This is a genomic window from Candidatus Methanomethylophilus sp. 1R26 (assembly GCF_001481295.1).
Lineage (GTDB): Archaea > Thermoplasmatota > Thermoplasmata > Methanomassiliicoccales > Methanomethylophilaceae > Methanomethylophilus.
The window spans coordinates 1-52138 of record NZ_LOPS01000009.1 but is presented as its reverse complement, the minus strand read 5'-3'; the positions used below and the strand labels follow the sequence as shown (position 1 = coordinate 52138).

Here is a 52138-nt window from a genome sequence, read left to right as displayed (position 1 = left end):
CCCCATGCAGGGGCGTATGTCGCCGGGGCTGTTGACCTCGAACTCCCTGCCGGCGGAACCGCATACGGAGCAGCGCGCTCCCAGGATCAGCGTGCCGCAGGCGTCGCACCACCTCATGGTCTCCTTGCCGTTGGCCGCGTTCCTCGGTTGAGCATCCATCTCTGATGCCCATCCGCTCCCGATTTATAAGTGATTGGCTTTTACATATGCAGACTAGGAGCAGTCATGATGAGCGGCAGGTTGTCCAGCGCCCACAGTTTCAGTCCCCGCGAGATCCGCGACATATTCATCTCCACGCTTGTCCTGACGGCCGCGGTCGTCATCATGTTCAGGTCCGGGAGCGTGGCGGACTATTTCGAGCGCCACTTCGGCGGCTCGGAGTACGGGGCGATGTTCGCGGTCATCTTCGTCATCATGCTCCTGAGCTTCGTGGGCCACGAGATGGGCCACAAGTTCATGTCCCAGGACCTCGGATGCTGGGCAGAGTACAGGATGTACCCGATGGGCCTCCTGCTGGCCCTCGTCATGTCCGTCTTCGGCTTCCTCTTCGCCGCCCCCGGGGCGGTGTACATCAGGGGGAACATGACCGTGGAGGACAACGGCAGGATAAGCATCGCCGGGCCCGCGGTCAACATGTTCCTCGCGGCCGTCGGCATCGCAGGGAGCCTGGTCCTGAACGAGACCGCCTATGTCGTCCCCGTTTACCTCATGGCAAGCATGAACGCTTCGCTGGCACTGTTCAACATGCTGCCCTTCGGCCCTCTCGACGGCGCCAAGATCCTCAGGTGGAACACCGGGATTTACGCGCTCGCCATGGGGATAGCCGTGGTGCTGTTCATCTCGTTCTGGTTCATGCCGACGATCTACTACTCCTGAACCGGCACGGCCGGTTCGGCGGATGTCGGCGGCAGATCAAGTTGGAAAAAGGAAAGAAAATTGGGCAGGCCCGAGGGAGCCCGCCCGGTTTCACATGTACTCTTCGCAGGGGTACCTGAGGTTCCTCTTGACGGTGCCGCGCCACTGAGCGGCCTTCCCGGGGTTCAGGATGTTCTTGGGGTCCATGGCCTGCTTGATCGCGAGGATGCAGTCGAGCTCGGTCTTCCTCTCCTCCTGGAACTTCACGGCCTTGGAGATCCCGACCCCGTGCTCCCCGGTGACGGTCCCGCCCAGGGATATGGAGGCATCGAAGATCTCGTCCGCGGTCTTGATCCCGCGGTCCCACTCGTCGGCGTCTCCGACCTTCAGGAGCATCTTGCTGTGGAGGTTCCCGTCCGAGGCGTGGCCGTAAACGGCGACGATGACGTTGTTCTTCTTGGCGATGGCCTGGAACTTCTCGACGGCCTCGGGCACGCGGGACACCGGCACGCCCATGTCGTCCGCCAGCGAGACGCAGGAGTAGCCGGGCATCAGGGCGGAGAGCGAGGCGAGGACGGACTTCCTGGCGTCTGTCCACTTGGCGATCTGCGCGCTGTCGAAGGACGGGGTCACGGACTCGGCGCCCTGCTCGGCGGCGACCTCCTCGACCACCTTCAGGTCCCTCCTGATGACCTCATCGGTCTCACCGTCGACCTCGACGATGATTATGGCCTCGGCATCGGGAAGCGGGTGGCCCCTGGCCTTGTTGACCGCCTCGATGGAGGTGGAGTCCAGCAGCTCGCAGGATGCGGGGATGAGGGGCTTGGCGATGATGGCAGAGATGCATTTCCCGGCCTGGACGACGGAGCCGAAGGTCACCAGGGCGGAGGCGGACTTCTTCGGCTTGGTGGTCAGCTTGAAGGTTATCTCGGTGATGACCCCGAGGGTCCCCTCGGACCCGCACATAAGGCGTGCCAGCTGGTACCCAGAAGCATCCTTGATGGTCCTGGTGCCGCAGCGGACGATGTCCCCGTTGGCCCTGACGAACGTCAGACCGAGGACGTAGTCCCTGGTGGCCCCGTACTTGACGGCCCTCATGCCGGAGGCGTTGGTGGCGACCATGCCGCCGACCTGGCACGCCTCCCCGGACCGGGGGACGGGGGGGAAAAAGAACCCGTACTTGGCGAGCTCGGCGTTGAGGTCGTTGTATACGACCCCGGCCTCGACGTCGACCCAGAGGTCCTTGACGCTGACGTTGAGGATCCTGTTCATCTTCTGCATCGCGAGGCAGATCCCGCCCATGATGGGGACGGCGGCGCCGCAGAGCCCGGTCCCGGCGCCCCTCGGCACCACGGGTATGCCGTTCGCGTAGGCGATCTTCATGATCTCGGACACCTGCTCGGTGGATGTGGGCTGGACGACCACATCCGGGCTGCTGTGGTACACGGATGCGTCGAAACCGTAGGTGTACAGCACCGCTGCGCTTGTGGATATGCCGTCCTTCCCGACGACAGCCTCCAGCTGCTTCAATATCTTCTCGTCCAGGGCCATTTCTATCGGCCATGCCGATTCACGTTATTGGTTATAAGAATGCGCATGCGCGCGATGCCTCTGCGCGGTCGCCACAATTATACGGGCCGGCGCCGATTCCCGCCTCATGATAAGCGTGAACGAACGCAAGAAGCTCTGCGCGATGCAGTTCGCCGAAGGGCTCCTGGCACTTATTATCGGCATAGCCATAGCCGTCCTCGGCGAGGATGCCCTGGAGATAATCCTGATCGCCGTCGGCGTGATCCTGGTCATCTGGGCGGTCCTGATATTCGTAGGCGCCGCCTCCGTCGGATTCGGCGGGGGAGGGATGCTCATGGGAGGGCTCTACCTCCTGCTCGGGCTCATCCTCATACTGGTCCCGGCGCTGATCTCGGACGTCCTCATGGCCCTTCTGGCCGTGGGCCTGATCGTGATCGGCGTCCTCTCCCTGCTCGGCATCCCGGCCTTCGGCCTCCCGGACAGCGGCTCCAAGATCGTCAACGTCGCCGTCGCGGTGCTGATGATCGTCACCGGCATCATCGCCCTCTTCAACCTCGACGACACGGCGGACGTCGTGATGATCGTGATCGGCGCCTTCGTGGCCGCCGCCGGGATCGTCAGGATGTACGGCGCCTACAGGCTGAAGGGCGTCATCGCCTGACAGCAGCGCGAAACAGCTTCGGCGGGGCGCCGCCCCGCCCATCACCCTTTTAACCGCCTTCCTTCTACCGTCCCATATGAAATCCATGATTGTACTTCTGGGACCCCCCGGGGCCGGGAAAGGAACCCAGGGAGAGAAGATCGAGACCGAGCTCGGATACGTCAGACTTTCCACGGGCGACATGCTCCGCGAGGCCGTCAGGAACGGGACCGAGCTGGGCAAGACCGCCAAGAAGTACATGGACGCCGGAGGGCTCGTCCCCAACGAGGTCATCATCAACCTCATGAAGGAGAAGATCAGGAGCCTCGGCAAGGTCCCCGGCATCATCTTCGACGGGTTCCCCAGGACCATCGAGCAGGCAGAGGCCCTCGACAAGGAGCTGAACATCGACCTCGCCCTCGACATCGATGTGGCCGACGACATCCTCGTCAAGAGGCTGACCCAGAGGCGCTCCTGCCCCAACCCCGAGTGCAACGCGGTGTACCACCTCACCAACAACCCTCCGAAGGTCGACGGCATCTGCGACAAGTGCGGATCCAAGCTCTACCAGAGGGACGATGACAAGGAGGAGACTGTCAAGAAGAGGCTCGAGACCTACCACAAGAACACCGAGCCCCTCATCGGCTACTACAAGAACGCCGACAAGCTCGTCAGGATCGACGCGTCGGCGACATCAACGAGATCTTCAAGAAGGTCGAAGCGGCCCTCCAGTGATTCCCGGGATGCCTATCCCGTGCCCCCTCTGGGGCACAACAGAAACGCTTAATAACAACCGCCGGATATGGCGGTTCAATAGCCCCGTAGTGTAGTGTCAATCATCGGAGACTCTGGATCTTTGGACATCAGTTCGAATCTGGTCGGGGCTACCACTTCTCATTCTAACTTCTGATCGGTTCCGGCTTCGGTCCCGTCAATTATTTATCCGTCCCGCCTCTGGCGACCGTTCATGGAACTGAGCCTGCCTGCATGCCTTCTCATCGTCGCTGCCGGCGGAGCGATCGGAGCGGCCGTCCGCTACCTGTTCATCTATTACATCGACTCGACGCAGTTCCCGTGGGCCACCCTCGCGGTCAACTTCATCGGGTCTTTCCTGCTGGCGCTCCTGACGTTCAGCCTCACCGGCATATCGCAGGAGGCCAGGCTGCTGATGTTCACCGGCTTCTTCGGAGCGTTCACCACCATGTCCACATTCGCTCTGGACACCACGGTGCTGTTCTCGAACGGGCGCTTCGGCGACGCAGCGATGAACTTCCTCGGGACCGTGGTCCTCTGCCTGGGCGGAGCGGCCGCCGGACGCTGGGCGGGGATCGCCCTGGCGGCCTGATGGAATAAAAACCGTCAGTCCAGCGATTTCTCGGTCCCGTCGGCGAGGTCCTTGAAGTACGAGACCCCTTCCTCGGGCCCTCTGGCTATGAGGATGTCGCCGGCCTCCATCTTCGTCTCCTCCCCGGGGCCGAAGATGTAGTCGTCGCCGCGCCTGACCGCGATGACGAACATGCCGCTGACGGTGCTGAGGGAGACCTCTCCGAAGGTCTTCCCTGCCAGGATCGAATCGTCGGCGACCTTGGCGAGGCACATGGTGGTGTCCGCCTCCCTGATGGACATGGCGAGGACAGGGTGCTCCGCGAGACCGCGGATGACCACGTCGGCGATGGATTCCGCCGCGTGGGCGATGTCCATTATCCTGTCCATGAGGGTCACGGTGACGATCGCCCTGTAAACCTCCTCGGAATTGCTCTGGCCGGACTTGGCCATCTCGTCCTGTATGCGCTCGCTCAGCCCGTCGAGGCTGTTGGAGAGGGAGATGACCTCCTCGGCGATCTCGGTGTTGTCATAGAGCAGGGACGAATATGCCAGATCGATCATCATCTCGGAGGTGTCCTTGAGCTCGGTGAGCATGGCGGCGAGACGGCTCATCATTCTCCATCGCCCTCCCCGTTGAGCTCCTGGGTCAGCTCCTCCTCGTTCTTCTCGTCCTCCTTGTCCGAGGTCTCCTCTTCCTCCTCGGAGACAGGTTCTTCGAACTCCCACTCCTTCTTGCCCGAAGCGTACTCGGTGAGCAGGTCGGCCCCGTCGTCGGTCCCGCGGACGATTATGGTATCCCCCGCGCGGAGCTTGGCGCTGCCCTCGGGGTCGTAGGTCCACCCGCGGCGGTTCTTGACGGCGATGATCTTGCAGCCGGTGTTGGCCTCGACGGCGAGCTTGCCGATCGTGTTCCCGGCCATGCTCGACCCGTCGGCGATCCTGATCATCCTGATCTTCTCATCAGCCTCCGAGAGCATCTCGGTGATGAACGGGCGCTTTTCGGGAGGGAACCTCAGCAGGCCCACGATGTCGGAAGCGGCGTCCGAGATCCTGTCGGCGGCGGAAGCGACCTCCAGGAGGCCGGACAGCTGCCTGGCGTCCTCCCTGGTCCTGCTGGACAGGAGGACCTTGTAACGGGTGGCGAACTTCAGATCGTCCATCTCGTCCTCGATCTCGCGCACTTTCTCAGCCATGCTGGTGCTGTTGTACATCAGCGATGCGTATGCGAGGTCGACGATGACCTCGGAAGAATCCTTCATCTCCGTGAGCAGCTCGCGCACGGTCATATCTATGTGTTTGAGTTCCGAGATGTCTTCGGGTTCGCTCATTCGGACGCCCCCGGGACCATGCCGGAGAGTCTCCGGCCGACGCAGATAACCAAGTTCCTTTCACCCTTGAACGGAATTTACGGCGAAATATTGCATCGCCGATATATGATTATCACTATCAATACGACCGGCCTGCATCGGTCCCAGACGCCCTTCTGAACGGCTGGCACGTGCTGTCCGCAGGCATGCGGGGCCTCTTCCCGTCTTCCATTTATAAGAGTGATGCCTTGTCGCACTCGATCGCATGGTCTGAGGAGGTTCTTCGGATGGATAGGCAGAAGAGATCTGACGGATTCCTGGCCCGCTACGGGTCCGCGATAATCATGGGTCTCGCCGCCTTCTGCATCGCCGGCACCGCCGATCTTTTCGCCGGCCTCGTCCTCAACAGCATGGAGAGCTACATCCTGACCATCTCGGGGATGATGATCCTCATCTACTCCGCGATAGGGATGCGCGGGAACATCTTCGGCGCGATGGGCTCCAGGATAGGCACCGCCATGAACATCGGTACCTTCGAGATGAGCCTCAGGAAGGGGACGGTTCTCCGCGCCAACTTCGACTCCGCCATAGCGCTCTCGCTCATCATGAGCATCGCCATGGGCGCCGTCACCTGGCTCGTCGCGCTGATCTGGTTCGGAGGGAACGCCGACATCTGGGACCTCATCTTCATCTCCTCGGTGGGAGGGTTCTTGGCCGGGATCATCGTGGTGTGCTTCAACATCCTGATTGCCTACGTCGGGAACAAGAGGGAATGGGACGTGGACAACATCACGGCCCCCCTCATCGCGGCCATCGGCGACATAGTCACCGTCCCGATGATATTCTTCGCCACCTGGGTCTTCCTCGAGATGGACGATTACAGCTGGGGGGAGACGGCCACCATAATAATGACGGTCGCCATCATCGCCGTCACCGCGCTGTACACCTGGCGCATGCTTAAGGCCAAGACCAGCCGCAGGGACTTCTCCGGAGAGGCCAAGAGGATCTTCTACGCCTCCCTCCCGGTCCTGATGTTCTGCCTCATATTCGAGATCGGGGCGGGGATCGTCATCCAGGACGAGGAGGACTCCCTGGTGCAGTACGGCGTCCTCATGATCATGATGCCGGCGTTCCTGAACCAGGGGAACGCCCTGTCCGGGATGCTCACCTCCAAGCTCTCCTCCGCCATCCACCTGGGTACGCTCTCCCCCAGGTGGAACCCCAAAGGCGCCGGGGGAGAGTTCGCGATGATCCTGGTCTGCTCGGTCATCACCTTCGCCTACATCGGCACCATATCCTACGCGGCATGCATCCTCGTCAACGGCGGGAGCGGGATCGGCTTCCTGACATCCATGGCCATTATAATGGCCGCCGGGATGATCACCACCGCCGTCCTGAGCCTGCTGTCCTACTACGTGCCGTGGCGTCTACCAAGTTCGGCCTGGACCCGGACGATGAGTCGATACCGATCACCTCGTCGGTGATGGACCTCGTCGGCTCCATCATCCTGGTATCGGTGATCTCGGTATTCATCTGACCCGGCGCGGAGGATGCCTGCCCAGGAGGCACCGGGGACAGCGGACCCCTCCTTATATTATGTTAAATAGAGGGCTTGTTTTACCTTCACACAGGTAATTCCATGATCAGCAGAGACGAAGTGCTTGCCAATCTGGGACGCTACGATCAGGAGAAGGCCAGGATCGGGGTCCTCGCCTCGCATTCCTCGCTCGACACCTGCGACGGAGCGGTGTCGGAAGGCTTCCGCACCCTCGCAGTGTGCCAGAAAGGAAGAGAACGGACCTTCAACAACTACTTCAGATCGCAGAGGGACGCCGACGGCAACCTCATCCGCGGAGTCGTCGACGACACGATGATACTCGATAAGTTCGGCGACATCATGAAGCCGGAGAACCAGGAGTATCTGATCAACACCAACACCCTGTGGGTGCCCAACAGGTCGTTCACCTCCTACTGCAGCATCGATGACGTGGAGGACAATTTCAAGGTCCCCATGGTCGGCAGCAGGAACCTGCTCCGCTCCGAGGAGAGGGGCGGGCCGAAGGACTACTACTGGCTCCTCGAGAAGGCCAACCTCCCCTACCCCAAGAAGGTCGAGAAGCCCGAGGACATCGACGGGCTGACCATCATCAAGGTCCACCACCACGTCAAGAAGCTCGAGCGCGGGTTCTTCACCGCCAAGGACTACGACCAGTACGTGGAGAAGAGCCAGGAGCTGATCAAGCAGGGCGTTCTCGACGAGGACTTCGAGAAGCACGCCAGGATGGAGCAGTACATCATCGGCCCCGTCTTCAACCTCGACTTCTTCTACGACCCCCTCGAGGAGAAGGGAGAGAAAGTGGAGCTGCTCGGTATCGACTGGAGGTTCGAGTCCTCTCTGGACGGCTACGTGAGGCTCCCCGGGAAGCAGCAGGTCGAGCTCGAGGACGACGGCATAATCCCGGAGTACACCGTCTGCGGCCACAACTCCGCCACTCTCAGGGAGTCCCTGCTCGACAAGGCGTTCGCGATGGCCGAGAAGTACGTCAAAGCAACCCAGGAGTACTACAAGCCCGGGATCATCGGGCCCTTCTGCCTCCAGACCTGCGTCGACAAGGACCTCAACTTCTACATCTACGATGTCGCCCCCAGGATCGGAGGAGGGACCAACGTCCACATGTCCGTCGGACACCCCTACGGCAACACCCTGTGGAGGACCAACATGAGCACCGGGAGGCGCCTCTCCATGGAGGTCCGCAAGGCCATAGAGCAGGAGAGGCTCGAGGAGATCATAACATGAGCCAGGCATTCGCCGGGAAGAACGCCGGCAGGCTCCTGGCACTGTCCCTGGCGGCCCTGCTGGCCGTCGCCGCGGCCGCCGTGGCTGCAAGCGCAACGGATGCCGCCACCAACGGTATCGGCACCGCAACAGCCGATGACGACTGGAAGGATGGAGAATCCGGGCACATCGATGTGCCGGTGAGCCTGACCGCGGAGAGCAACGTGCTGTTCAAGATGTACGTGGACTCGTACGACGAATCCGACCCGGACAAGACGGTCATGAAGACCGGGCTCTCCGAAGGAACGCAGACCGTCACCCTGTCGATATCCCTGAGCAGCGGGAACCACACGGTCACCGTCTATGCCTACATCGATGAGGACGGGGACGAGAGCACGACCGGCGACCAGACCTCCATCGGCACCACCTCGGTCGAAGTGCATGTCGACAAAGGCATCTGGGACAAGGCAACGTCCTACATAGCGATCATAGCGATCGCCATCATAATCGTGGTCGCTGTGCTCTATTACATCAGGTCGAACCCCAAGGCGAAGCCACCACCACCTTCACCCAGCTCGAAGAAGAGAAGAAGGCCGGGAAGGACTCCAAGGCCCCTGCCGAGAAGAAGGCCTCTACCGAAAGGAGGCGCTACGATGCATCCTCCGAGTCCAAGGAGGCCGCGCCCGCCGAGGAACCCAAGGAGAAGGAGGCATCTTCCTTCTCTGAACTGGCCGACGAGAAGAAGGCCAAGAAATCCTCCGGAAAGGACGGCGAGGGCAAGAAGCTCAAGTACGTCTCCTCCAGAAGGAAGTGAAACCCCTTTCGGGCCCCGAGAGGGGTCCGGCCCCCCTTTTGCATAAGCCGATACCTTTAATATGCCATCAGCAGTCTGCGGAGTATGGCAGACGCTGAAGTTAAACCCTTCAAACTGCAGTTCCTCGAGTCCCTCTCCGCGCTGATCATCTCCGCGTTCGGGCTCGTCGCTGCGCTTGCCTGGAACGACGCCATCCAGTCCGCGGTCAGCGCGGTCTTCGATGATGATGACAGCCTTGTCGGGAAGACCATCTACGCTCTCCTCGTCACCTGCCTCGCCGTCGCGATGACCATGATCATCACCAGGGCCACTGTCAGGACCAAGGCAGCCATTTCCGCGGCCGATGACAAGAAGAAGGCAAAGAAGGAATCCAAAGGTTCCGAGTGAGGCACTGCCTCACTGAACAAACCCCTTACCCTTTCAGGGATTTTTGAAATATGATCCGCCGGCCGGCAGGCAGAAACGCCGGTGCCGGCCGTCAGAGCTTCAGTTTCGGATCCTTAAGGTCCATCAGCGCCACTGCGCGCCTGTCGATGAAGAACCCGATCTTCTTGTGGAGCATGATCGAGGGCGCATTGTCCTGCTCGATCATGCTGTGGGCGACCTCTCCGCCTGCGGCGCGTCCCGCACGGAGGGTCTCCCTGAGAAGCCTGTAGCCGATCTCGTTCCTGCGGACGATGGGGTCGACCCCCATGTTCTCGATCCATACGAGATTGGTGCAGTCTGCGATATGGTGGAGCATCTGCGCGAAGATGAACCCGTAGATCTCCCCGTCCTCCTCGGCCACGAAGCTCAGCCCGCTCTCCAGGTAGGGGCGGAAATGGTTGGGGCTGCTCGCCCCGAGGTTGTCCTTCCACTCCTGCGGAAGGTCCTCCCACTTGTTCTCGATGGTCTCGCTGAAGTACTCCTTTATGCAGGACAGCTCCAGTTCGCGGACCTTCTTGATATCCTTGAGCTTCATGGGCCGGAAGTCCATATCACATCGCCTCGGGGGCGCCCATGCCTAGGCACCAGAGGACGTTGCTCAGGACGTACTTGGTGCATTCGACGAGGGTGAGCCTCGCATCCCTCTCGGCGCCGGCCTGGAGGACCGGTACCTGGGCGTAGAACTGGTTGAAGGCGACGGCCACCTCATGGCCGTAGGCGGGCATCATGCTGACCCTCTTGGTCGCATCGATGTCCGCGAGGACGCCCTCGAACCTGGCCAGGGTCTTGGCCAGCCTGATCTCGTACTCGTCCTTGAGCAGGGACCCGTCGGTGACGCGCTTGAAATCCCCGGCCTTGCGGAGTATGCTGCAGGCCCTGGCGTGAACGTACTGCAGGTACGGCCCGGAGTTCCCGTCGAAGCTGAGCGCGTCCTCCCACTTGAAGACGAGCTGCTTGTCGGCGCCGACGCGGACGATGTTGTACCTGACCGCCCCGACCCCGATGTCGTGGGCGATCCTGTCTATCTCCGCATCCGTCATCCCGGCGCACTTGTTGCCGTCCCTGATGGCCTTGGCGGCGCGCTCGGTGGCCTCGTCGATGAGGTCGTCGAGGTAGACCACGACGCCCTTCCTCGTGGACATCCTGCCCTCGGGCAGGGAGACGAAGGCGTAGAACAGGGCCTCGGGCTTCCTCTCGACGCCCATGATGGAGAGGGCGGAGCAGAGCTGCTGGGACCCCAGTTTCTGGTCCTCTCCCAGCACGTCGATGGTGCGGTCGGAGCGGGAGAACTTGTCGAGGTGGTAGGCGAGGTCCCTGGTCGTGTAGAGGGTGGTCCCGTCCTACCTGGTGAAGGTGAACTTGGTGTTCTTGCCGTGGATCCCGAAGTCCTTGAGGTCCACATACCATGCCCCGTCCTCGGCCTGGCCGGCGTACTTGCTCTCCTGGAGCTTCTTCACGACATCCCTGGCGGCGCCGTTCTTGATGAACTGGGACTCCCAGGTGTACCTGTCAAGGACCACGTTCATGTCGGCGAGGGTCTGGCGGATGCCGCCGAGCATGGTCTCCGCGACCTTCCCGACGCGGGCGACGGTGCCCTCGTCGCCGGCCTCGAACTTCCTGATCATCTCGGCGATCTCCTCCTCCAGGGCGGGGTTGCGTGGATCTTCTTGGTGGCGGCGCGGTAGTTGTAGACCAGCCTGTGGTCGATCTTGTCCCTGTCGTCGGGCTTCTCGGTCTGGGCGATCTCCTCCCTGACCTCCTCGGGGGTGATGTTCTCGGCCCCCCAGGCCATGATGACCATCTGCTTCCCGACGTCGTTCACGTAGTACTCGGTGGTGACGTCGTGCCCGCGCATCCTGAGGCAGCGTGCCAGCGTGTCGCCGATGATGGGGTTCCTGGCACGTCCCACGTGCACCGGCCCGGTGGGGTTGGTGGAGGTGTGCTCGACGTTCACCCTGAGGCCGGTCGGCCGCGATTTCCCGAAGTCCTGCTTCTTCTCCGAGACCTCCTGCAGGACATCGGTGACGATGGCCGTCGGGTCCGCGGTGAAGTTCAGATAGCCGTTCACGGCCTCGACGCCGGCGATGAGCCCGCACGGCGCCTTTATGGCCGACGCGATCTGCTCCGCGATCGCCTTCGGGGGCGCCCTGAGCGCCTTCGAGAAGGCGAAGCACGGCACGGCCAGGTCCGCCTGCTCCGGGACCTCCTTCACGATCTTCAGGTCGGCAGGGGCCCCCATGCCGGCGAGGGCCTTGACAACGGCCTCTTCGCATTCCTTTTCGAACTGTTCCTGTGCTTTCATGCCGAATCATCCGACCTTGTAACGCAGCAGCGCTGCGATGCCGCCGAACGCCCTGTAGAGCATCTCCCCCTCCTCGGAATCGCCGGAGATGAGCTGGATGCTCGAATTGTAGAGCTCGGACATCTCGAAGAAGTCATCGATGAGGTCCTTGCTCTCCGCGACCTTGGCGCCGAACCCGCACTCCGGGCACTTGACCGGAGCGTCTGGGTCATCCACGGTCATCATCGTCTCGTGGCCGTTCGGGCATACGGCCTTTATGCGGTATTTCTTCAGTTTGCTGGAGATGAGGAACGTATCGACCGCTCCCATCTCGGCGCACTTGCGGACCATGTCCTCGCCGTAGGCGGAGAGCCCGCCGTCCTCCTTCCTGATCTCCTTGAACAGGCGCTGCATCATGTCCCTCTCGGACGTGATCTGCATGTCCACGATGACGCCCTGAGCGGCCTCGACGAGCTCCTTCAGCCCCGACTCGTCGGTATAGCCGGTGTCGAAGAACGGCCTGACGACCTTCTTGAGGAGCTCATGGTGGAGGTACTCATTGTTGATGAAGAAGTCCTTCGTCATGCCGGGCCCTCCGACGAGGATGCCCTCCATGTCCAGGATGCTGTCCAGGAAGCAGGTGGTGCATCCGTCGGCGACCTTCTTGAAGAACTCGTGGGCGGCGATCTCGATGAGCCTCTCGAAACGCACGGAGGACTGACCTCCCTGGTGGTGCTTCGAAGGGACGAGGGAGTCGTAGTGCTTCAGCACCTTGATCCTGGTCCCGGCCAGCATGCCGATAGTGGCTTCCTTCCTGTCTATGACGATGAGCCCGTAGTACCTCTTGTCGACGAGCATGCCGTCGAGGGGCTCGGTGAAGAACTGAGCGTCGCACCTGTACAGGAAGGCGGTGATGGCCTCGGGCGGGTTGATGACGTACTGGACCATCTTGGTCTGGTCGCCCGCGCGGGGGACCTCGCCGCAGAATATGACGATCCCGTTCTCCGGGATCTTGTCGAATGTCTTCAGACGGGCCGCGACCGACTCGATGGCGCCCGTCACGTTCTTCATCGTGGTCTTCGATTTGATGTTCGACGCCGCCGATTCCTCGTTCCTGAGGTAGGCCATGACGTCCGATACGAGCTTTCCGAACGGGATGTACACCGAGATGAGCTCGGTGCCTTTTCCTCGATAGCCGCGGATCTCGTCCATGGCTTTCTTGAAATCATACCTGGCCTTGCTGACAGAATTGTCTATTGCCGTTTCCAAAGCCTCCAACAATAATTATTATACCCATCGCGCTTGCGTATAAAAGGGTTAAGAATGGCTAATCAGAGAGTGGTCATCTCCATCGGGGGCTCCATACTGATCCCCGGCAGGGACGATGCAGCCTACATCGGCAGTCTGGCACATATGCTCAGGGAAGCATCCGGAAAGGTCAGCATGATCATAGTCGTCGGCGGCGGGAAGACGGCCCGCTATTATGCGACGACCGGCAGGGAGCTCGGAGGGTCCGAGTACGACCTGGACATCATGGGCATAGACTCCACCAGGATCAACGCCAAGCTCCTCGCCCTGGCGCTCGGGAAGGACTTCTCGTCGATGGACATCTCCCCCACCGTGGAGGGCACCGTGGCGAAGGTCGGGAAGGTAAAGATCCCGGTCATGGGAGGGACCGAGCCGGGCCACACTACCGATGCCGTCTCCGCGATGGTCGCCGAGAGATGGGGCGCCGACCGCATCGTCAACGCCACCTCCGTGGACGCCGTGTACTCAGACGACCCCCGCAAGAACCCGGACGCCGTGAAGTACAGCAGCCTCACTATTGAGGAGCTGGGTCATATCGTCTACAGCGGCCATGCGGCCGGGAAGTCCAGCGTCTTCGACCCGATGGGCGTGAAGATCGCCGAGAAGGACTGTATCGACATCGAGATGGTGGACGGCAGGAACCTCGCCGAGCTGGAGAAGGCGATCCTCGGGCAGCCGTTCTCCGGCACCCACGTCGATTCGCACAGGGCCGGGTGACCGGCCTTCGCTCCGGGCCGAGGGGCTCGAAGCAATCCTTCTTGATGACCTCGATGCCCTCGGATTCGGCGAGGTTCGTCAGCCTCGCGGCCGAGGGCCCGTTCATGGACTTCCGGTGCAGGAAGGCCGTTTTGGTGCCTGTCTTCTCGGCTGCCTGCCTGATCATGCGGGCCGCCGCCTCGTCTGAGGCGTTGTCCGTCCTGTAAGTGGGCACGATGTGCCCGAAGTTCACCTTCCTCGTCAGGGCGAGCTCGGTGAAGCGCGGGGCATAATGGCCCCCGCCGATGCCGATGACCGTAGGGTAATCGTTGTCGCGCGGGAAGTCCTCGATGACCGACGCCTGCAGCGCCGCGGCGTCCTTCCTGTCCCAGTGGTTCTCATCGCTTCCTATTTCTATGAAGAACGCAGGCGTCTCCATGTACGGGCCGTGATGCGTCGCCTCGAAGCAGATGCTGAACTCCGGCAGATTGCATTTCGCCTTGATCGTACGCAGAGCGTTGCTCATGAGGACCGGCGCGGACGGGACCAGGGTCTCCGCCCTGCCGCCGAGCCTGCAGTCCTCGTAATTGCCTATAGGATGGACGGTCAGCGCAGGGGTGCCGCTCGATGATGCATGCTCGGAGGGGAAGATGACGGCGTCTGGCTTCCATCCCGCTTCCGCGATCTGCGCATCGAGCCCGTCGCGGCGGATGTGGAGGTCCTGGATCTCAGCCATTACTAAGTCATTTTGTATAGAACACTAAATCTCCGATTTTCCCCTCATCGGTCCAGCCCCCGGACGCGAGCAGTGAATCGGTGATGTTGCGCGAGGAAATATCCTGCATACATCTGATTACGGCCAGCATTACAGATTCGCACAAAAGACCAAGATGAATATGTTTTTTACTAGATGGAACCGACTGCTGATTAATAGTTGTTAATTTTTCCCTGCCCCAGGCATTACATGCAGGTAAAGACACGCCTGGCTGTCTGTAATCCGTATCTCTGATTGCAATAGTATGCCTTTAAATCCGGATGCGAAAATCTTCGATCCTGGATATGATGGAACAAACTTATTGCCTGACCGTGAAAGAACGCATCCTGCTTCACATGCTCAGATTTCCGAGCGTGTACCCGAAACAGAACTTCGACGTCCCCCGCGAGCTCACTCAGGACGGGATAGCATCCGCCGCCGGGATCTCCCGCGCGCATGTATCTATCGATCTGAAGAAGCTTGAGGAGTACGGGTTCGTGGAAAGGTGGCAGGCGCATCTGAACGGAACCCCGGCCAAACGCTTCGTCTACTGCCTCACGCCGATAGGCGCGGGGGAGGGGAGGAAGCTCAAGGCCAACCTGGAGAAGAAGGGCATCGACACCGATATGCTCCTGGACATCGGCCGCTGCAATCCGGAAGGGAAGTGGAAGTGCATGAGCCAGGCGGACCGCGATGCGGTCGGCAGGGCCTGCGTCTTCCGCAAACCGGTCCTGAAGAAGGACCTTCCGGGGATGACCTCCGGGACGATCCCAACCGATTTCCGCGGGTACATCTGCATACCGGAGAGGACGGCGGAAGCGTTCATCCGGCTGGCCGATCCCTTCTCCCTCCGCTCCTGGCACAGCTGGGCGGCAGACTACTGGCTCAAAAGCGGGAACAGGGCCGAGAGACTGTACCATCTGAACAAGGCGGGCAGGAACATCGAGGCCAACATCCTCGCCGAGACCATGGATTAGAACGCGCTGTTCTGCCCCTCCGAGGAGCTCTACTGCGACCTCAGGGCCGTCAAGGCGGTCCCGGAGTACAGCGAGCATCTGTTCTGGCTCATGGCCGAGACATCGATCGGGCTCCGTTCCGTGAAGGATGCCGAGGAATGCCTCGGCAAACTGGCCGGGATAGGGTCCAGGCATGCTCTCGAGGTCAGGTCACAGATCCTGGTGCTGCAGAAGCGCTACGAGGAGGCGGCCGCGATAGCCGAGCGCGCCATGGAGGAGGTCGGCGGGCCCCTGCCTGCCGAGATCGCCGCCGAGGCGCATGCCAGCATCGGCAACCTGGAGAAGGCCAGGGAGCTCTGCGACATAGCCGCCAACGAGACGCTGAGGACCCTGGACGGAGCGTGGATCGACAGGATATTCTGCACCCGCGCCCGCATAGCGTTCGCCGAGAAGGACGCCGCGGCCACGATGGATAACCTCGAGAAGGCCTGGCAGTCCGCTCCCGAAGGCGCCGTCCGGCGTACAGGCACATGATCGATGCTGTGTCGGAAGGAACGGACCCGGGATTCCAGGCGCTCTGAGATATTTCGATGGCCTGACCGGGGCTGACCGGGCCCGGCGCTCCTGCAAAGGCGCCGGCGCCCGGGAAGGCATTTCAGAAGACCGTGCTCTTCCTCAGGGAATCGATATCGGAGATGTACAGGTCCCTGATGTCCTTGATGTCCCATTTGAGCATGGCCAGCCTCTCGAAGCCGAATCCCCAGGCCATGACGGGGCATTTCACGCCGAACGGGGCGACGACCTCCGGCCTGAAGATGCCGGCGCCTCCCAGTTCGAGCCATTTCCCATGGAAGAAAACCTCGAGCTCCAGGGAGGGCTCGGTGTACGGGAAGTAGCTGGGCCTCACGTGGATCTGATCGAACCCCATCCTGGAATAGAACTCGCGGATGAGGGAGATCAGCATGTCCAGGCTGGCGTTCTCGTCGATCACGATACCCTCGATCTGCGAGAACTCGGGCAGGTGGGTGGCGTCGATGGACTCCTTCCTGAAGATGCGCGAGATGGAGAACGCTTTCTGGGGCGCGTCGGGATGGGCCGCGATGTACCTTATGGAGCTCACGGTGCTGTGGGTCCTGAGCAGCGCCTGGGCCGCCTTCTCCTCGGACCAGGTCCCGCCCCAGCCCGTGGACCCGGTGCCGCCGCCGTTCTCATGGATGGCCTTGATCTTCTCGACCAGCGCCCTGTCGGTCAGGGGTATGGACGCAGGGTGCTCCAGGAAGAAGGTGTCCTGCATGTCGCGGGCCGGATGGTCCTGCGGGATGAACAGGGCGTCCATGTTCCAGAACGCGGGCTGGACGTACTCCGAGGACATCTCGGTGAACCCCATGTCGCAGAACAGCCGGCGAACCTCGTTGCCGAGACGCGTCAGGGGGTTCTTCTTCGCGGCGTACACCGTCGGAGCGAGGGCCTGGACATCGTAGGAGCGGTAATCGACGTCCTTCCATTTCCCGCTCTGGATCAGCGTGTCGGTGACGTCGGCCACTTCCTCCCTGAGCTCGATGCCGGAGGCGGCGGCCTCCTTGCCCTCATCGGTGAGCGATATCTGCCTCCGGACGTCCTCAGTCTCGCGGATCATGCCCTTGCGGCCCTTGAGGTCCTTCACGGCCTCGGGTCGGCCTCCGCCTCGGGGACGGGGGCCTTGAGCATCCTGGCTATGAGCTGCTCGTCGGGCATCGCGCTGCCGAGGGCGGCGCGGCCCGCATCGGTGAGCTGCAGGGAGTTCTCCCCTGACCTGTCCATGACGGCCAGCTTCTTCTTCATGAGCCAGCCGACGGCGATCTTGTCCTCCCCGGGTATGGCGGATGCCAGGTCGGCCAGGGTCATCCTCCCGCCGGCCGCCGAGATTGCCTCGAGCGCATGCCTCTCGGGGAGGCCCTTGGCGGACGCCTCCGGATCGGTGAGCTCGTAGAACTTCTCGCTGCTCTCCTTGATGGAGGCAAGCCCCTTGAAGGACAGCCTGGAGGCCGCTCCCATGGCCTCCACGCCGAGGGAGAACGCTCCGTCCCGGACAAGGTCCTCCGGCGCTGCGGAGCCTCCAGCCTTCGCAAGTGCCAGGAGCAGTTTCTTCTCGTTGTAGCTAAGACCATCGATTACTTCTTTCGCGACCATTCTCTCACCATTGAAGCCGCCGTAGGCCATTTTAGCGACGATCTCCTTGGCCTCCTCCCTCTTGGCCTGGTGGGCCTCGAGGAAGACGTTTATCTTCTGGGTCAGCGCGACCTTGCATTCGCCGCACAGGACCTCGCCGTTCCTGCACCTGCGCGCCATCTCCTCCAGTTTGGCGTCGTCATGCTCGAAGAGATAGAAGTTGTACTTGAACACGGCGCAGACATCGGGGTTCCCGCCCTTCTCGCGCTGCTCGTCGACGCTGACGCACCCGCCTGTGAACGCCCTGCCGACCTTCTTCTTGACCTGCTTTGGGGTATCGGTGGTATATATGGTGGCCATCGGATCGGACGAGGACATCTTGTCCCCGCCGCTCAGGCTGGGGCACATCTTGCAGTAGAGCAGGCTGGGCTTCGGGAACCCGAGGCCGGGGGCGACGTCGCGGGTGACCCTGAAGTGCGGGTCCTGGTCGATACCGGCGGGGATCAGGACCGGGGTCGGCCTGCCCTCGATGACGCTCGGCAGGAACGCGGGGGCGGACTCCAGCGCGGTGAAGAAGATCTTGCCGATGTTGGAGGACCCCTCGAAGCCGAAGACATCCTTGGCGGTGCTGAAGGTGACCTTCTTGGCCACTTGGAGGGCCAGCGGGTACAGGGTGCCGATGTTCTCAGTGTCCACGAGTATCTTGGTGCTGTCCGGGTCGAACCCCAGGGCGGCGAAGTCAAGGGCGTTCTCGTAGGCCATGCTGCGGGTGTCGTGCAGGGTGAGGTCCTTGAACAGGAACTTCTCGTCATCAGTCATCTGGAACAGCATCCTGACATGGAAGGTGTCCTGCACCCACTTGTTGAATATCCAGGGCATGATATGTCCCAGATGCGTGTTACCCGACGGGCCTCTCCCGGTATAGAGCCAGAAGCGGTCCCCTTTGTCATAGGAGTCGAGGAGCGGGATCAGGTCGCGGTGCGAGTAGAATATGCCGCGCCTGAGCATGAAATGGATGTCCCCGTAGCGTGCGATGCGGTCGAGCACCGTCTTGTCGACCGGAGAGGTACCGAACCTCTTCATCAGGACGCCGTAATCTATGTCGCCGGTCACCTCCCACGGGGTGACCTTGAAATCCTCGGCCATTGGAGACGGATAAGAGCGCCTGCAATTAATATTTGGGGCGCTGAGGCGTGCGAATGCCTATTAACGGCTTCGCGCATCAGAGCGGTATGTTCAGCATCCTTGGCGAGGAGGCCATGTACCTCGACATCGCCGAAACCTTCAGGAAAAGGATCACCGCGCTCGCCGGGGAAGGCGAGAAGGAGGATAAATTCAGGAAACTGATGTCCGCGGCCGACGTCCAGTTCAGGCTCAACGGGCAGACCGAGGAGAGCGACTTCATGCTGACCGTCCCGGATTCCTACACTCCCGAGGACATCCAGCTGATGGCCGATGTGATCCTGAAGGCCCTGAAGGACTTCGGAGGGCCGGCCGTCACCGTCGACAAGACGGAGCAGCAGTACAGGATCATCATCAGCAACAGCCATGAGCCCGAGATCATCGGCCTCAGGAAGACCAAAGGGATGTCATCCATGGAGGTCTTCAAGCCCATCATCAACGGATGGGCGGCTCCCGGGCGCGCCAACCCGAGCCTCTCCCGTTTCTACGACGATTGAAAGAATAAATCGAAACGCTCCGCCCGGGCCGGACCTTCTTAGGCCCGGGCGGAGCAGTAACAGGCCTCAGTCAGACCTGTATGAGATATCGAGCTTGCTGATGTCCGACTCGTCCCTCTCGGGCGTCCCGGGGACGGTTTTCTTGTCCTTGCGGCTCTCGTTCTTCAGGTTGGCGAAGAGGGAGACGGGGATGAAGATCTTGTTCTTCTGCTCGATGTCCGCGACCACTCCGTCGGAAAGGGTGCGGTAGTAGATCGCCGAGGTCAGCATGACCACGAAGAAGATGACGACCGCGGAGATTATGATGAACTGCAGGACGGAGCTGTAATCATCGGTGTTGTCGATCTTGTAGTAAACGTACAGCAGGACGGCGAGGACCGGGAGGGCCATCCTCTGGATGGTGGCCACGACGCCGTTGTACAGCCTGTACGGCTCGAAATCGCTCTCGACCCTGGCATCCACGGTCTTGTAGATGCTGAAGGTCATGGTGATGATCGGGACGTAGAGGATGACGGTGAAGACCGAGAGCGATGCATCGGTGATGCTGTCGTCGGATGCCACCGGGTTCATGGAGAAATAGATCCAGACGAAGAGCCCGACGGCCATGGAGAGCATGGCGGTGGTGAACATGTCCTTCCAGGGGAACTTGAAGCTCTTGCTGAAGGTCAGCTCGATCCTCCTGGTGTCGATGTCCGGCGGGACGTTGAACATGAACGATACCACCCTGTCGCCCAGGCTGCGCTTGGCCTTGATGTTCATGTACCTGACCGAATGCAGGGTCCTGAAGAAGATCAGCTTCTGGATGGAGGCCACGACGACCGCCACTCCCACGGACCCCACGGCTATCTCGGCGATGAACAGCGCCACGGAACCGTAGCTGTGGACATCTATGGCTATCAGCACCCCCACGATGATGCCGACCATCACCAGGAAGAGCAGGTACGCCTTGTTTCCGCGCAGGAAGTTGTCCAGCATGTAATAGACGCCGACCAGGATGAATGGGGCCGCCAGGACCTGGACGGAGACGTACTTGTCGAATGTGCTGGCATATATGAAATACGACAGGGCCGCGAGGCTGGCCAGGAGGCTCAGCGCCCACAGGATCAGCACAGTGCGGTCGAACGAGCTGAGCTCGGTGACGCTGCTGGGGAGCGAATCCTCCCAGTATTTTACCTTCCTACCCTTCACGATCCTTGTCATTTCTTATCCGTCCATACTCTGACGGAGACCGTGGCCCTGTCGCCGGGGTACACACCCAGGAAGAGCGCCATATCGGTGTAGTCCTTGGTGTCGAACGGCCCCAGAGTGCCCTCGGTCATCCCCTCTTTATGGCCGGCTGAGGAGAAATCCCCATATGCCAGCGCTACGTCGACGGGCCTGTCGGATTCGACCGACACGCGGACCTTGCGGCCCTTCTTGACCCCGAACGGGATATGCAGGACGTTGTCATAGCCTGTACCGGTATCGCTCTGGAGATTGACCTCTCCGACGACCTTGCGGTCCAACTGAAGCACCGTCTCGCTCTTCGAGAAGATTCCCATCGGTGCATGATTGCCGTCCAATGTAAAAAGGATTGCCCGATTTGCATCTTGACCGGTCTGCGCCCGAGATATATTGAACGGATGTCTGGGTCATTGCTTCGGGACATCGGCCAGGTCGGTGGAGTACTTCCACATCCTGGGATAATGCCCCGGTTCCATCAGCACACGGGTGATGTGCACGGCTATCCCCAAGTCGGCGGCCATGAGCTTCTCGGAGGAGAGCATCATCTTGCCGAGCGCCACCAGTTCGCCGCGGGCCGTCATGACGGCGACCAGCGCGTTCTTCCTGATCTCCGGGTCGAGCATGTGGACCCCTTTGACGCTGAGGTCCGCCCCGTGGCACAGCGCATCTACGGCGGTGGCCTTGGCGATGACCTTCGGGAGCGGGTCCACCAGGACCTCCATGGGCCTGATGATGCTCCTGAGCCATTCCCCGTGGCCGTCCTGCTGCCAGAATATGTATGCGTCGGTCAGGTCCTGGAGGGTGGCGGCGCCGTCCTCGGTCATCCTGCCCGAACGGGTCCTCCGGAGCTCGGTCATCGATGCCCCGCACAGCAGCAGGTCGCCGATGTCGGTGCACAGGGTGCGAACGTATGTCCCGGCGTCGCAGGAGATGCGGAACAGAACATCCCTTCCTTTGATATCCAGAACCTCCAGCTCCTTCACGTTCCTGATGCGAAGCTGCCTCTTGACGGCGCTCCTGACCGGCGGAAGCTGGTATATCCTGCCGACGAACTTCGACATGACCCTGCGGATCTCCGCCTCGGGGCGGTCCGCGTGGAGCCTCATGAGGCACACGTACTCCTTGTCCGATGAGAGGACCACGTCCGTCAGGCGGACGGCCTTGCCGGTGCAGATAGGGAGTATGCCGGAAACATAAGGGTCCAGGGTGCCGCCGTGGCCGATCTTCTCGCAGTGGAGAGCCGATCTCGCCCAGGCGGTGGCCTGATGGGATGTCGGCCCGCGCGGCTTGTCGAGGGCGATGACGCCTGCTTCCAGAAGCTCGCCTATGGTCCGGTCGGACGGGCGCTTGCCCCATTTATCCGGGATCGCTTTCGCATCCTTGACCAGCATATCTCGGGCGCCCTCGCGGGCCCTGATCGCGTCGAGTATGATCCCGAGCTCCTGCTCCGGAGTGTACTCGGCGGTATCGAGGATGAGGTCGTAGACGCTCTTGTCCCCGATGTCGATGTTATAATACTTCATGTAGCGGGTGGCCTCCGACTTCTGACGGTCGATGGTCTCCTGCACTGCGGTCCCCATGTCCTTGTCCTCGCGCACCCCTATGCGCGACATGCGGACCTCGGGGCTCGCATCTAGATAGATGCGGAACGCCGGGATGCCGTTGCGCGTGAGCATGTACGCGGAAAGGCGGGATTCCAGAATGATGTCGGGGTTGGCACGGGCCGTCTCGACGATGCGCTCGTCGATGCCCGCGTCTATAGAGGGATCTTTCTCTGCCAGGGCCCCGAACTCCCCCAGCGTCATCCCCTTCTCCGCGGCCATCTGCCTGAAGACCTGGCCGAAGACGACCGCCCTGAGGCCGAGGGCCTCGGACAGCATGCCGCAGAGAGTGGTCTTCCCGGAACCGGGAGGACCGCTGATGGTTATCCTCATTCTTCAGACTCCAGCTGTCTCAGGCGCCTCTTCAGGAGTATGTAGGTCACAGCCTTGTTCTCGAGCTGCCCGATGGGCAGGCTGATCAGCGTGTAGACGATGATCCAGATCGGCATGAACCAGATGTAGTCAAGAAGGTTGGCGGTCCCCCACGGCATGACTATGTCGATGAGGTCATCGGGAACGGTGTTGTTCACGAAGAACCAGACCCAGGCATAGATGGGGATGACGACCAGCATGGTGATCGGCATGACCTTCATCATGTCGGTGCTCTGCTGCATCGACCCGGCCATGATCTTGGGCTGCTCCTCGGTGAGCTTCTTCATCTTGTAGAGGTTGTTCTCCAGCCTGGCCTTCCTCAGCTCGGAGTTGAACTCGGACTGGATATGCTGGTTCTTCGCCTGCTCGATGGGGTGCGAGAGCGCCGCCCTGATGGTGGTGGAGAGGGTGATCATAATGAGCCCTCCCAGCACAGGGTGAGGACGGGGTACTTCCCGTCGAAATCGATGACGCTGAACACCACGTCCAGGGCCTCGCCGATCGCTGACCTGAACTGCACGACGACCATCATGATCAGCAGAGTGAACATCATAGCCAGCATGGTGCCTTTCGGCATCTGCGGCATGTCCTGCTGCATCTGACGCATCTGCTCAGGGCTTCCAGGGTTCGCCATTTACCTCAATCCTCCGATCCGAAGAACCCTCTCATCATGGGGTTCATCTCCATCATCTGCTCGCGGCCCAGCGCCTCGTAGAACCTGATGATGATCCCGACGGTCAGCAGCAGACCTGTACCGGTCGCGTTGCCGACGGTGCCGATCATATCGGCCACGGCCGCCAGGAGACCGACGAGCGCTCCCGAAAGGACGGTGATGGTCGGGATGTACCTGTCCAGCACCCTCTTGAGGACACGCGGCTCGCGCCTGAATCCGGGGATCTGCATGCCGCTCCTCTGGATGTTCTTGGCCACGGACTCGGAACCGAGGTTGGTGGTCTCCACCCAGAACTTGGCGAACATTATGGAACCCAGGACCATCACGCCCACGTAGATGCCCACATGGCATAGGTTCTGCAGCACTGAGTGCCCGTTGCCGTAGCTGGACGGATTCAGGATCGGCAGCAGCCAATCGGTCAGTCCCTGCGGCGTCGACAGATACCATGCCATACCTGCGGATGCAGTGGTGCTCCCGGACTCATAGTATCCGATGGAGTCGTTGGCTCCGAGGAAGGGTATGCTGCTGAGGAAGCCGTTGGTGTAGAACAGCAGGCAGATCATGCTTATGTTCGCCAGCAGGGCGGACATCAGGATGACCGGGATGTTGCTCGAGTACATCAGCTTGATAGGGTACTTGCCTCTGGCACCCCTCGCATTGCCGTGCGATATGGGCAGTTCTATGCGGCTCGACTCCAGGTACACGACGACCAGGAATATAACGACGGTACCGACCAGCGCCACCATGGGGTTCGGCTGGCCCAGGAATATCGTCTCATACCCGCCGTTCATCATGTCGGACGAGTTCGTGTTCATCAGCACATAGATCGCCTTGGGAATGGTTCCCGCAGGCGGGTTGCTCAGCGATGTCGCCGCGCTGTCGTCGACAGCGTACCAGTTGAGCGTTCCGGTGAATATCGCCTGCGCTACGCCTGCGGCGATGAACAGCGATATACCGCTCCCGATGCCCCATTTGGATATCACCTCATCGAAGAGGAATATGAGATAGGAGCCGACGAAGAGCTGCAGTATGATCATGAGCTTGGAGCCCGCGCTCCCGAACATGTCCACGAACGTGTCCGATGGGACGAGGTATCCGTAGACCTGCGGGATGGCCTCCACGAAGATCATGATGATGACAAGGAGCTTCAGGACCGACTGATAGCATGCCTTGTCCTTTTTGTTGCTTAGGTCCAATTTGATGATCTTGGCACCAACGAAAAGCTGCATTATGATGGATGCAGTGACGATGGGGCCGATACCGAGCTGCAGGATGGTTCCCGAGGCTCCGGCCATGATGGTCCTGTACTGCGCGAATATATCCAGGGACTCGGTCTGATCGAGCCCCCAGATATAGACGTTGGACATCACGAAGTAAAGGACCAGGATGACAATGACCCACATCATCTTGGTCCTGAAGGCCACATGGCCCTCAGGACGTTTGACGGCGGGGAGCCTGTCCCCAAGGGGTTTCACCTTGTAGAGCAGGCTCGGTTGTTCATCATCCATTGGGACAACACACCCCGTATCACTCGGCGATGCTGCCGCCGGCGGCCTCAATCTTCTCTTTGGCCTTGGCGGACGCCTCTGCAACGGTCACATCGACAGCGATGTCGATGTTGCCGCTTCCCAGGAGCTTGTCGATGTGCGCGTCGGTGAGGTTGACGGTGTATTTCTCCCCATCCTTCTTGGCGAAGCCCTGCGCGATGAACGTGTCCATGCACTTCTTGAGCTCGGAGACGTTGATCGTGCTGTTCGCCTTCACGACGGACTGCGGCCTCTTGAAGCCGTGGCGTCCGAAGTGATCCCTGTCGTATTTGAGCATCCAGATCTTACCGGTCTTCCCGATGCCCGCGTTACCGCGGCCGCCGATGATACCGGCGCGCGGCCGGATTTCTTGCCGCGGCCGTGGGTCCTGAGACCTCTGAATTTCTTTGTCCTGCTGGGCATTATTCCACCTCAGAGCATCCTCTTGACGAGGTCGTTGATCTTCTCTTTCCTGTCGCCCAGGGCCCCGCCGTTCTGGACGGAGCGCTTGTTGCCCTCGTATCCCCCGATGGGAGGGTGGAGGCGGATGACAGGCTTGAGGCCCTCGACATCCTTGAGCTTGTACTCATCGGCGGCGACAGCCTTGGCGAGGTCGTCGATGGTGGCGAACTCGGTCTTCTCCTTCACGTAGTCGTCGGTCAGGGCGACGTCGCCGGCGATTATCCCGCGCTCCCTGAGGAGGGCGGCGATGGTCTCGGCGTCGGCCTTGCCGAAGGTGCAGAAGTCCTTGATCTTGTACAGCATCCCTTTGTAGCTGTCGGTCTCGGGGACGATGACGGCGTGGTTGACCCTGTTAAGGCCCATCAGCCTCATAGTCTCCTTGATGTCGCGGGGAACGCTGACAGTCCCGACCACACGGATAACGATGTATGCCATCTTCACTCCTCCCTGTAGTCGCCGTCTCCGGCCTGGGTGCTGTCGCTGTTGGCGATCCCGATGGGGCCGGAAGCGATCTTGAGCTTCTCAGCCTGCTGCTCGGTGACCCTGATCTTCGCAGTCTGGCGGAGAGCATCGAAGGTCGCCATGCAGTAGTTGACCTTGGTCTTGGTGTTGCCGGTAGCGAATCCCCAGGAGTCGTGGACACCGGCGATGGTGAGCAGGCTCTTGGCCACGTCGCCGACGGCCAGTCCGATACCGCGGGGAGCGGGGCGGAGGTAGACGGTGACGGAGCCGGAGCGTCCGATGACCTCGAAAGGCAGCGAGTGAACGGTTCCGCATCCGCATTCCCAGGACCCGCAGCCCCTCTTGATCTCGATGATGTTCAGCTTGGCGTTGTCGATGGCCTTCTTGATGGTAGGCCCGACCTCTTTCCCTTTGGCCCTGCCCATTCCGATGAACCCGTCGCCGTTGCCGACGATGCAGGTCACAGCGAACCTGACCCTCCTTCCGGAGTCGGTCATCCTCTGGACCATGTTCATGTCGATGACCTCGTCCTGGAGGTCGGGGAGCAGGATATCGACGATCTCGGCCTCGCGGAGAGGCAGCTTGGTGGCAAGGGCGTCGCTCATGGTCGTGATCTCGCCGTTGAGGACCATATGTCCCAGCCTGGTCTTGGGTATCCAGTCGACCATTTCACTCAGCCTCCAGTTTCTGTTTCATGCTTGCTACATCCGCTTCGATCTTGTCGTCGATGTGCTTTCCGTTGATCCTGTCCTCATCGGGGAACACGTCCTCGGAGGCGGGGACCTCGACTCCCGCATCGATGATTCCCTTCGCGACGGCGAAGAGGACTCCGCCGTGCTGGGGGTTCTGCATGCCGAGATCGAGCACTGCGTACTCGACGCCGGCCTTCTTGGCCTTCAGGCCGGCAGCGTACCCGACAAGGTAGGCGGCGGGGATGGAGGAGCAGGAGTGCTCCCATCCGAGGGCCTTGAACTGCTTGGTGTCGGCGGCTGCGATGATCTTGTCACCGGTCATCGTGAAGTCAGCGAACTGAACGGTGATGTTCTTGTTGGACCTCCTGACGACTGCACGGGTCTCATGGCTCGCGAGGAGCTTGCGGCGGGTGTAGTAGTTGGTGCGGCCCTCTCTTCTGCGGCGGAACGCCACGTTGTATCTAGGTCCGGTTGCCATCAGTTCTCCTCCTTCAGATTGCCGTCGATGACCATATGCTGCCTGAGGTTCCTGCGGGAAGTGTAGACTCCTCCCTTGGCCCTCCTGTAGTAAAGCCTGTAGACGGACGGGGTGATCTTGCCATCTGCCCTGAGCTGCTTGAGCTCGTCGCGGATGGGCCTGATGGTCTGGATCCAGACCTTCTTGTGGGGCGCCCTCGCATTGTGGGTTCCCTTCGTGCTTCCGGGCCCCTTCTTCTTGCCTTTGGCCTTCTGGGCCTGGGCGTGCCTTATCCTGCCCCTGGAGGTACCCTCCTTGGGCTTGGCCTTGATGGTGCCGGACGCGATAGCGGTGCGGATGTCGGAGCGGGTGATGCACTCGGCGACGTCGTCCTCCTTCTCGGGGTCGATCCAGACCCTGTGGATGCCGCACTTGAGTATCTCGGCGGCAAGCCTCTTCTGGTTGCTAAGGTCTGCCATTGATCACACCATCCTGTTGAGGACGCGGATACCGAGCTCTTTGGCACGGTCCTCGATCGCGACCCTCTTCTTCGTTCCGACGGTCCTTCCGATGCGGGCTGCCTGCTTCTTGGGATCGATCTTCTCGAGGTCCTCGGCGTTGTAGACCATGACCTCTTCGAATCCCGAGGGATGGAGGTCCCTGGCCTTGGCGGGTCCGCGGTAGCCGATCTCCACCATCGCAGGGCGCTTCTTGAACCTCCTGCGCATCTTGGAGTGGATTCCGCGGGGCTTCCTCCACATCTCGCCGAGCATCTTGTATCTGTACCACTCCTGCCTCTTGAAAGCAGGGCGCTTGCCGCTGATGACGGCCCTCTGCGCGAGCGCCTCGACGGTCTCGTCGTCGAGCTCGGGCTTGGGCTGGACCGCGTAGGCATTTGCCTCCACGACCTCTGCGGCCTCTTCTTCCTTGGCCTCCTTCTTCGCGGGGGCCTTGACTTCCTCGCCGGCGAACGCGGCCTGCCATTTCTCGATGGTCTTGGGGCCGACGCCGGTGAGCGCCTTGACGATCTCCTTGGACTTCTCTGCGTCGCTGACAGCGTCTTTCAGCTGGTCAACGGTGGTGATCCCGATCGACGAGAGCTCTTCAGTGTTCTTGTCGGAGAATCCCGGAAGGTCCTTGAACTCCTTTACGGTCATTCTTTCACCTTGTGCGACTTGCCGGTAATGTAGATACCGTCCTCGAAGACCCTCTTGTCGAAGCCTCCCCTCATGGTGGACTTCTCCATGTTGGCCGCGGTCTGGCCGACGTCCTCGATGGAGATGCCGGTGACAGTGATGTCCTGTCCGCTGATCTTCACCTTGGAGTCGCCGACGATGACGGCGTAACGGGGGGCGTGCCCTCCCATGTAGTTGTTGACCTCGACCCTCTTCTCTTTGTCGTTGACGGTCACTTTCATAGGGAAGTGGGAGAACACGACCTTGAGGTGGTAGGTGAACCCGACGGTGACGCCCTTGATCATGTTCTTGATGTGGGCGGCGTAGGTTCCGACCATGGCCTTGTCCTTGATCCTCGGGTATTCACAGCTGACTGTGACTTTCCCGTCCGCAACGACGACATTCACGCGGGGGTGCGAGAAGTTTCTGCTCAGTTCACCTTTGGGCCCTTTGGCCGTCAAGGTGTTCCCGTCCAGAGAGACGGTGACCCCATCGGGTATGGCGATGTGGCTTTCGATTATCCCTGCAACTGTCATCTTTGTTCCTCAGTACACGTATGCAAGCAGTTTTCCGCCGATGCCGAGTTCTTTGGCTTTGTCCTGGGCGACGACGCCGTCGGTGGTGGTGAAGATGAGGACCCCGAAATCCTGGGCGGGGAGGTACCTCGCCTCATAGGTCTCGATGTCCGCGACTTTCACGGAATACCTGGGCTTTATGACGCCGCAGTTGTTGATGGCTCCTTTGAGCTGGACGCGGAACTTGCCCGCTTTGCCGTCCTCGACGAACTCGAACTGGTTGATGTATCCGTAGTCCTGCATGACTTTGAGCACGCGGCCGATCAGCTTCGAGGAGGGTGCGATGATGCACTCCGCCTTTCCGTTGACCGATGCATTCTTTATGACGCACATTGCGTCGTTGAGTGGATCGCTCTGCATTCATGTCACCTCACGAATATTTCTTGAAGCCCAGCTCCGGGGCCATGTCTCTGAAGCACTGGCGGCACAGGTGCATCCCGTACCTCCTTATAATACCGCGCCTGCGGCCGCAGCGGTCGCATCCGACCTGCCTGCCGTACTGTTTCTTGGGCTTCATTCGATCACCTGGACATTGTACTTGTCTTTCATGAACTGGATGGCCTCGTCCCTTCCGACGCGGTGCTCCTTGGGGATGGACTTCCTGAGGAGAGCCCTCCTCTCGACGCGCTCTCCGCCTTTCCTGCGGATGACCACGTTGACATCCATTCCGAAGATCCCGATCTCGGGGTCGTACTTCATGCCGTCGAAGTCGGTGTAATCGGAGATACCGAAGGACATGTTGCCCTCCTTGTCGAAGGAGTACTCGTACACGCGGTTCTCCCTGATGCTCAGGGCGCGGGCGAGGAACTTCTCGGCGTTCTCTCCCCTGAGGGTGACCTTGCATCCGAGGGGCATGCCCTCACGGATGCCGAGGTCCCTGTTGACGGTCTTGGAGAGGGTCTGGACAGACTTCTGCCCGGTAACCATCTCGAGGACCTTCTGGGCCTTGACGAGCTTCTCGCCGGCCTCGCCGACGCCGATGTTGACGGAGATCTTCGATATGCGGAGGTCCCTCATGACGTTCTCGCTCATTCGGAAGCCTCCGGAAGAACGATCTCGGTCTTGCCGGTGCCGATGACGAACACGTTGTCCTTGACGGTCTCGGTCTTGCTCTCGAAGGTGACGGTGGCGGCGGCGGTCGCGGACCCGTCCTTGACGGACGCGATGGTCTCGACCTTTCCGGCGTGGCGTCCGTTGATGACGAGCACGACGGCGTTGACATCGTAGGGGTAGACTGCGAGGACCTCGTTGCCCTCGAAGGTCATCTTGAGGGTGTCCCCGGTCTTGTATTTGTTCTCGCTGATGAGGATGTTCCTCCCGGAGGACAGGTTGACCTGGAGCTTGCCTCCGGCGACCTTGTTCTTGCCCTCGACCCTGAACAGGGACCACTTGGTGTCCTCCTCGGAGATGGGGACGGCGGTGAGCTTCCCCTTGCCGGTGAGGAGTATCCTGTAGTTCGCGTTCAGCTTCGGGATGCTGACGGTGTCCATGATCCCGACGGGCGCTTTGGCGTCCTTGACCTTCTTGCCGTTGACGATGAGGTCGCGGTCGGCGATCATCCTCTTGGCCTCTTTGGCGGTGTCCGCGACGCCGAGCATGTCCCTGAGGAGCATGCCGGCAGGGACGGACTCGTCCACGGAGTGCGCTCCGGGCCTCTGCTTGGCCGCCCAGACGTGGGTCTTCTTGGGGATGGCCCAGGTCCTGGGCATAGCCAGTCTCTTCATGTGGTCGCTCATTCTGCTGCCTCCTTGTTGTCGAGGATCTTGGACCTGAGGGGATCCTCGAGGTTCAGTTTGACTATGACGAGGTTCGAGGCGTGAACCGGGCGGGCGACGGCGGTCCCGTCTGCCTGCTTGATGGTCACTCCGTCGATCGAGACGCGTCCGGTCTTGGTGAAGACCTCGACGACCTTTCCCTCGGTCCCTTTGATGTCCTCGTCTCCGCGGACGATCGCGACGGTGTCGCCTTCGCAGACCCTCGCGGTGCGCCTGCCGTACTTCTCCGCAAGCTCATCGCTGAGATGGGCGGAGAGCATTTTCCTCTTAGTGTGCGCAGGGGCGTTGGCCTGAGCCTTCCTCTGCACCCTTGCTTTGCTGCTAACCATGTCCATTGCCTCACACGATGGTGCTCGCGGTCGCTGCGATCCTGGGCCACCTGTCGGCGGCCTCCCTGGCGACGGGGCCCTTGATGTCGGTTCCCTTGGTCTCTCCGGTGTCGGTCACGAGAACGGCCGCGTTGTCCTCGAAGAAGACCATCGTGCCGTCGGGGCGCCTGTAGGGGCGCTTCTGGCGGACGATGACGGCGAAGACGATCTGCCTCCTCATGGCGGGGGTCCCTTTCTTGACGGAGGCGATGACGAAGTCGCCGACTCCGGCCTTGGGGATCCTCCTGCTGACGCCGTGGTAGCTGGGAACGGTGATGATGGAGATGACCTTGGCTCCGGTGTTGTCGATGACCGTGAGCTCGGTCTCCTGCTGCACTCCCCTGATCTGGTGTCCTGCGATTCCCTTCATCTCAGTCCCTCTTCTCGATCACGACGTACGAAACGGTCTTGGAGATGGGGCGGCACTCCATGATCCTCACGGAGTCGCCCGCTTTGAGCCCGAGGCAGGCGGGCGCGTGGGCCGCGTACCTTGCGGATTTCTTCATGTACCTCTCGTACTTCTCGTCTTTCTTGAGGTAGTCGCGCTTCACGATGACGGTTGAGTTCATCTTCACGCTGGCGACCACTCCGTCGATGACCTGTCCCCTCACGGAAAGGGTTCCGTGGAAGGGGCAGCACGGGTCGCTGCACTCGCCCTGCGGTGCTTTGACCTCGATGCCGATGTTCCTGATTTCTGCTGTCATTTTTCTCACCTAACCTTCTTCATCCTGTCTTCGGGTCGGTGAAGGAGTTTGCTTCCTTCGATGTCTATCTGCTCGTTGTTGTACATGAACCTGAACTCGTTCCCCGACTTGGGGACCATTCTCTCAGTTCCGGCCGATTCAATGGTGAACGTGTTCTTCGTCTCGTCGACCACTCTTCCGGATATACCGGAGAACGGCGCTGACAGCACACTCACGTCGAGGCCTATGAGTTCGGATCTCATGAATTCGGTGCGATTCATCTGCTTACCTTACTTCGGTGCGGAATCCCATCTCTTCCAGGACGGCCTTGACCTTTTTCTTGTGGTCGCCCTGGAGTTCGATGCGCCCGTCCTTGCAGGTGCCGCCGGCCGCGCAGCGGCTCTTGAGAGTCTTCGCGAGGTCGTTGATGTCGATGTCGTTGCCGTCGATGCCGTCGATGACGGTGACGGTCTTACCGTATCTGCGGCTGTCAATCGATATCCTGACGCTCTGCTGTTCGCGTGCGATCTCCTCGCACATGCAGAGCTCTTTCGGCAGGCCGCACTTCGGGCAGATCTCAGACATCAGAGCTTCTCCTCCTCCTTCTGGACGGTCAGGATGCGGGCGATGCTGAGCCTGAGGGAGCGGATGATGCCGGGGCTCGAGGGAGCGCCTCCCATAGCGGAGACACCCCTCTCGTGCATGAGCTCGTTCCTGAGCTCCTTCAGTTTCTCGTTGCGCTCTTCAGCGGACATCTTCCTGATGTCGGCGACCTTGAGTGCTGCCATGGTCACTGCGCCTCCTCAGCGGGCGCGGCCTCGGCAGGCTCTGCTCCCTCGGCGGGGGCGGCCTGCGCGGCGACGGCGTTCGGGCCGAACAGGTCGGGCAGCTTCTGGGCGGCCTCGTCCTTTCCGGCGACAGCGATCTCGGCGGGGAGCTTCGCGGTGTTCTGCATGATCTCCACGGTGACTCCGATGATTCCCATCTTGAGCTTGGCGACCGCGTATCCGTGGTCGACGAACTGGATCTTGGGCTCACCGCAGTATTTGATGGAGCCTTCCTTGAACTTCTCGGTCCTGTGCCTCTGTCCGCTCAGCTTCCCTGCGACGATGATGTAGCATCCGCGGGCGCCGGCGTCCATGACCCTCCTGAGGGTCGCGTGGCCTGCGCGCCTGAAGTGCCATCCCCTCTCGAGGGAGAAGGCAAGCTTCTCAGCCATGATCTGAGCGTTGAGGGAGACGTCCTTGACCTCCTCGACCTCGATCTGGGGGTTCTCGAACCCGAACCTGTCCTCGATGACGGTGGTCAGGTTCTTGATTGTCTGGCCGCGGCGGCCGATGACGAGCCCGGGCCTCTCGGTGGAGAGGATGATGCGGGTCCCCATGGGGGTCCTCTGGACGTCGAGGCGCCGAATCCCGCGCGGGAGACCTCTTTCATGAGGTACTCCTTGAGCAGGACCCTGCGGACGTTCTCGGCGACGAATTTCCTTTCTGATGCCATTTCACTCAACCTCCGAGAGGATGATCTCGATGTTCGCGGTCTCCTGGTTCCACTGGGTGGCGCGTCCCTGCGCCCTGGGCCTGTGCCCGGGGATGACCTGTCCGCGGGAGATGGAGATCGTGGAGATCTCCATGGACGCGGAGTCGAGTCCCTTGTAGTCGGCGTGGAGGCCGCGCTCTCCAGAGCGGCGAGTATGGCCTTGGACGCTTTGACCGGGTACCTTCCGGGCCCGACGTTCGCCTTGTGGGAGACACGCTTGTTGTATCTCCTCAGGGGAACGGGGACCTCTTTGGCGATGACGCCCTCCAGGGTCTTCCTGGCCTCGGGGACCTTCATCCCCCTGATCAGACCCGCGACCTCGCGGGCGAACTTGGGGGAGATGGGCTGCTCCTTGGACAGGGCCTTGGCGGTGGTGTCGGGGTCCGAAACAGTTGTGTAGCCTTTGTTTGTAGCCATGATTCGACACCTCACTTCAGCGGCATGAACTTGGAGGACCTGGTCGCACCGACTCCGGGTCCGGAGTGCTGCGGCATCTTCCTGTTGATCACAAACTCGCCGAGGTTGCATCCGATCATCTCGGGCTTGATGTCGACGTGACGAACTGGTGGCCGTCGTATACAGCGACGGTCTTCCCGACGAACGAGGGGAGGATGGGCAGGTCCCTGCGGTGGGTCCTGACGACTCCGTTGTTCTCGCCGGACAGCTTGTCGTAGACGATCTGCTGTTCGTAGTTCAGCCCGCGGAGGTAGGTCCTCCTCGCCCTGGACGGCAGGAGCTCGAGGACCTGGTCGAAGGGCATGGACTGGAGCTGTTCAAGGGTGTATCCCCTGAACATGAACTCCTTCTTCCTCCTCGCCTGGATCGCGGATGCCTTCTTCCTCAGTTTTCTTCTGGAAGATTTCGCGGATCCCATGATTTTCTTTGCCATTTAGGTCACTTCCTCTTGATCTTCTTCTTGGGCGCGATGAATCCAGCCTTCTGGCCGGGAGGCGCGGTCCTGCCGTGGCAGTTGGGTCCTCCGACATGCGGGTGGCTTCCTCCGCCGTTCGGGTGGTCGACCGCGTTCATCGCGACACCGCTCGTCTTCTTGTTCGCAACAGACCTGGACCTGAGGGTCAGGTAGTTCTTACCGGCTTGGCGAGGGGCTTGTCGGTCCTTCCGCCTCCGGCGACGACCCCGACGACTGCGCGGCAGCTGGGGTCGAATTCCTTCAGCTCTCCGGACGGCATGGTCAGGACGACGGTCTTCCCGCGGCTGACGACGAGCGCGGAGGTTCCGGCGGTCTTGACGAACTTGCCTCCGTCGAGGGGCTGTCCCTCGACGTTGTGGACGAGGGTTCCCTCGGGGATGTTGCCGAGAGCGAGGATGTTCCCGACATCGGCATCCTTGGTGCCGATGTATATCTTCTGACCGACCTTGGTTCCCTCGACGGCGAGCTGGTAGCTCTTCTTGCCGCCGAAGTCCACGACGGCCAGGGGGCTGGTCCTTCCGGGGGCCTGGATAAGGTCCTTGATGGTTCCTTCCGCCTGGGCGTAGTGGGGGATCCTGATGTCGTCGACATGCCTGTGGGAGGGGGAGCGCATGTGGTCGCTGCCCGAGCCTCTCCTCTGCGGAATCAGTCTTTTTCCCATGATCTCACCTCAGAACACTCCGACCCTCGTGCCGACATCCTCTGCAGAGTAGCCCTCTGCGAGCTTGATGATGGCATGCTTGCCGTCTTTCTGGATTCTGGTCCAGACCTTCTCGACCTTGACCTCGAAGTACTCTTCGAAGGCGGTCTTGATGTCTGCCTTGTCAGCGTCCCTGTTGACCAGGAACTCGATCTTGTTGCCGTCCTTGAACTTCTGGATAGGGGTCCCGTTCATGAGGTTGAGGGACTTCTCGGTCACGTACGGCTTGATGAGCACATCGCTCTGCTTCATTCGGTCCACTCTCCGATCTTCTCGATTGCGGATTTGGTGTAGACGGTGAGCCTTCCGGCGTCTCCTCCGGGAGCGAGCAGGCTGGTGTTCAGGGTGCTGATCTCCTCGACATCCACACCGGGCAGGTTGCCGGCGCCGGAGAAGACGGCGGCCTTCCTGTCCTTATCAGATATTACTATAAGGACGGAGACAGGGGTCCTGTACTTCCTGTTCCTCATCTTTCCCTTTCCGGCGCGGATCTTGGTCCCGTCCTTCGCGCGGTCGACATCGTATCCGATCCCGATGGCGTCGAAGAGCTGCCTGACCTCCGCAGCGGTCTTGACCTCGTTGAGAGCGTCGTCGACCACGATGGGGAAGGAAACCTTGTCATCGAAGACGTGCCCGCGGGCCTTCACGCACTCCGCGTTGGCGGTTGCGGCGAGGGCGGAGAGGCGGGACATCTTGAGCTCCTTCCTGTTGATCTTCTGAGCCCAGATCTTCTCGACTTTCGGCGGGTGAGCCCTGCGTCCCGAGATGTTGTTAGGGGACTGGGTTGCCCTCCTTCCGTCGTGGAGCCTCTGAACACGGGCTACACCGCGTCCCTTGCCCCAGGTGCTGACGGAGTGCCTCATTCCGGACATCTTGTTGGGTCCGTAGGGCTGCCTTCCGTTGGCTGCCGCAGCAAGGATCGCTTTCTTGATGAGGTCGGGCCTGTACTCGGCGGCGAACGCTGCGGGCACCTCGACGGTTCCGGCGACCTCTCCCTTCACGGAATAAACGTTGGTTGTGGTCATTCGAATCACGCTCCCTGCTGGGACTGGGTGGACACGAAGGTTACCTCGGCGGCGCTGGTGTCGGCCTTGGCGGGCACGCGGGTGCGTCCCTGAACCTGATGAGCCTCTTCGCGGGGCCGGGAACGGATCCGTGGACGAGGACGTAGGTGTTCCTGACCTCTCCGTAGTTGACGAAGCCTCCCTGGGGGTTGACCTCTTTCCCGTCGGTTCCGACCTTCATGATCTTCTTGTTCAGCTCGGTCCTCTGGTGGTATCCCATCTGACCGGCCAGGGGCACGGTGCTCCTGACGTATCCGGGCCTCTTGGGTCCGAGGTTGGCGACACCGCGGCGGTGCTTGCTGTTCTTGTGGGACAGCAGCTTGATTCCCCACCTCTTGGTGGCTCCCTGGAATCCCTTGCCGGTGGTGATGGCGATGACGTCGATGAAGGCGCCCTCGGCGGCGAAATCGGTCACAGGGACCTCTTTGCCGAGGATGCTCTTCGCGTAATCGACGCGCTCCTGCACGGACTTGCCTCCGCCGATCCTGAGCTCCATCAGGTCGGGGACCTTCTTGGGCACGCCGGACACGAGCTTGGGCTGGGTGTAGGCGAGGACGCGGACGTCCTCGATGTCGAGGCCGTCGAACTTGGAGTAGTCGGGCTCTCCTTTCTTGGGCACATTGACCCTCCTGTTGAGGAGAGGGTCGATGTCCGCTTCCTTTGCCCAGACCTCGCCGGCGGTCTTCAGGCCGAGGATGGTGTTCTCGTAGAACCTGACGGCGGCGACCTTCATAGGCGGGACCTCGATGACGGTCACGGGCACCTGGACCTCCATTCCGGAGGTGGTGCTCTTCGCGCGTTTGTCGACGACGAACGCGTGGGTCATACCGGCCTTGTAGCCGGCGAATCCCTGGATCTTGGGCGCGCCGGAGATCTCGGGCCAGCTGTCCAGCCTGGGCATCTGCGACTTTGCTCTCTTCCTAGGGCCGTATGCCCTGGAACCCTTTGTTGGGCGTCTTGTTTGCGGCATATTTCCACATACCTGCGAGGGTATCTTCGCTAACCTCGCGATTCATCAGACGAACGCCTTCGTGAACCGACCGTGACGCCGTATCCATCTCGAAAAACGTCGTTTTCCGACATGAAATGAACGATGGGTTGCTTCCGCATTGCCCGATACGTCTGGTCGGCACAGAGTGCTCAATCTGAGGGGTGCTAGCAACATCGCATATAAAAAGGTGGCCCCCGCGTTCTTATTTGTATAATCGCGCGGGAACTTATGGGAGAAGAGGTTTGCCGTCCCGGCCGGGCAGGGTGCCCGCCGGCCGCATCAAAGGGTGCCGTTCTTGGCCTTGTCCTTGGCGCGCTTGAGGCGGTCCTTGGGGGTGAATCCGGTGGCCTCGAGGAGGAACTCGTTGAGCTTCCTCTTGGAGTCGAGGACGGTCTCGTCGGGAAGGTCCCTAGCGTTCTCGACGTTCACGGTGGAGACCCCGAGGACGGTCTTCGAGATGATCTTCGCCTCGATGCGGGACATCGCGCCGTACGATGATACGAGGGCGCCGTTCTCCTCCCTGACGGAGCCGAAGACGTTCTGCATTATGTCCTTCAGCTTCCCGCCCTCGATCTTGCTGTACCAGCCTCTCTTTATGTCGAATTCCGTCATTCCTTCCATGTTCTCAGCCTCTGATGTTGAGTTCATTGGCCAGCACCCTGCCGACATCGTCGGCGGTGCCCAGCATCTTCTCTGCGCCGAGGTAGCGCTCCCAGGTAGATTTACATTCGCATCCGCCGCAGTCCAGGTCGCGGGGGTCCTGCGAGAACGAGAACCTCTCCACCGCGGCCAGGGCGCGCTGGTCGCAGGCGCCGCAGTTGTGGACCCCTCTCTGGGACCCTCCGCCGGACGGCGAGCTCATGAGCCTGGCGTTCACCTTCCCGGACAGGCGCTTCATGACCTCTATGAGGCTCCAGATCCACGGGGAGCGGAACTCGCCGCGCTTCCACAGCCTCTCGACGACGGTGCCGTGCTGTATGTTGAGGGGGTTCACCGAGATCTCGTCGGAGAACGGGTCGGCGAACAGCGCGGACGACACCGCGTCCTCGATCGCGTCGGACTCGGTGAGGTACGGCGGCTTCAGGAGCAGGTAGGTCCTGACTCCCAGCCCGGCGTCCTTCAGGCGCATGCCGGCCTCCCTGCTCTGGGCTGCCGTGAACCCTTTGTTGACGCATGTCCTGAGGACCTCCTCGTCGGACGACTCGAGGCCCAGCGCCACCGTCAGCTGCGCCGGGAGGGTGGACAGCAGGTCTGCGGTGAGGAACTCGGGGCGGCTCTCGACCAGGATGCGCCTGCACCCGCCGTACTCGTCGAATATCCTGTCCCTGACGGCGGCCGGGATCTCCGCGGGGTCGAAGAAGCTCCCCGACGTGTATATCTTCACGAACGGCTCGCCCTTGTATTTAGAAAGTGCCAGATCGACCTGTTTGTTGAGGTCCTCCGCAGTGACGCCGCTCATGGATGCGGTGCGGTAGCCGCACATGGTGCAGCCTCCTCTGCCTGCCTTGGCCCAGCAGCAGCCGTTGGTGCGCAGGATGATCACCTGGGCGCCGACGGTCTCCCCTCCGGCCATGTCCTTCTCGGACCAGACGGCCTCGGGCTCGCTCGGAACTCTTTCCTTCTTCATCGCCCGTCCGCACACCCCGGCAGGTTATTAACCTTGGCAGAACAGGGCCCTGGGACACACGCGTGCCCCCGCCCCCGCGTGCCCTCGCGTGTTTTTAATATCATAGGGGCATGGCGACGCAGGCATTCAAATGGCGAAGAAAGTCATAGTAGTCGGATCGGGCGCCGCCGGCATGTCGGCCGCGTCCGCGGCCCGTGCGGCAGACCCGGAAGCGGACATCACCGTGATCACCGAGGACTGCGATATCGCATACTCTCCCTGCATGATCCCCTGGGTCCTCGAGGGCAAATCCACCTGGGACCAGATGATAATGCACACCCCGGAATGGTACGCGTCCGAGAGGAACATCAAGGTCCTGACCCGCACCAAGGTGGAATCTGCCGTCAACGACAGGGCCAAGGACGGCACCGTCACCAAGACTGTGACCGCCGGCGGGAAGACCTACGAGTACGACTCGCTGGTGCTCGCTACCGGCGGCAGGGTCTTCGTGCCCCCGATCGAGGGGACCGACCTCCCCGGCGTGTTCGTTGTGAGGACCGTCGAGGACGGCAGGAAGATAGAGGCCTGCCTGAAGACGGCCAGGAACGTCGTCATCGCCGGAGCGGGCGTCATCGGTCTCGAGCTCGCTATCGCCCTCAACAACATCGGCAAGGACGTCACCGTCATCGAGATGATGGACCAGGTCATACCCAGGATCGCGGACGCCGACATGGCGGCCCAGGTCCAGAAGTATCTGGAGGACCAGGGCGTCACCATCGTCCTGAAAGCGCCCGTCCAGAAGGTCACCGGCAACGGGAAGGCCGAGGGCGTCGAGTCCCTGGGCAAGACGTATCCCGCGGACGTCGTCATCTTCGCCACCGGGGTCCGCGCCAACACCGACATCGCCAAGCAGCTCGGCCTCGACATCGGCCAGCTCGGCGCCGTCGCGGTCGCGCCCACCATGCAGTGCTACAGGCGCGGAAGGCTCCTGCCCGATGTCCTCGCATGCGGGGACGTCATCCAGTGCCAGTCCGGAGTGTACCCCGGGCCTACCATGAGCCAGCTCGGCTCGTCCGACGTCAAGGAAGGGAAGGTCGCCGGCGCCAACGCCGTCGGCCGCCGCGAGATCTGCGGGCCCACCCTGAGCCCGTGGGTGAGCCCCATCGGAGAGATGGAGATCGCCGCACCGGGATGTCCCTGGGGCTTGCCTCCTGGTACGGAGCGGGCACCGCGACCGGAAAGGCCGAGGGGCTCACGCGCGCCAGGTACTTCCCCGGCGCCAAGCGCATGACCGTGAAGGTCATCGGAGACCGCGCCACCCACCGCATCATCGGGTGCCAGATCGTCGCCGGCGAGAACACCACCGGACGCATCGACTGGATGACCGCTGTCATCGCCGCCGGGACCACTGCCGAGGAGTTCCTCGCGAACGGCGAGAACGCCTACTGCCCCCCCACCGCCATGGTGAGGGAGCCCGTGTTCGCCGCCGTCGAGGACCTCGTCAGGCAGTTCAGACAGTGATCCCCGATGGAATACGGAGAGTACGCCAAGGTCTACGACGGGCTCAACAGCAGCGAGGACATAGAGCGCCTGGAGGGAGAGGGCTACGATGCCCGCTTCCTCGAGACCCTGTATACCCAGAAGGTCAACAGGTCGGTCAAGAAGAAGTTCCACACTGTCAGGAAGAAGTCCAAGGAGATCCTCCGCGACTGGGCCGGCGGCGAGAGCATCTGCTCCATCGCCGACCGCCTGGGATACCCGCCGGTGCTGACGGCCATGACCATCTTCCTCGAGGACGGATGCACCAAGAAGGTCTTCTGGGAGTACGTCCGCGACCCGTCCCTGCTCGACAGCCCCGAGACCGCGGCCGAGCTGCGCGAGGCGACCGAGAAGGACATCGTCTACTCCCCTCAGGCCGACCAGAGGCAGAAGGAGCGCGGGAAATGGGGAGAGGGGCTCCTGTGGGAATGGCTGGACGGCCAGGACGTCTCGTACAAGACGGAGCAGGACGAGAGGGCCGCCGGAGCGACCGGCAAGACCCCCGACTGCCTCCTGGACTCCCCGATGGAGTTCGAAGGCAGGGAGATCCGCTGGATCGAGAGCAAGGCCTCGTTCGGCGACGCCGTGGAGTTCCGCTACAACTGCAAGAACCAGCTTGTCCCTTACACCGAGCTTTTCGGCCCCGGCGTGGTCGTCTATTGGACAGGCCATCTCGACGGCCTCGAGACCCCCGACGGCATAACCGTCGAGGACATCGGGATCATGGACAAGAAGCTCGAGAGTCTCTGAAACCGCCGCAGGCGGGGGGCGTGCTCCCGGCCCCGGCCTGCATGGTTTCGCTGTATTTTTTTCAAGAAGAATCCGGGACGGGCCTGTTCGGGTTACAAGACCCAGATGCGTTTCTCGAAATGCATCTGCATACCTGAGAGATACCGTTCGGCAGCGCCGCCGTCCGTACATGGCGCGGATGCAAGAAATGATTCCGCGGCCGGAATGATGCAGAGAGGCCCGAACGCCTCCCTGCGGAAAATGTCTGAAGCGGACTCAGACCGCCGGGATCTTCTGCGCGAACTCTTCGCGGAGCTCGCCCATGGTGGCGGTGCGCTCGGCGTAGGCATTGTGCTTGTGGATGGACTCCTCCGAATCGGACGAGACCTTGACCTCGCAGCTGTCCGGAAGCTTCTGGAAGTTGGTGACGACCAGGGTGAGGCCGTTCCTCACGACGTCCTCCACGAAACGGGTGTTCTCATGGGCATTGATGACAACCCTTCCCTCGTCCTCCCTCTTGAGGAGCTCGAAGGTGGGGCTGGAGACGGACTTCTCCGCGAGGTCTATGAGGTCGTCGGCCTCGATGTTCTCCTCAGGCCCGGTGGTGATCACGATGGAGCATACGTTCCTCTGGTTGTGGGACATCATTGGGAAGCCGGGGTCCTCGACGTTGAGGAGCTCTCCGACGGTCTCCTGGGCGCAGGGGCAGGCGGTCATGCCGACGGCCTCGCATCCGATGGTCTTCCTGATCTCCCCGTCCCTGGTGCCGGTAGCGCCGGCCAGGAGCGTATAGCCCTCGAGGGTGTCCCTGCCCGAGGGGGTCTTCCTGGGCCTGAAGTACTCGGCGGTGATGGTGACGTAGGCGTTCATGGCATACTCGTGCTTGACAAGAAGTTTCTTCACCATGTCGACGGCCAGGTTCTCCAGTCCGTCGAGGGATGGGAAACGCTCTCTTCGGCGACCGCCCTGAGGACCTCGACGTTCCTCGAAAGGTGGCTGCCCCTCTGCGCGGCCGGGAGGTCCACGTAGATATCGAACGAGCAGTTGACGACGTTGCTCAGGGGGCTGTTCATCCCGGGCCTTGCGATCAGGACCGGCTTGCGCACGCCGGAGACCCCTACCTTAGAGAGCCTGAACCCCGTGGATCCCCTGCTGTACTGCACGTCACACTTCAATGCCATATGACAGCGGTAAAGAACGAATTACTTAAATCATATAGGATAACCCGAAACAGGGTTGGACAGCATCCTCTTCCCGACCGTTCCCGATTTATCCCCGCAGCGGCATGGAGGCGGCATGGGCACGATGATATGCGGGATCGATGAGGCCGGGCGCGGACCGATGCTCGGGCCGCTCGTCGTAGGGGCCGTCTGGTCGGACGATGACGGCGGCCTCAGGAGCCTCGGCGTGAAGGACTCGAAGATGCTGAGCCCCGCCAAGAGGGAATCTCTCTATGACGAGATCGCACGCACGGTGCCGCATTGGGAGGTCGCGGTCATCGAGGCCGAGACCATCGACTCCGAGATGAAGACCGAATCTCTGAACATGATCGAGCTGGAACGTTTCGCCGCGCTCGCGGCCATGCATCCCTGCGATCTTGCGGTCGCCGACTGCCCCGACCCCAATACCGGGAGGTTCGCCGGGACGCTGTCCCGTATGGCCGGGGGCATAGCGGTGAAGGCCGAGCACAAGGCCGATGCCAACTACCCGACTGTATCGGCCGCGTCGATCATGGCCAAGGTGACCAGGGACCGCATCGTGGAGAGCTACCGCGAGGAGTTCGGCATGCCTGTCGGTTCCGGCTATCCTAGCGACCCCGAGACCGTTGATTTCATAGAAAAATGGATTAAGAACCATTGCTGTGCACCGCCACACGCTAGAACATCGTGGGAACCTGTCAAGGCAATGCTCTCGAAGGGAAAGAACACGACACTGGACGATTGGTGATTGACCATGACCATGGAAGCAACCATACAGGAGTTCATCGATAAGGCCAACAAGAGGATGGCCGAGGACGCAGACGTCAGGGAGAAGACGAAGGATCTCGTCAAGACCGTTAACTTCGACCTCGGCGAAGAGAAATACTCTATGAAGCTCTCCGATGCGAAGATTTCCGATTTCAAGCCGGAGTTCATAGAGGACGCTGACATCACGGTCACCACCACCCCGGAATACTTCCAGCAGCTGGTCGACGGGGACCTCAGGCCCATGCGCGCATACGTGACCAAGAAGATCTCGATCAAAGGCAAGATCCAGGACCTGATGTTCCTGAAGAAGCTCTTCTGAAACCTCTTCCGCCCTTCACGAAATTTAAATAGTAAGCCAAGTGTAGGGCACATCATAGCGAGGTAGGGTAGCCAGGATATCCCGTCGGGCTCATAACCCGGAGATCGGTCGTTCAAATCGACCCCTCGCTACCATCCTGTTTTAAAAACCGCGCCTATGTACGGCGGTGCCTTTGTTTTTAGATCTGGCATGATGCATTTGCAGCGCTATATGCATCTCCCGGCTCTTTAAACGGCTGAGAAAGGCGCACACACGATCTGGAAAATCGCCCGCAGATGCAGCGGACTTCCGGCGCATCGGCCGAAGGGCAGTGAAAAATAACGGGCCGCGGAGATTTATCCTGCGGCCGAGAAGCATTCTGATGGAGGAAGATATCCTCCCGGGCCCGCCTATGGGGCCCGGATCCTTTCAGGGTTCCTCCTCCCCGTGCGGAGCCTCGGCGGAAGAACCTCCGCCGCTGCTCTCGGGGGCCTCATAAGTGCTGATTCTCACAGCCTCGTCTATGGGGACGATGAAGATCCATCCGTCACCGCTCCGGCCGGTCTTGGCGGCCTTGCAGACGGTGTCGATCACGCAGGGGACGTGATCGTCCTCGACGGCGATCTCGATCTTGACCTTCTCGATCTCGTCGACGACGAACTCGCCGACCCTGTTGGTGAACTTGACCCCTGCCTGCTTCCCGCGGCCGGTGACGTGGGTGAACGTCATCCCGGTGATCCCCTTGGCCTTGAGGGCGTCCTTGACGTCCTGGTACTTCTCGGGGCGCACTATCGCTACGACCATCTTCATTCCATTTCACCTCAGAGATATGCCGGCTCCCCGTGCTCAACGATGTCCTGCCCTATGGACTCCTCGGCCTCGGGTATGCGGACCTTCATGAACCTGGAGATGACCCAGATGATCGCATACGACATGGCGAAGCAGAAGATGACGGTGAAGGCGACTGCCGCAATCTGCCCGATGAACAGGTCGGTGCCGCCGTGAATGAGCCCGGCGACGCCGCCGGAAAGGTCCGGGTCCGCGAAGATGCCGGTGGCGATCGCTCCCCAGATCCCTCCGACGCCGTGGACGCCGAAGACATCCAGAGCATCATCGAACTTCAGCTTGGAGTGTATGAAGGTGACGGCGAAGAAGCACAGGGCCCCGCCGACCGCCCCCGTGAACATCGATTCGGTGAACCCGAGGTACGCCGCACCGGGGGTGATGGCGACGAGCCCCGCGATCGCTCCCGCGATGAGCCCGAGGACGCCGACCCTCCCGACCTTGATGTACTGGGCGACTCCCCACGCGGCCATGCCGAAGACAGCGGCGGCCTGGGTGGTGAAGAACACATGGACTGCGGATGCATCGGCCAGAAGGCCGGACCCTCCGTTGAACCCGAACCATCCGAACCACAGCAGCATGGCACCGAGGAAAGCGATGGGGATGTTATGGGCACGGGAGGACTTGCGGGTTCCTGCCAGCCTGGGTCCGACGAAGATGCACAGTGCCAGACCGGTGACTCCGGCGCAGATGTGGACGACGGTCCCTCCGGCGAAGTCGAGGACGGTGAGATACTGGTCGAACAGCCCTCCTCCCCAGACCCAATGGGCCATGGGAGCGTAGACCAGGACAGACCATAGGATGAGGAAGATTATGATCGCGTTGAAACGGACGCGTTCGGCACAGGCACCGAGCACGAGCGTGGCAGTGACGATGGCGAACATCATCTGGAAGAGGACGAACTCCAGGTAGGAGATCTCGCCGCCGTCCATCATGTCGAATTCGTCGATGCCGTTCAGAAGGACGTGATCGAGGTTACCGATGAAGGCAGCATCGCCGCCGAACGCGAGCGAGTAGCCGACGACAATCCAGGATATGCCCATGACCGCGGTAGCCGCGAGGCACTGGGCGATCATAGAGGTCATGCTCTGCCTTCTGAGCATGCCTCCGTAGAAGAATGCGACTCCGGGCACCATGATGAACACGAGCGCGGAGCACACAAGGATCCAAGGGATGGTGACATTGACGCTTGCGGCCGCTGAGCCGTCATCTGCCGATGAAACGGGCGACACCAAGACTATTGCTGCGATTGTGGCTGCCAGGAATGCGATTCCCGCCGCTGCGATTGCTGATGACCTCATTGATACCACGATTGAATTGTTTTTTCCTTCGAAATTAGACAAATGTCTAATGATATTTGAATATAACCATAAAATAATCTCTAAAATACGAAATTCGTAAAACAAAGGCCATATGGATGGACTGAAATATACAGTAACGTCCATCAACAGACATTGCAAACTGCGGAAATCCCCGAAGTCCGCAGATCGCTGAAAAAAGAACCGGCCGCCCGAAGGCGGCAAGATGTTTGATAGATCTTCAGAGAAGGCTCTTGGCCTCTTCAGGTGACATGTCTATCGCCTTGAGGAGGTACTGCAGGGCCTTCTTCTTGTACGGAGCAAGGGCCGCCGCGGACTTGGGATCGTCAGCGATGTCCGCATAACTGGCCATGATCGCGTTGTAGTACTCGATGGCGAACTCCGAGTAGTAGGTCGGGGACATCGATTCATCAATCTCAGCCGCCTCGTTGTACGCCTTCTCCGCCTCGTCGTACTTGCCGACCGATATGCAGAACAGCCCGTAGGACTGATAGTAATCGGCGCTCCCGCTGAGCTCGATGGCCTTGGTGTAGGCCGCCATTATGTCCTCGGTCTTCACCTTGGCGCCGAACATGCCGGAGGCATAGTTCCCGCACTCCGCGGTGTAGTACCAGCCCTCCGCATCGTTGGGGTATTCGGAGGAGTACTTCTTGAACGCGCTGTATGCCTTCTTGAAATCGCCCGAACTCATGGCCTTCATGGCCGCATCGAACTTCTTCTGAACGGCGGGGTCCCTTTCTGGGGCTTGACCATCCATCTCATCTGCCATGCTATATGCCATGACGCGCGGCTAATAAATCCTTTGTAACCCGCCTGACGGTCTGAACATGAAACAGGCCGCTCTAAGGGGGCGCTCTTCGGGCCTTCGGCAGGTCCGATGAAGTTCATATGATATCTGGGCGGCCGATCCCGGGCATGCCGGCGGCCGTTTCTCCCGCAAAAGCAACATCCGATCGCAGGAAGGACCGATAGGGGAGATCCGAGCCTAGAATGCGAAGATATGCGCAAACACCATTATAGCATCCAGCACCATCTGATATACGATGGTGCTGACGCTTTCGGAAGATGAAATGTACGAGATAGTCCTCCGCAGGGACAAGGACTTCGACGGCGTCTTCTTCTACGGGGCATACGATTCCGAGGTTTACTGCCTCCCTTCCTGTTCCGGCAGATCCCGATCCGCCAGAAGATCCGTTTCTACAGCACCCGCGAGGAGGCCGAGGCGCAGGGCCACCGCCCGTGCAGGCGCTGCCACCCCGAAACCGTCCCCATGAAAGACCCCAACAGCGTCTGGTTCCGCTCGGGCAAGGGACGCAGGAAATGACGGCGGAGACTCGGGCCGTTCTCCGCGCTGAAAGGTTATAATCTTCGAGGCCAATATCTGGGTATGTCCATCGAGGATCTCTGGAACCAGGTGGCGAGGGCCGCAGGATGCCCGGATTTCGCATTCAAGGAAATCACCCTTCCGAAGCTGACTGTGAGGGACGCCGAGAAATGCAGGCACATGTGCGAGCAGAACGTCTGCAAATGCTACGGCACCAACTGGGGATGCCCTCCGGGGGCCGGGCGACATAGCCTCCTGCCTCGGGAGGATCAGGAAGTACGGCCACGCGGCGGTGGTCTACCATCGCTACAAGGTCGACATAAAGGACGCGGACGCCCTGAAATCCTATTCGGGGAAGCTCCAGAACCTGCTCAGGACGATGCAGAGCTTCCTCCGCGCAAGGGACTACAGCTGCATGTGCCTGTCCGACGGAGGGTGCAACTACTGCGGGAAATGCAATTACCCCGGAGAGTGCAGGCACCCCGACCAGAGGGTCGACTCGGTGAGCGCCTACGGCATCCTCCTGATGGAGTACCTGGAGGACAACGGCCTGGAGTTCAGGTTCGAGGAGGACCATGTGACCTTCTACGGGCTGATCTTCTACAATGAGAAGGCTGATGCGCCGGCGGCCGGGCAGCGAAGAAGCGCCGAACGCGCAATTCTATTATAAAACAAACCAATCCGCGCACCAATAAGGGGCCCGTCGCCGGGCCCCCGGAGGCCATGCAATGGACAGAGAAACGGTTGCGCGGGTCGCGAGGACCGCGCACATCAGGCTCACCGATGAGGAGCTGGACAGATATTCGAAGGACCTCGCCGACATACTTGATTACTTCAAGGTCCTCGACGAGGCCCCCGGGCACGACGGCATCGGGGTGAACCCGGTGGAGATTGCGGACATCACCAGGGAGGACGAGCCCCGCCAGGACATCGATCCCGCCGAGCTCCTGAAGGATATGAAGACCTACGAGAACTACGTCAGGGGGCCCAAGCTGGTATGAGCGACGCGGAGACCATGTCGCGGCTGAAAGCGATCAACCAGAGATACCAGATGTTCAGGGCCTTCTGCGAGGACGGCACCCCCGGCGATGCGAAGTTCCTCTTCTCCGCCAAGGACAACCTGACGTCCAGCGAGTTCGAGACCTGCGCCGGGTCGAGGATCCTCGAGGGCTACCGCCCCGTCTTCGACGCCGCGCCCATCGAGAAGATGAAGGCCGCCGGAGGGAAGCTCATCGGCAAGACCAACATGGACGAGTTCGGCTTCGGGACCTTCTCGGCCAACTCGGCCTTCGGCATACCCAGGAACCCGTTCGACCTGGAGCGCTCCTGCGGAGGGTCGTCCGGCGGCTCGGCCTGTGCGGCCGCCGTCCTGGACGACCATGTGTCGCTGGGAGTGTCCACCGGCGGGTCCATCTGCTGCCCCGCGAGCTTCTGCGGGGTCTACGGGATCGTCCCCACCTACGGGCGCGTGTCCCGCTACGGCCTGATCGATTACGGCAACTCCCTGGACAAGGTCGGGCTGCTGTCCGCCGACCCGTCCAAGCTGTCCCGCTACCTCCCCGTCATCACAGGGAAAGACCCGAGGGACCCCACGTCCTGCGCCCAGCCCGAGCTGAAGCTGGCACATTCCAGGATCTCCTCCGTCGCCGTGCCCGATGAGGCGCTCTCCGGCGTCGCGGCCGATGTCAGAGAGGCGTTCGGCAGCGCCCTCGAGGAGCTCAAATCCATCGGCATCGAGGTCGACCGCGTGAGCATGCCCGAGCTGAAGTACGCCATCCCGGCCTACTATGTCCTCGCGACCTCGGAGGCATCCACCAACCTCGCGCGCTATGTCGGCATGCGCTACGGCCGCCAGGACGGCGACCTGTCCCAGAAGTTCGATGACTACTTCACCGACGTCAGGACCGCCGGCTTCGGCGACGAGGCCAAGCGCAGGATCCTGCTGGGAACCTACACCCGCATGGAGGGCTTCCGCGACAGGTACTACGCCAAGGCCCTCCAGGTCAGGCTGGAGGTCATCGACGCGTACAGGAAGCAGTTCGAGGGCCATGACGCCGTCCTCACCCCGACCATGCCCTTCGTATCGCCCAAGCTGAGCGATATATCGAAGATGACCCCGGTCGAGAACTACGCGGCCGACTTCCTCACCGTGCCGCCCAACCTGGCCGGCACCCCGCACCTGAACTGCCCCTGCGGCTACTCCTCCGAGAACGGCATGCCCGTCGGGATGCAGTTCGTGACCGACCACTGGAACGAGGACATGCTCCTCACGATGGCAGAGGATTGGGGGAAGAGGTTCGACCTCAGGCGCCCGGAGGTGTCGGTATGAAGATCGGCCTGGAAGTCCACGTTCAGCTGCCCACCAGGTCCAAGATGTTCTGCTCCTGCCCCACCACCGACGCGGAGGCCCCGAACACCCACGTCTGCCCGGTGTGCCTCGGCATGCCCGGCTCCAGGCCGGTCCTGAACCGCCAGGTCCTGGTGTACGGCATCATGCTCGCCAAGATGCTCGGCTGCAAGATCGCCGACACCACCTGGTTCTCCAGGAAGACCTACTTCTACCCGGACATGAGCAAGAGCGTCCAGATAACCCAATACGACCACCCGATCGGGACCGGCGGGCTGGTGATGCTGAACGGGAAGAAGCCCATAAGGATCACCAGGATCCACCTGGAGGAGGACCCCGGGAAGACCAAGAGGACCTCGGACATGTACTCGCTGATTGACTACAACCGCTCGGGAGTCCCCCTGGCGGAGATCGTCACCGAGCCCGATATCTCCACTCCGGCGGAGGCGAGGGAGTTCCTGACCCAGCTCATCGCCGACATCCGCGCCACCATCGACATGCCGGCGGACGGGGAGCGCAGCATCCGCTGCGACTGCAACATATCAGTCGGGAAGGAGAGGTGCGAGGTGAAGAACGTCACCGGCGTGAAGAACGCCGAGCGCGCCCTCACGTACGAGATGGTCAGGCAGATCAAGATACTCAAGGCCGGAGGAAAGATCGAGAGGGAGACCAGGAACTTCGACGAGGCCCGCGGGATAACGTACTCCGCGAGGAAGAAGGAGTTCGAGGCCGACTACGGCTACATCGACGAGCCCGACCTGGGCATATTTCATATCGGGAAGATGGCCGAGGGCATCACTATCAGGGAGAGCCCTGCGAAGATGACCGTGAGGCTGTCCGCGCAGTACGGCATACCCGAGAAGATGGCCAAGCAGCTCGTCTCCACATCCATCGATTTGGCACAGTTCTTCGAAACGGTAGCTGCCGAATACGGCAAGGACCTCGCCGTCAAACTGGTGGCCGGCCCCGTGGCCGGTTCCTGGAAGGAGATGGAGGCGGCAGGGAGGAGCCCGGACGCCGTGCTCGGCACCATCGGCAGATTCGCCGACGGGAAGATCACCGACACAGAGTGCTCCATCGAGATCAAGTCGGAGATGACGGGCATCGACGCCGAGACCGCCTCGGCGGATGCAGGCGACCTCGAGAAGATAATCGCGGACTTCCTGGACGCCAACCCCAAGGTCCTTGCGGATTACGCCAAGGGCAACACCAAGGCGCTCAACAGCGCCATCGGGCACGTTATGAAGACCGCACCGGGGAAGTTCTCCTCCTCGGACGTGGTATCGGCCGCGAAGAGGATAGCGGACTCGAGGATCTGAGGGGCTCTAGGCCCCTCACATGGCCAGAGTGCTGGTGGGTTCTAACCTGAGGCATCTCCTGCCCTGCTCCGCCGCGTGCGGGGCGGCCATCCTGGTGGTGTGCGACTGCATAGCCAAGATGATCACGTTCTCCGGCATGCCTGTGGGAGTCATAACCGCGATATTCGGCGGCCCGATATTCATCTTCCTGCTGGTGAAGGGAGCTAAGAAAGTGTGGTTCTGAGACGTCGGCCCGTGCATGAAGAACGGTTCGATACTGCTCTTAATGCACGGTTTAAATATTATTTAGGCATTCCTAATTTATGGATTACAGAACTGCTGCGGTGAGGAGGATAGCGACCGTTCTTTCTCTGATCGCGATCGTCATGGCCGCAGGATTCGCGGCCGAGCTGATCCATTCCCTGCTGTGACGGCATTAAGCTTGCACTGCAGAGCGTCAGAATAAATCAGACATCTGGGTCTTAGGAAAATCGCCGGGCCCGAAGGCCCGGCCTGAAGGTTTCACTCGGAGTCCTTGTCCTCAGCGTCGGGATTGAACTCCTCGGCGTCCGAGACGTCCAGGCCTCCTGCGAGGGAGATAATCTGGAGCTCCTGGAGCTTCTCATCGTCCACCGGCGAGGGCGAACCGTCCAGCAGGGACACCGCCTTCTTGTTCTTCGGGAAGGCGATGACCTCCCTGATGGTGTCCTTGTTCAGCAGGATGGCGACCAGCCTGTCGATTCCGATGGCGATGCCGCCGTGGGGAGGCGCGCCGTACCTGAGGGCCTCGACGAAATAGTCGAACCTCTGCTGGATCTTCTCGTCGGAGAGCCCGAGCCTGTGGAACACGGCAATCTGGGTCTCCGCATCGTGGATACGCTCGGAACCGGACCCGAGCTCGTTCCCGTTCAGGCAGAGGTCGAAGCAGGCGCCGCCGCAGTGGTCCGGATCGTCCAGGCTACCGGTGGGCAGGACGAAGGGGTGGTGGAACGCCGTGTACGCGCCGGAGACCGGGTCCTTCTCGAACATGGGGTTCTGGTCCATCCAGAAGAACATGAACTTGTTCTCCGGGACCATGTGGAGGTCCTCCGCGATCTTCTTCCTGAGGAACCCTCCGCCCTCGTAGGTGGCCTTCCAGGGGCCGGCAATGATGAACACGAGGTCCCCCTCTTCCGCGCCGAGCGCCTTCTTGATGTTCTCCAGGATCTCGGGGGTGAAGTACTTCGTGATGTTGCTGGTGAGGACACCGTTCTCGCACCTCATCCAGGTGAGGCCTCCGAGCCCGACCTTCTTGGCGTACTTGATGTACCTGTCGACATCGTTCCTGCCGACCTCTCCCATGCTCTTCTTTATGCACAGTCCGGCGACGATCCCGCCCTCGGCGAGGATGCTCCTGAAGATCTTGTACGGGACGTCCTTCACGATGTCGGTGAGCGACGTGAACTCCAGCCCGTACCTCATGTCGGGCTTGTCGGAGCCGAACCTCTCCATGGCATCTTTATAGCCGATGTGGGGGAAGGGGGTCTTGAGCTCGGTGCCGTAAAGTCCCTTCCAGATGTAGGAGACGAGGCCCTCGATCATGTCCTGGATGTCCTTGGAATCGACGAAGGACATCTCGATGTCCAGCTGGGTGAACTCGGGCTGCCTGTCCTTCCTCGAGTCCTCGTCCCTGAAGCACCTCGCCACCTGGTAGTAGCGGTCGAGGCCTCCGACCATGAGCATCTGCTTGAACTGCTGGGGCGACTGAGGCAGCGCGTAGAAGGTGCCGGGGTGGACCCTGGAGGGGATGATGTAGTCCCTCGCGCCCTCGGGGGTGGACCTTCCGAGGATCGGGGTCTCGATCTCGAGGAAGCCTTTGCTCTCGAGGTAGACCCTGGCAAGATGGACGAGCTTGCTCCTGAACTCCATCGTCTTGATCATGGGGGTCCTGCGGAGGTCGAGATAGCGGTACTTCATCCTGGTGTCCTCATCGGGAAGGACACCCTCCTTCTGGTCGCCGATCTCGAACGGCGGGAGCTTGGACTTCGCGAGGAGCTCGGCGTGGGTGATGAGGACCTCGATCTCGCCGGTGGGGTTGGAGTCCACGGCGGTGCCCTCGACCC

67 protein-coding genes, 2 tRNA genes and 9 pseudogenes (1 of these 78 cut by a window edge) are annotated in these 52138 nt (G+C 61.1%); 26 read left to right on the top strand and 52 right to left on the bottom strand.

Annotated elements, in window-relative coordinates:
* On the bottom strand, window positions 1–159 hold the 5' portion of the coding sequence (locus AUQ37_RS02155) for a phosphoadenosine phosphosulfate reductase family protein (protein WP_235584816.1). The gene continues 1413 nt to the left of window position 1, outside the view; 159 of the gene's 1572 nt are visible here — the first part of the coding sequence; its start codon is at window positions 157–159; its stop codon lies off the left edge, out of view.
* Window positions 160–228: 69 nt separating this feature from the next.
* On the opposite strand from AUQ37_RS02155, the gene AUQ37_RS02150 reads away from it, so the two are divergent.
* Entirely contained in the window at window positions 229–876 is a 648-nt protein-coding gene (locus tag AUQ37_RS02150) for a site-2 protease family protein (protein ID WP_235584815.1), read from the top strand.
* A gap of 90 nt (window positions 877–966) precedes the next feature.
* Here AUQ37_RS02150 and AUQ37_RS02145 read toward each other — a convergent pair whose 3' ends face one another.
* The gene (locus tag AUQ37_RS02145) at window positions 967–2406 is read right to left on the bottom strand and encodes an FAD-binding oxidoreductase (RefSeq protein WP_058747214.1); all 1440 of its coding nucleotides are present in this window, start codon (window positions 2404–2406) and stop codon (window positions 967–969) included.
* 106 nt (window positions 2407–2512) lie between these two features.
* Between AUQ37_RS02145 and AUQ37_RS02140 the strand changes: the two genes are divergently transcribed.
* The 4 genes from AUQ37_RS02140 (at window position 2513) to crcB (ending at window position 4370) form a co-directional block, all read left to right on the top strand.
* Window positions 2513–3046: a DUF308 domain-containing protein gene (locus AUQ37_RS02140; protein ID WP_058747213.1), complete on the top strand. Its 534-nt coding sequence runs from the start codon at window positions 2513–2515 to the stop codon at window positions 3044–3046.
* A 76-nt stretch (window positions 3047–3122) separates the two neighbouring features.
* Window positions 3123–3812 (top strand): adenylate kinase, encoded by a 690-nt coding sequence (locus tag AUQ37_RS02135; protein ID WP_082662348.1) that lies wholly within the window; start codon window positions 3123–3125, stop codon window positions 3810–3812.
* Window positions 3813–3840: 28 nt separating this feature from the next.
* Window positions 3841–3915, top strand: a tRNA-Gln gene (locus AUQ37_RS02130).
* Between the two features lie 77 nt (window positions 3916–3992).
* Complete coding sequence (gene crcB, locus AUQ37_RS02125; RefSeq protein ID WP_058747212.1) at window positions 3993–4370, top strand: fluoride efflux transporter CrcB; 378 nt, start codon at window positions 3993–3995, stop codon at window positions 4368–4370.
* 14 nt (window positions 4371–4384) lie between these two features.
* Here crcB and AUQ37_RS02120 read toward each other — a convergent pair whose 3' ends face one another.
* Together AUQ37_RS02120 and AUQ37_RS02115 are read right to left on the bottom strand one after the other, a co-directional pair.
* Window positions 4385–4966, bottom strand: coding sequence for a potassium channel family protein (locus AUQ37_RS02120; protein ID WP_058747211.1), 582 nt, complete (start codon window positions 4964–4966; stop codon window positions 4385–4387).
* A complete protein-coding gene (locus AUQ37_RS02115; protein ID WP_058747210.1) occupies window positions 4963–5679 on the bottom strand; it encodes a potassium channel family protein in 717 nt (238 codons plus the stop codon). The genes AUQ37_RS02120 and AUQ37_RS02115 overlap by 4 nt, the downstream gene beginning before the upstream one ends.
* Window positions 5680–5945: 266 nt before the next feature.
* Between AUQ37_RS02115 and AUQ37_RS02110 the strand changes: the two genes are divergently transcribed.
* The 4 genes from AUQ37_RS02110 (at window position 5946) to AUQ37_RS02095 (ending at window position 9635) form a co-directional block, all read left to right on the top strand.
* A complete protein-coding gene (locus AUQ37_RS02110; protein WP_201013647.1) occupies window positions 5946–7142 on the top strand; it encodes a magnesium transporter in 1197 nt (398 codons plus the stop codon).
* Between the two features lie 155 nt (window positions 7143–7297).
* The gene (locus tag AUQ37_RS02105; protein WP_058747209.1) at window positions 7298–8455 is read left to right on the top strand and encodes a formate--phosphoribosylaminoimidazolecarboxamide ligase family protein; all 1158 of its coding nucleotides are present in this window, start codon (window positions 7298–7300) and stop codon (window positions 8453–8455) included.
* Window positions 8452–9294: a hypothetical protein gene (locus AUQ37_RS02100; protein ID WP_058747208.1), complete on the top strand. Its 843-nt coding sequence runs from the start codon at window positions 8452–8454 to the stop codon at window positions 9292–9294. Before AUQ37_RS02105 ends, AUQ37_RS02100 begins: the two co-directional genes overlap by 4 nt.
* A gap of 38 nt (window positions 9295–9332) precedes the next feature.
* Entirely contained in the window at window positions 9333–9635 is a 303-nt protein-coding gene (locus AUQ37_RS02095; RefSeq protein WP_058747207.1) for a DUF5654 family protein, read from the top strand.
* Window positions 9636–9726: 91 nt separating this feature from the next.
* Here AUQ37_RS02095 and AUQ37_RS02090 read toward each other — a convergent pair whose 3' ends face one another.
* From AUQ37_RS02090 to prf1, 6 genes and pseudogenes are all read right to left on the bottom strand, one after another.
* The gene (locus tag AUQ37_RS02090; RefSeq protein WP_235584814.1) at window positions 9727–10224 is read right to left on the bottom strand and encodes a GNAT family N-acetyltransferase; all 498 of its coding nucleotides are present in this window, start codon (window positions 10222–10224) and stop codon (window positions 9727–9729) included.
* A gap of 1 nt (window position 10225) precedes the next feature.
* Window positions 10226–10540 (bottom strand): DALR anticodon-binding domain-containing protein, encoded by a 315-nt coding sequence (locus AUQ37_RS11895; protein ID WP_235584820.1) that lies wholly within the window; start codon window positions 10538–10540, stop codon window positions 10226–10228.
* Between the two features lie 129 nt (window positions 10541–10669).
* Window positions 10670–10954, bottom strand: a pseudogene (argS, locus tag AUQ37_RS11890) (arginine--tRNA ligase); the annotation flags it as partial.
* A 60-nt stretch (window positions 10955–11014) separates the two neighbouring features.
* Window positions 11015–11299, bottom strand: coding sequence for a hypothetical protein (locus tag AUQ37_RS10585; RefSeq protein WP_201013646.1), 285 nt, complete (start codon window positions 11297–11299; stop codon window positions 11015–11017).
* The gene (gene argS, locus AUQ37_RS10580; RefSeq protein WP_201013645.1) at window positions 11296–11976 is read right to left on the bottom strand and encodes an arginine--tRNA ligase; all 681 of its coding nucleotides are present in this window, start codon (window positions 11974–11976) and stop codon (window positions 11296–11298) included. The genes AUQ37_RS10585 and argS (AUQ37_RS10580) overlap by 4 nt, the downstream gene beginning before the upstream one ends.
* A gap of 6 nt (window positions 11977–11982) precedes the next feature.
* Window positions 11983–13224 carry a peptide chain release factor aRF-1 gene (gene prf1 / locus AUQ37_RS02080; RefSeq protein WP_235584813.1) on the bottom strand — a complete coding sequence of 414 codons (1242 nt, stop codon included), beginning with the start codon at window positions 13222–13224 and terminating at the stop codon, window positions 11983–11985.
* Between the two features lie 54 nt (window positions 13225–13278).
* Here prf1 and pyrH point away from each other — a divergent pair, with 54 nt between their 5' ends.
* Window positions 13279–13980: a UMP kinase gene (gene pyrH / locus AUQ37_RS02075; RefSeq protein ID WP_058747205.1), complete on the top strand. Its 702-nt coding sequence runs from the start codon at window positions 13279–13281 to the stop codon at window positions 13978–13980.
* A 103-nt stretch (window positions 13981–14083) separates the two neighbouring features.
* On the opposite strand, the pseudogene AUQ37_RS09370 reads toward pyrH, so the two are convergent.
* Window positions 14084–14569, bottom strand: a pseudogene (locus AUQ37_RS09370) (D-aminoacyl-tRNA deacylase); the annotation flags it as partial.
* Window positions 14570–15087: 518 nt separating this feature from the next.
* Here AUQ37_RS09370 and AUQ37_RS02065 point away from each other — a divergent pair.
* Both AUQ37_RS02065 and AUQ37_RS02060 read left to right on the top strand, forming a co-directional pair.
* Window positions 15088–15690: a hypothetical protein gene (locus AUQ37_RS02065; protein WP_162262198.1), complete on the top strand. Its 603-nt coding sequence runs from the start codon at window positions 15088–15090 to the stop codon at window positions 15688–15690.
* 90 nt (window positions 15691–15780) lie between these two features.
* Window positions 15781–16203 carry a hypothetical protein gene (locus AUQ37_RS02060; RefSeq protein ID WP_058747202.1) on the top strand — a complete coding sequence of 141 codons (423 nt, stop codon included), beginning with the start codon at window positions 15781–15783 and terminating at the stop codon, window positions 16201–16203.
* 121 nt (window positions 16204–16324) lie between these two features.
* On the opposite strand, the gene AUQ37_RS02055 is transcribed toward AUQ37_RS02060, so the two are convergent.
* A complete protein-coding gene (locus AUQ37_RS02055; protein ID WP_235584812.1) occupies window positions 16325–17332 on the bottom strand; it encodes a phenylalanine--tRNA ligase subunit alpha in 1008 nt (335 codons plus the stop codon).
* Window positions 17333–17859: 527 nt separating this feature from the next.
* A pseudogene (locus AUQ37_RS02050) lies at window positions 17860–18963 on the bottom strand (tryptophan--tRNA ligase); the annotation flags it as partial.
* Between the two features lie 86 nt (window positions 18964–19049).
* Between AUQ37_RS02050 and AUQ37_RS02045 the strand changes: the two are divergent.
* Entirely contained in the window at window positions 19050–19496 is a 447-nt protein-coding gene (locus AUQ37_RS02045) for a hypothetical protein (protein WP_058747201.1), read from the top strand.
* A gap of 66 nt (window positions 19497–19562) precedes the next feature.
* Here AUQ37_RS02045 and AUQ37_RS02040 read toward each other — a convergent pair whose 3' ends face one another.
* From AUQ37_RS02040 to AUQ37_RS01890, 33 genes and pseudogenes are all read right to left on the bottom strand, one after another.
* Window positions 19563–20696: an oxidoreductase gene (locus AUQ37_RS02040; protein ID WP_235584810.1), complete on the bottom strand. Its 1134-nt coding sequence runs from the start codon at window positions 20694–20696 to the stop codon at window positions 19563–19565.
* Window positions 20693–21037, bottom strand: coding sequence for a hypothetical protein (locus AUQ37_RS02035; protein ID WP_058747200.1), 345 nt, complete (start codon window positions 21035–21037; stop codon window positions 20693–20695). Before AUQ37_RS02035 ends, AUQ37_RS02040 begins: the two co-directional genes overlap by 4 nt.
* Before the next feature lie 90 nt (window positions 21038–21127).
* Window positions 21128–22654: an RNA-guided pseudouridylation complex pseudouridine synthase subunit Cbf5 gene (locus tag AUQ37_RS02030; RefSeq protein WP_058747199.1), complete on the bottom strand. Its 1527-nt coding sequence runs from the start codon at window positions 22652–22654 to the stop codon at window positions 21128–21130.
* Window positions 22651–23109, bottom strand: coding sequence for a DUF106 domain-containing protein (locus AUQ37_RS02025; RefSeq protein WP_201013644.1), 459 nt, complete (start codon window positions 23107–23109; stop codon window positions 22651–22653). Before AUQ37_RS02025 ends, AUQ37_RS02030 begins: the two co-directional genes overlap by 4 nt.
* On the bottom strand, window positions 23106–23300 hold the full coding sequence (locus tag AUQ37_RS10575) for a hypothetical protein (protein ID WP_201013643.1): 195 nt from the start codon (window positions 23298–23300) through the stop codon (window positions 23106–23108). The genes AUQ37_RS02025 and AUQ37_RS10575 overlap by 4 nt, the downstream gene beginning before the upstream one ends.
* A gap of 32 nt (window positions 23301–23332) precedes the next feature.
* On the bottom strand, window positions 23333–24874 hold the full coding sequence (secY, locus tag AUQ37_RS02020) for a preprotein translocase subunit SecY (RefSeq protein ID WP_058747198.1): 1542 nt from the start codon (window positions 24872–24874) through the stop codon (window positions 23333–23335).
* A gap of 19 nt (window positions 24875–24893) precedes the next feature.
* Entirely contained in the window at window positions 24894–25190 is a 297-nt protein-coding gene (locus AUQ37_RS02015) for an uL15m family ribosomal protein (RefSeq protein ID WP_235584809.1), read from the bottom strand.
* A 134-nt stretch (window positions 25191–25324) separates the two neighbouring features.
* Window positions 25325–25789 (bottom strand): 50S ribosomal protein L30, encoded by a 465-nt coding sequence (locus AUQ37_RS02010; RefSeq protein WP_058747228.1) that lies wholly within the window; start codon window positions 25787–25789, stop codon window positions 25325–25327.
* Between the two features lie 2 nt (window positions 25790–25791).
* On the bottom strand, window positions 25792–26484 hold the full coding sequence (locus tag AUQ37_RS02005; RefSeq protein ID WP_058747197.1) for a 30S ribosomal protein S5: 693 nt from the start codon (window positions 26482–26484) through the stop codon (window positions 25792–25794).
* Between the two features lies 1 nt (window position 26485).
* Entirely contained in the window at window positions 26486–26986 is a 501-nt protein-coding gene (locus AUQ37_RS02000; protein WP_058747196.1) for a 50S ribosomal protein L18, read from the bottom strand.
* Entirely contained in the window at window positions 26986–27444 is a 459-nt protein-coding gene (locus AUQ37_RS01995) for a 50S ribosomal protein L19e (protein WP_058747195.1), read from the bottom strand. The genes AUQ37_RS02000 and AUQ37_RS01995 overlap by 1 nt, the downstream gene beginning before the upstream one ends.
* Window positions 27445–27447: 3 nt before the next feature.
* Window positions 27448–28122 (bottom strand): 50S ribosomal protein L32e, encoded by a 675-nt coding sequence (locus AUQ37_RS09365; RefSeq protein ID WP_082662347.1) that lies wholly within the window; start codon window positions 28120–28122, stop codon window positions 27448–27450.
* The gene (locus AUQ37_RS01985; RefSeq protein ID WP_058747194.1) at window positions 28119–28676 is read right to left on the bottom strand and encodes a 50S ribosomal protein L6; all 558 of its coding nucleotides are present in this window, start codon (window positions 28674–28676) and stop codon (window positions 28119–28121) included. Before AUQ37_RS01985 ends, AUQ37_RS09365 begins: the two co-directional genes overlap by 4 nt.
* Before the next feature lie 9 nt (window positions 28677–28685).
* Window positions 28686–29075 (bottom strand): 30S ribosomal protein S8, encoded by a 390-nt coding sequence (locus AUQ37_RS01980; RefSeq protein ID WP_058747193.1) that lies wholly within the window; start codon window positions 29073–29075, stop codon window positions 28686–28688.
* 10 nt (window positions 29076–29085) lie between these two features.
* Window positions 29086–29232, bottom strand: a complete 147-nt coding sequence (locus AUQ37_RS01975) for a 30S ribosomal protein S14 (protein ID WP_015505284.1) — start codon at window positions 29230–29232, stop codon at window positions 29086–29088.
* Window positions 29229–29747: a 50S ribosomal protein L5 gene (locus tag AUQ37_RS01970; RefSeq protein WP_058747192.1), complete on the bottom strand. Its 519-nt coding sequence runs from the start codon at window positions 29745–29747 to the stop codon at window positions 29229–29231. Before AUQ37_RS01970 ends, AUQ37_RS01975 begins: the two co-directional genes overlap by 4 nt.
* Window positions 29744–30451 carry a 30S ribosomal protein S4e gene (locus AUQ37_RS01965; RefSeq protein WP_058747191.1) on the bottom strand — a complete coding sequence of 236 codons (708 nt, stop codon included), beginning with the start codon at window positions 30449–30451 and terminating at the stop codon, window positions 29744–29746. Before AUQ37_RS01965 ends, AUQ37_RS01970 begins: the two co-directional genes overlap by 4 nt.
* A complete protein-coding gene (gene rplX, locus AUQ37_RS01960; protein WP_058747226.1) occupies window positions 30448–30819 on the bottom strand; it encodes a 50S ribosomal protein L24 in 372 nt (123 codons plus the stop codon). Before rplX ends, AUQ37_RS01965 begins: the two co-directional genes overlap by 4 nt.
* Window positions 30820–30829: 10 nt before the next feature.
* Window positions 30830–31228: a 50S ribosomal protein L14 gene (locus AUQ37_RS01955; RefSeq protein WP_058747190.1), complete on the bottom strand. Its 399-nt coding sequence runs from the start codon at window positions 31226–31228 to the stop codon at window positions 30830–30832.
* A gap of 1 nt (window position 31229) precedes the next feature.
* Window positions 31230–31562, bottom strand: a complete 333-nt coding sequence (locus tag AUQ37_RS01950) for a 30S ribosomal protein S17 (protein WP_058747189.1) — start codon at window positions 31560–31562, stop codon at window positions 31230–31232.
* Window positions 31563–31567: 5 nt separating this feature from the next.
* On the bottom strand, window positions 31568–31822 hold the full coding sequence (locus AUQ37_RS01945) for a ribonuclease P protein subunit (RefSeq protein ID WP_058747188.1): 255 nt from the start codon (window positions 31820–31822) through the stop codon (window positions 31568–31570).
* Between the two features lie 4 nt (window positions 31823–31826).
* Window positions 31827–32126, bottom strand: a complete 300-nt coding sequence (gene yciH / locus AUQ37_RS01940; protein WP_058747187.1) for a stress response translation initiation inhibitor YciH — start codon at window positions 32124–32126, stop codon at window positions 31827–31829.
* Complete coding sequence (gene rpmC, locus AUQ37_RS01935) at window positions 32126–32329, bottom strand: 50S ribosomal protein L29 (protein ID WP_058747225.1); 204 nt, start codon at window positions 32327–32329, stop codon at window positions 32126–32128. Before rpmC ends, yciH begins: the two co-directional genes overlap by 1 nt.
* 2 nt (window positions 32330–32331) lie before the next feature.
* Window positions 32332–32925: a 30S ribosomal protein S3 gene (locus tag AUQ37_RS01930; RefSeq protein ID WP_235584807.1), complete on the bottom strand. Its 594-nt coding sequence runs from the start codon at window positions 32923–32925 to the stop codon at window positions 32332–32334.
* The gene (locus tag AUQ37_RS11885; RefSeq protein WP_235584806.1) at window positions 32847–33041 is read right to left on the bottom strand and encodes a hypothetical protein; all 195 of its coding nucleotides are present in this window, start codon (window positions 33039–33041) and stop codon (window positions 32847–32849) included. Before AUQ37_RS11885 ends, AUQ37_RS01930 begins: the two co-directional genes overlap by 79 nt.
* Window position 33042: 1 nt before the next feature.
* Window positions 33043–33497: pseudogene (locus AUQ37_RS13395) on the bottom strand (50S ribosomal protein L22).
* An 11-nt stretch (window positions 33498–33508) separates the two neighbouring features.
* Window positions 33509–33969: pseudogene (locus AUQ37_RS13235) on the bottom strand (30S ribosomal protein S19).
* Window positions 33970–33974: 5 nt separating this feature from the next.
* Window positions 33975–34672: pseudogene (locus AUQ37_RS01915) on the bottom strand (50S ribosomal protein L2).
* 9 nt (window positions 34673–34681) lie between these two features.
* Complete coding sequence (gene rplW, locus AUQ37_RS01910) at window positions 34682–34963, bottom strand: 50S ribosomal protein L23 (RefSeq protein ID WP_058747184.1); 282 nt, start codon at window positions 34961–34963, stop codon at window positions 34682–34684.
* On the bottom strand, window positions 34960–35736 hold the full coding sequence (gene rpl4p / locus AUQ37_RS01905) for a 50S ribosomal protein L4 (protein ID WP_058747183.1): 777 nt from the start codon (window positions 35734–35736) through the stop codon (window positions 34960–34962). Before rpl4p ends, rplW begins: the two co-directional genes overlap by 4 nt.
* A gap of 5 nt (window positions 35737–35741) precedes the next feature.
* A pseudogene (locus AUQ37_RS01900) lies at window positions 35742–36745 on the bottom strand (50S ribosomal protein L3).
* Window positions 36746–37045: 300 nt separating this feature from the next.
* Window positions 37046–37378: a DUF5611 family protein gene (locus AUQ37_RS01895; RefSeq protein ID WP_235584802.1), complete on the bottom strand. Its 333-nt coding sequence runs from the start codon at window positions 37376–37378 to the stop codon at window positions 37046–37048.
* Window positions 37379–37391: 13 nt separating this feature from the next.
* Window positions 37392–38393 carry an archaeosine biosynthesis radical SAM protein RaSEA gene (locus AUQ37_RS01890; protein WP_058747180.1) on the bottom strand — a complete coding sequence of 334 codons (1002 nt, stop codon included), beginning with the start codon at window positions 38391–38393 and terminating at the stop codon, window positions 37392–37394.
* A gap of 130 nt (window positions 38394–38523) precedes the next feature.
* Between AUQ37_RS01890 and AUQ37_RS01885 the strand changes: the two genes are divergently transcribed.
* The 3 genes from AUQ37_RS01885 to AUQ37_RS01880 are packed head-to-tail and all read left to right on the top strand — an operon-like array spanning window position 38524 to window position 40661.
* The gene (locus AUQ37_RS01885; RefSeq protein ID WP_235584801.1) at window positions 38524–39663 is read left to right on the top strand and encodes an NAD(P)/FAD-dependent oxidoreductase; all 1140 of its coding nucleotides are present in this window, start codon (window positions 38524–38526) and stop codon (window positions 39661–39663) included.
* The gene (locus AUQ37_RS11870) at window positions 39660–39893 is read left to right on the top strand and encodes a hypothetical protein (RefSeq protein WP_235584800.1); all 234 of its coding nucleotides are present in this window, start codon (window positions 39660–39662) and stop codon (window positions 39891–39893) included. The genes AUQ37_RS01885 and AUQ37_RS11870 overlap by 4 nt, the downstream gene beginning before the upstream one ends.
* A gap of 6 nt (window positions 39894–39899) precedes the next feature.
* Window positions 39900–40661 (top strand): C15orf41 family protein, encoded by a 762-nt coding sequence (locus AUQ37_RS01880; RefSeq protein ID WP_058747179.1) that lies wholly within the window; start codon window positions 39900–39902, stop codon window positions 40659–40661.
* 255 nt (window positions 40662–40916) lie between these two features.
* Here the strand turns inward: AUQ37_RS01880 and AUQ37_RS01875 are convergent, their stop codons facing one another.
* Both AUQ37_RS01875 and AUQ37_RS12815 read right to left on the bottom strand, forming a co-directional pair.
* The gene (locus AUQ37_RS01875) at window positions 40917–41546 is read right to left on the bottom strand and encodes a GTP cyclohydrolase, FolE2/MptA family (RefSeq protein ID WP_201013641.1); all 630 of its coding nucleotides are present in this window, start codon (window positions 41544–41546) and stop codon (window positions 40917–40919) included.
* Window positions 41540–41821 carry a GTP cyclohydrolase, FolE2/MptA family gene (locus AUQ37_RS12815; RefSeq protein ID WP_201013640.1) on the bottom strand — a complete coding sequence of 94 codons (282 nt, stop codon included), beginning with the start codon at window positions 41819–41821 and terminating at the stop codon, window positions 41540–41542. Before AUQ37_RS12815 ends, AUQ37_RS01875 begins: the two co-directional genes overlap by 7 nt.
* A gap of 115 nt (window positions 41822–41936) precedes the next feature.
* On the opposite strand from AUQ37_RS12815, the gene rnhB reads away from it, so the two are divergent.
* From rnhB to AUQ37_RS01860, 3 genes are all read left to right on the top strand, one after another.
* Window positions 41937–42587, top strand: coding sequence for a ribonuclease HII (gene rnhB, locus AUQ37_RS01870; RefSeq protein ID WP_235584799.1), 651 nt, complete (start codon window positions 41937–41939; stop codon window positions 42585–42587).
* A 6-nt stretch (window positions 42588–42593) separates the two neighbouring features.
* Complete coding sequence (locus tag AUQ37_RS01865; protein WP_058747223.1) at window positions 42594–42926, top strand: SCP2 sterol-binding domain-containing protein; 333 nt, start codon at window positions 42594–42596, stop codon at window positions 42924–42926.
* A gap of 56 nt (window positions 42927–42982) precedes the next feature.
* Window positions 42983–43060: transfer RNA gene (locus tag AUQ37_RS01860), tRNA-Met, on the top strand.
* Window positions 43061–43334: 274 nt separating this feature from the next.
* Here the strand turns inward: AUQ37_RS01860 and AUQ37_RS01855 are convergent.
* The 3 genes from AUQ37_RS01855 to AUQ37_RS01845 form a co-directional block, all read right to left on the bottom strand.
* Window positions 43335–43715 carry a P-II family nitrogen regulator gene (locus AUQ37_RS01855; RefSeq protein WP_058747178.1) on the bottom strand — a complete coding sequence of 127 codons (381 nt, stop codon included), beginning with the start codon at window positions 43713–43715 and terminating at the stop codon, window positions 43335–43337.
* Window positions 43716–43726: 11 nt separating this feature from the next.
* Entirely contained in the window at window positions 43727–44980 is a 1254-nt protein-coding gene (locus AUQ37_RS01850) for an ammonium transporter (protein WP_235584819.1), read from the bottom strand.
* Between the two features lie 307 nt (window positions 44981–45287).
* The gene (locus AUQ37_RS01845) at window positions 45288–45836 is read right to left on the bottom strand and encodes a lipopolysaccharide assembly protein LapB (RefSeq protein WP_058747177.1); all 549 of its coding nucleotides are present in this window, start codon (window positions 45834–45836) and stop codon (window positions 45288–45290) included.
* Between the two features lie 274 nt (window positions 45837–46110).
* On the opposite strand from AUQ37_RS01845, the pseudogene AUQ37_RS01840 reads away from it, so the two are divergent.
* From AUQ37_RS01840 to AUQ37_RS01815, 7 genes and pseudogenes are all read left to right on the top strand, one after another.
* Window positions 46111–46391 (top strand): annotated as a pseudogene (locus AUQ37_RS01840) (Ada metal-binding domain-containing protein).
* A gap of 63 nt (window positions 46392–46454) precedes the next feature.
* Window positions 46455–46595: pseudogene (locus AUQ37_RS13390) on the top strand (DUF2284 domain-containing protein); the annotation flags it as partial.
* Window positions 46596–46683: 88 nt separating this feature from the next.
* Complete coding sequence (locus AUQ37_RS01835; protein ID WP_058747175.1) at window positions 46684–47061, top strand: DUF2284 domain-containing protein; 378 nt, start codon at window positions 46684–46686, stop codon at window positions 47059–47061.
* Between the two features lie 58 nt (window positions 47062–47119).
* A complete protein-coding gene (locus AUQ37_RS01830) occupies window positions 47120–47392 on the top strand; it encodes an aspartyl/glutamyl-tRNA amidotransferase subunit C (protein ID WP_058747174.1) in 273 nt (90 codons plus the stop codon).
* A complete protein-coding gene (locus AUQ37_RS01825) occupies window positions 47389–48720 on the top strand; it encodes an amidase family protein (RefSeq protein WP_058747173.1) in 1332 nt (443 codons plus the stop codon). The genes AUQ37_RS01830 and AUQ37_RS01825 overlap by 4 nt, the downstream gene beginning before the upstream one ends.
* On the top strand, window positions 48717–50057 hold the full coding sequence (gatB, locus tag AUQ37_RS01820) for an Asp-tRNA(Asn)/Glu-tRNA(Gln) amidotransferase subunit GatB (protein WP_058747172.1): 1341 nt from the start codon (window positions 48717–48719) through the stop codon (window positions 50055–50057). The genes AUQ37_RS01825 and gatB overlap by 4 nt, the downstream gene beginning before the upstream one ends.
* A 19-nt stretch (window positions 50058–50076) precedes the next feature.
* The gene (locus AUQ37_RS01815; RefSeq protein WP_058747171.1) at window positions 50077–50280 is read left to right on the top strand and encodes an iron chelate uptake ABC transporter family permease subunit; all 204 of its coding nucleotides are present in this window, start codon (window positions 50077–50079) and stop codon (window positions 50278–50280) included.
* A gap of 278 nt (window positions 50281–50558) precedes the next feature.
* Here the strand turns inward: AUQ37_RS01815 and aspS are convergent.
* On the bottom strand, window positions 50559–52138 hold a 1580-nt coding region (aspS, locus tag AUQ37_RS01810; protein WP_058747170.1), incomplete at its 5' end, for an aspartate--tRNA ligase.

Coding starts and splice junctions, on each gene's coding strand:
- yciH (WP_058747187.1), bottom strand. CDS start 32,126: ATGTCTGAGATCTGCCCGAAGTGCGGCCTGCCGAAAGAGCTCTGCATG.
- AUQ37_RS01825 (WP_058747173.1), top strand. CDS start 47,389: ATGAGCGACGCGGAGACCATGTCGCGGCTGAAAGCGATCAACCAGAGA.
- argS (WP_201013645.1), bottom strand. CDS start 11,976: ATGAAAGCACAGGAACAGTTCGAAAAGGAATGCGAAGAGGCCGTTGTC.
- AUQ37_RS01890 (WP_058747180.1), bottom strand. CDS start 38,393: ATGAAGAAGGAAAGAGTTCCGAGCGAGCCCGAGGCCGTCTGGTCCGAG.
- rpmC (WP_058747225.1), bottom strand. CDS start 32,329: ATGGCAGCACTCAAGGTCGCCGACATCAGGAAGATGTCCGCTGAAGAG.
- AUQ37_RS01955 (WP_058747190.1), bottom strand. CDS start 31,228: ATGAAGGGAATCGCAGGACACCAGATCAGGGGAGTGCAGCAGGAGACC.
- AUQ37_RS02090 (WP_235584814.1), bottom strand. CDS start 10,224: ATGGACTTCCGGCCCATGAAGCTCAAGGATATCAAGAAGGTCCGCGAA.
- AUQ37_RS11885 (WP_235584806.1), bottom strand. CDS start 33,041: ATGGCATCAGAAAGGAAATTCGTCGCCGAGAACGTCCGCAGGGTCCTG.
- AUQ37_RS02115 (WP_058747210.1), bottom strand. CDS start 5,679: ATGAGCGAACCCGAAGACATCTCGGAACTCAAACACATAGATATGACC.
- AUQ37_RS10575 (WP_201013643.1), bottom strand. CDS start 23,300: ATGCGTCAGATGCAGCAGGACATGCCGCAGATGCCGAAAGGCACCATG.
- rpl4p (WP_058747183.1), bottom strand. CDS start 35,736: ATGACCACAACCAACGTTTATTCCGTGAAGGGAGAGGTCGCCGGAACC.
- gatB (WP_058747172.1), top strand. CDS start 48,717: ATGAAGATCGGCCTGGAAGTCCACGTTCAGCTGCCCACCAGGTCCAAG.
- AUQ37_RS01895 (WP_235584802.1), bottom strand. CDS start 37,378: ATGACGGAATTCGACATAAAGAGAGGCTGGTACAGCAAGATCGAGGGC.
- AUQ37_RS02135 (WP_082662348.1), top strand. CDS start 3,123: ATGAAATCCATGATTGTACTTCTGGGACCCCCCGGGGCCGGGAAAGGA.
- AUQ37_RS11870 (WP_235584800.1), top strand. CDS start 39,660: ATGACCGTGAAGGTCATCGGAGACCGCGCCACCCACCGCATCATCGGG.
- AUQ37_RS01855 (WP_058747178.1), bottom strand. CDS start 43,715: ATGAAGATGGTCGTAGCGATAGTGCGCCCCGAGAAGTACCAGGACGTC.
- AUQ37_RS10585 (WP_201013646.1), bottom strand. CDS start 11,299: ATGATCAGGAAGTTCGAGGCCGGCGACGAGGGCACCGTCGCCCGCGTC.
- AUQ37_RS02035 (WP_058747200.1), bottom strand. CDS start 21,037: ATGGGAATCTTCTCGAAGAGCGAGACGGTGCTTCAGTTGGACCGCAAG.
- AUQ37_RS02040 (WP_235584810.1), bottom strand. CDS start 20,696: ATGACAAGGATCGTGAAGGGTAGGAAGGTAAAATACTGGGAGGATTCG.
- AUQ37_RS02120 (WP_058747211.1), bottom strand. CDS start 4,966: ATGATGAGCCGTCTCGCCGCCATGCTCACCGAGCTCAAGGACACCTCC.
- AUQ37_RS01880 (WP_058747179.1), top strand. CDS start 39,900: ATGGAATACGGAGAGTACGCCAAGGTCTACGACGGGCTCAACAGCAGC.
- AUQ37_RS01815 (WP_058747171.1), top strand. CDS start 50,077: ATGGCCAGAGTGCTGGTGGGTTCTAACCTGAGGCATCTCCTGCCCTGC.
- rplW (WP_058747184.1), bottom strand. CDS start 34,963: ATGAAGCAGAGCGATGTGCTCATCAAGCCGTACGTGACCGAGAAGTCC.
- AUQ37_RS01885 (WP_235584801.1), top strand. CDS start 38,524: ATGGCGAAGAAAGTCATAGTAGTCGGATCGGGCGCCGCCGGCATGTCG.
- AUQ37_RS01975 (WP_015505284.1), bottom strand. CDS start 29,232: ATGAAGCCCAAGAAACAGTACGGCAGGCAGGTCGGATGCGACCGCTGC.
- AUQ37_RS02000 (WP_058747196.1), bottom strand. CDS start 26,986: ATGGCAACCGGACCTAGATACAACGTGGCGTTCCGCCGCAGAAGAGAG.
- AUQ37_RS02005 (WP_058747197.1), bottom strand. CDS start 26,484: ATGGTCGACTGGATACCCAAGACCAGGCTGGGACATATGGTCCTCAAC.
- AUQ37_RS01830 (WP_058747174.1), top strand. CDS start 47,120: ATGGACAGAGAAACGGTTGCGCGGGTCGCGAGGACCGCGCACATCAGG.
- rnhB (WP_235584799.1), top strand. CDS start 41,937: ATGGGCACGATGATATGCGGGATCGATGAGGCCGGGCGCGGACCGATG.
- AUQ37_RS01980 (WP_058747193.1), bottom strand. CDS start 29,075: ATGCAGAGCGATCCACTCAACGACGCAATGTGCGTCATAAAGAATGCA.
- AUQ37_RS01845 (WP_058747177.1), bottom strand. CDS start 45,836: ATGGCAGATGAGATGGATGGTCAAGCCCCAGAAAGGGACCCCGCCGTT.
- rplX (WP_058747226.1), bottom strand. CDS start 30,819: ATGGTTAGCAGCAAAGCAAGGGTGCAGAGGAAGGCTCAGGCCAACGCC.
- AUQ37_RS01865 (WP_058747223.1), top strand. CDS start 42,594: ATGACCATGGAAGCAACCATACAGGAGTTCATCGATAAGGCCAACAAG.
- AUQ37_RS01995 (WP_058747195.1), bottom strand. CDS start 27,444: ATGGCAGACCTTAGCAACCAGAAGAGGCTTGCCGCCGAGATACTCAAG.
- AUQ37_RS02150 (WP_235584815.1), top strand. CDS start 229: ATGAGCGGCAGGTTGTCCAGCGCCCACAGTTTCAGTCCCCGCGAGATC.
- AUQ37_RS02060 (WP_058747202.1), top strand. CDS start 15,781: ATGGCCGAGACATCGATCGGGCTCCGTTCCGTGAAGGATGCCGAGGAA.
- AUQ37_RS02145 (WP_058747214.1), bottom strand. CDS start 2,406: ATGGCCCTGGACGAGAAGATATTGAAGCAGCTGGAGGCTGTCGTCGGG.
- AUQ37_RS12815 (WP_201013640.1), bottom strand. CDS start 41,821: ATGGCATTGAAGTGTGACGTGCAGTACAGCAGGGGATCCACGGGGTTC.
- pyrH (WP_058747205.1), top strand. CDS start 13,279: ATGGCTAATCAGAGAGTGGTCATCTCCATCGGGGGCTCCATACTGATC.
- AUQ37_RS01970 (WP_058747192.1), bottom strand. CDS start 29,747: ATGAGCGAGAACGTCATGAGGGACCTCCGCATATCGAAGATCTCCGTC.
- AUQ37_RS02010 (WP_058747228.1), bottom strand. CDS start 25,789: ATGGCATACATCGTTATCCGTGTGGTCGGGACTGTCAGCGTTCCCCGC.
- crcB (WP_058747212.1), top strand. CDS start 3,993: ATGGAACTGAGCCTGCCTGCATGCCTTCTCATCGTCGCTGCCGGCGGA.
- AUQ37_RS01950 (WP_058747189.1), bottom strand. CDS start 31,562: ATGACAGCAGAAATCAGGAACATCGGCATCGAGGTCAAAGCACCGCAG.
- AUQ37_RS01965 (WP_058747191.1), bottom strand. CDS start 30,451: ATGAGCGACCACATGAAGAGACTGGCTATGCCCAGGACCTGGGCCATC.
- AUQ37_RS02100 (WP_058747208.1), top strand. CDS start 8,452: ATGAGCCAGGCATTCGCCGGGAAGAACGCCGGCAGGCTCCTGGCACTG.
- AUQ37_RS02045 (WP_058747201.1), top strand. CDS start 19,050: ATGTTCAGCATCCTTGGCGAGGAGGCCATGTACCTCGACATCGCCGAA.
- AUQ37_RS01945 (WP_058747188.1), bottom strand. CDS start 31,822: ATGAATCGCACCGAATTCATGAGATCCGAACTCATAGGCCTCGACGTG.
- AUQ37_RS02025 (WP_201013644.1), bottom strand. CDS start 23,109: ATGATCACCCTCTCCACCACCATCAGGGCGGCGCTCTCGCACCCCATC.
- AUQ37_RS02140 (WP_058747213.1), top strand. CDS start 2,513: ATGATAAGCGTGAACGAACGCAAGAAGCTCTGCGCGATGCAGTTCGCC.
- AUQ37_RS02105 (WP_058747209.1), top strand. CDS start 7,298: ATGATCAGCAGAGACGAAGTGCTTGCCAATCTGGGACGCTACGATCAG.
- AUQ37_RS02110 (WP_201013647.1), top strand. CDS start 5,946: ATGGATAGGCAGAAGAGATCTGACGGATTCCTGGCCCGCTACGGGTCC.
- AUQ37_RS02095 (WP_058747207.1), top strand. CDS start 9,333: ATGGCAGACGCTGAAGTTAAACCCTTCAAACTGCAGTTCCTCGAGTCC.
- secY (WP_058747198.1), bottom strand. CDS start 24,874: ATGGATGATGAACAACCGAGCCTGCTCTACAAGGTGAAACCCCTTGGG.
- AUQ37_RS09365 (WP_082662347.1), bottom strand. CDS start 28,122: ATGACCGTAAAGGAGTTCAAGGACCTTCCGGGATTCTCCGACAAGAAC.
- AUQ37_RS01930 (WP_235584807.1), bottom strand. CDS start 32,925: ATGGGGACCCGCATCATCCTCTCCACCGAGAGGCCCGGGCTCGTCATC.
- AUQ37_RS02015 (WP_235584809.1), bottom strand. CDS start 25,190: ATGCTCAAATACGACAGGGATCACTTCGGACGCCACGGCTTCAAGAGG.
- AUQ37_RS01875 (WP_201013641.1), bottom strand. CDS start 41,546: ATGGTGAAGAAACTTCTTGTCAAGCACGAGTATGCCATGAACGCCTAC.
- AUQ37_RS02030 (WP_058747199.1), bottom strand. CDS start 22,654: ATGAGGATAACCATCAGCGGTCCTCCCGGTTCCGGGAAGACCACTCTC.
- AUQ37_RS01985 (WP_058747194.1), bottom strand. CDS start 28,676: ATGACAGTTGCAGGGATAATCGAAAGCCACATCGCCATACCCGATGGG.